The following is a 55,932-nucleotide window of genomic DNA, read 5'->3' as shown; positions in this document are numbered from 1 at the left end:
AATTGTCATTTTAATTGCTCTTCTAGTAAGTGAACTACTTAGATAACTATGAGAGTAATTCCCAAAAAGCTTTATCTTTAATCTTGGTCACGCGCTTATCCCCATCAACATACAAGCTGTGATGCTTTTCCAGTCCTCGGATAGTTTTCATCAGAGACTCTTGGTCTGCTTTGTCATCTTTGTTGAAAATAGATTTAATGTCCTGGTTCTTGATCTGTGCCACGCGGTGGACAATCCAAGTCAGGATGTAGGCGGAGTAATCGTTTTCACCGGTTTTAAAGTGAGTAATGTCCTGGGTGGAAAGAATCACCCCAACCCCATACTCTCGTCCTTCCTTAAGCACCTTTCTCAGGCTCGGGAAGTTCTGCGACATAAAGTTGTCAGCCTCATCCACCAGAATCATCTTGGTCATTTGGCGGAAGTCACCGCGAACTTCTGGTTTACCTTGCTTCTGCATCTGCGAATAGAAGAGGTCTAGCGTCAGCGCGACGATCAGGTTTTGGATCTCGGACGGGTAGCCTGCCAGCTCAATCACGGTGATACCGTCGATGAGCTCATAGAGGCTCACCATCTGCTCTGGGTCTGACTCGAATATCTTGAAGCGCGCCAGCTTCGACAGCGCGGCATAAAGTGAATCCTCTTCCACCTTGTCCTGGTTCAGGAAGATGTCCCACAGGTTTTCGATGGTAGGCGCTGGCTTAGACCAGGTAGAAGGATCCTCCGCGCGTATGCCTGCAAGCTCGTACGCCTCCAGGATGATGTTTTCCAGCTTGAGCTGCTGCTTCTTACCCAACCCATAGGCACGTGCCATAGTCTCGGAGAAGCCGGCTGCCGTGTGAATAGGCAGCATAGGAGTATCACCAAACAAGCTCAGTGGGTTGTAGGGCAATTTGAACAGCTTGAACTTCTTGGCATCAGTGGCGTTGATGAACTTGTCATCTACGTAGTCCGATTTGTAATCGAAGATAAGCATGCCGATGGGTTTACCATCCACGTTGTTGTGCTGATTCCGGTACAGCTGAGTGACAACCGACTTGGTGCATTGGGTTTTACCTGTGCCCATGGTGCCGATGATGCCGGTGTTGCTGTTCATGAATTTGGCTGTATTGGTCGGCTCCCACAACATTGCTTGCTGATTAAAGATGTTGTGGCCCAGCAGCACTTTCAGCGAGTCGGTACTTATGGGCGCTTTGGGCTCCACTTCTGCCGGTTGTGCAGGCTTATCTGTCGATTGAACTGCCTTTTCAGCAGGTTCAGCAGGCTTGGCTGCTTGCATTAAGGGGGCTTTCATAGCCTCTGGGGCAACGGCCGCCTCACCAGAGCTATCCTGCGTTTTGGTTTCCTCAGAATGCGGTGACTGGCTCCCACCTTCTTTCAGGCAATGCGCCTCGGGGATGCTGAAAGGATGGGCATCGGCTTTGTTGTCCACCAGGTGGATCAGCCAGGAGTAGGGCAGCTCAATCTGCAGCACATTGTGGTTTGTCGGGGTAAAGCGCGGCTCAATGCAGCTGTCGCTGCTCAGATGGGCCAGGACAATGCCATTGTAGTATCCGGGAACATTTTCCACCCCAAAGTCGCCTTTGAGCCACCACTCGCGCTTGTCCATCAGCGGGGCAAGGGAGTCTTCAGCAAGCACATCGTACAGGCGTAGTTTCTCCACCTGCATCAGCACTTGGCGGATGAACAAAGCGCGATAGAGGCGAGCCGCAAAGGTATCGGGGCCAAGTACGTCCTCTTTTAGGTAGCGCAGCAGCTCTTGGGCCTGTTTGCCGGCGTGAGCAAAGTCTGGACGGACGCCCGCTTTCACTTCCAGCGGCAATAGGTAAAGGGTTTCTCCCTTGAAGCCGACGAAGAGCACGTCATCGGAGATCGCGCCTTTTTTGTAGCCGTGAACATTGCGAGAGAACTCGCTATCGCTCATCTTCAGGCCCACATTACCGGAGACGCGTACCATCTCGGCGACTGATAGCGGCACCCAGCAGATGTCGGAGTCTTTCAGCATGGTACTGACAAACTTGTAGGCGCCAATAATGCCGTGCTTCTCTTTGCGGTCTTTTTCGCCGGTGGTGAGCATATTGAGTAGCCATTCACCGTTGAAGGCGTTGAACTCGGAAAGCAGATTGTTGGCACCCGACTGACTCTCTTTTTGCAGCAAACGCTTGAACAGGTCTACTTCCTTGGTCACGGTAATGGCGTCATAGCCGGCGGAGCTGGTGTACTGATCGGAGTAATGGATCAGCACCACATCTTTCTGTGAGGTGAAGAAGTCCAGCGTCACTTTGGGGTCGATAACCGTGGTCCAAAGGGCACTGTCGTATGAACGATTGAGCAAGGCTTTAAAGTCGGAACTGACGGCCAAGCCCAAGCCGTGGCCCAGGTACTGCTGGTTTGATTGGCGTGCTGGTTGCCACAGGTTGCCCAGAGTTCTCGCTAGGCGAAGAGGTTGATGCTGCTCTGCCTCTACCTGGCGTAGACCAAAGGAGGTGTAGTAGGAGTCACTCTTGGTCTCGGCAGCTTCGCCTGCAATCAAGCCATCACACAGCACTCCGCTGAGTGCGTCATCGATGTTGATTTGGCGGCAGTCGACACGGGCATTGTTTTTGAAGAATGCCAGGTGAGCGTATGCCAGCGGAGAGTCGTCGTTGGGCGTAACAAACTTGCTGTAGGACAGTCGGCTGCGGATCAGGTCGATGATGAGATCGGATTCGCCTTTGAGGGCCCCGCTGTTTAGACCCATCTTTTCTTTGAGCTCTTCCAGCGAGCCAGTCTCAGCAAACCAATCAAACTGGTTGGGATGCAGCTTGTCGTCATAGAAGTTGACGTGAATGGCTGGTGAGTCATCCAAGTGCTTCTTAAAGTGGTCGATAACGCCGAGGAACAGCTCCTTCGCTTCCAGCTGATTGATGGCATTGATGGTCAGTGCGCTGGCACTGCCAGCAGCAAACAGGCGTGCGTATGCCTTGGTGAACTCTGCTAGCTTGTCTTTGACCAAGCGCTGAACATAGCCAAAGTTGGCTTCTTTGTGAGGGATCAGTTCAAGCCAAAAGCTGTTCTCTTTACTGGGTACCACATGGGCAAAGTCGGATTCTGCGTGATAGACGTAAGGCATCAAGCCAGAAGCGACCAATCGCTCCAAGGTGACCTTAGGCAATGACTGGAAGGTTGATTCGCCGGCCTCTTTCTCGTCTGCGAGGGCCTGCGCCAGTTTCAGGTGATAAGCCAACACCAGCGGATGCCAGGCTGCGATGTATTCGGTGCCTTCAGAGGTCACCGTGCCAATGCGCATCAGCTGCTTTTGCTCGTGGCTTAACGGGCTGTTCGTGGCCTCGCTAGGCAGTGCGTTTTCGAATTCGTCGAGCACCGCTTGAACCAGCGCGCAGTAGCTATCTCCCCACGCAACCAAGCTGGGCAGGGTGTTGTTTTGTTGGTAGTACTGCAGGAGCGCGTTGTAAGCGCTGGCCAGGTCTGGATAGGAGGCACTGATTTCGGCATTGGATAGGCTGCGCTCTTGGCTCCAATACAGCTTGCCCTCTTTAGCAAACTCAAGTTCCCAATTGAGAAACTGCAGCTTGGTGCCACCCACCGCGCTTTCACGGTTATCGATAATGATGCGTTTTTTAGCCTGATTGAACTCGGCGTTACTGTCATCTCGCAGCAGCTTGCTAAATCGGTTTTGATTCAACAGCAAGGGCGTAGAAACACCTTTTTCGGCCGGTTGCCCCTCTACATTAAACTGCAGTGCCTCGCCCGCAGATTGGACGGCGAACTGGATAAACTCGCTTTCATTTGCCAGCACCTCAAAATCAACAAAGCCGTACTCTTGCGCATCTACGCTGTTGTCATCGATACCGAGGGCACAGGTATCGCTCGATGCCTCCCCAATCCGCAGGGTGTTCTCGTCTAACTGGAGAGTCACCCACCGCTTGCGGGGTTCAACTCGGAAGCAGTTTTTGATCTCGTCCATCATGAACTGGCCTTCGCGGACGATCAGACAGCGGAACTTATATTCTTCCGAGCGATTTTCGCGTTTGAGCTCGATGCTGAAGAAGGTGGGCTGGCCTGAGAAGGGCACAGTGACTTCGGCACGGCTGCGTTTACCGCCGCTGCGATTGAGCTGGATGCTTGCTACGCTTGCCAACTCTTTGTTGTGAGTCAGCTCAATCTGCTGGTCAGTGAGGTCGCTGCCTTCAAAGACCAGTTCGAGCGTCACCTGGCCAATGGCCTCGGTTGCTTGAATAAGCAGGCTTTGCTCTCGTTGCCCTGCTTTGGTATCAGCTTTAGCGCGTTGAATGACCGAGGCGCCCTCCGCATTCACCTCTTCAAGCACCAAGCTTTGTGCGCGATTCGTTTTTATCTCGTCGCGATAGTCTTGATAGGAGATCGCCTTCCAGTCTTTCTCTCCTTCGAAGTGCTCCTTGATGAACTTGGAGCTGAAATCGGTCATTACCGCATCGAGCTGATCCGGGTAATGCTCAACGTTAAAATCGATGGACTCCCTGAGCTTTCGGTTCTCATCCAAACGCTTTCGGATCTGGCGATCTTGCCCCTTCATGGTGAGGATGACCGGATCGTTGAAGAGGCCCAACTCGTCAAAGTGCAGTTCACCATCCAGCAAAGAACGGTACAGTGCGCGGAAGCCAAAAATAGTTGACTGGTCGTCGGTAATGACGGCCAGCTGATCTTTCAGCAGGCACAGCGATAGCTCCTTGGTGTCGCTGAATTGATCAACCAAGCCTTCGAGCTCGCGCTCAAACACCCGTGGATTCCAGATCGCCCCCTTGTCCGAAACGTTAAGCGCACTGTTGATCAGGGTATCCAGCATACTGTTGTGGATCACCAACAAGGCAGCGTTTTTGAATGCGCCACTTTTCCCCGCCACGGTATCGCGCAGGTGAGAGATGTAGTTCTCTGAGAAGCCCTCTTGGTTGTTCTCATCGGCACGGTGAAGTACGGGAATGAGTTGCACCTGGCCACAACTCAGGTACGGCAGCTCGACATTGCCATCGACGATGCGGCCACTTTCTGCTGCGCGCATAAAGGCTTGGTAGAGCGCTTTCGAGTTGTCCGAATCGGGAGATTTGAACTGGTAGCGAACCCCAGGCTCGATCTCTTTGCTAGACCACTCGGCGAACTTCTTTACGAGGTAGTCTTCAAACTGTTCGACGGACATACACGGCGTCTCCACTGTCACTCATTCTTTCTACGTTGCCCATGCGCTCATAAAAGTGCACCAGCTGTTGTTGGGACTGCCCATCGAGGTAAAACCCACGTTTTTTAAACTCACCTAGCAGTTCATGCAGGCGAAGCTTGTCACGCTCGCCGATGGCCAGATTTGTGAGCAGCAGCAGCTGGTCTTGATTCAGCACCAGCACCCGACCGGCTCGGCCGCGAGATTGGATGAAATCCCCAAAGATCTGCTTTTCACATTCCACGACGTACTTTCGGTTGATGTCTGCACGGGTGGTTTTTTCGTCTTTGAACTGCTCGATGGCCACGGTCTCAAACAGCTTAAAGACCCCTTCCAGGCTTTGAGCTGGAGGCCTCGGGGGCAGTTTTCGGTTCTCGATGAAGGCGCCAATGTAGTTGTTCAGAACATCAAGAATCCGTTTCTCGTCTTGGTACTCAGAGGCTTGTTGGAAAACATTCCAAAGAGGCTGCTTGATGCCTTTCGATTGCAGTACTTCCAAGGCGGACAGCACCGGGAATAAGACTTCGCTGGAGTTGCTCAGCAGCTTAAAGCCATGCTTGACGACATGAACTCGCTCGGAGCTGGCTTTTTCGGTATCGAGGATGAAGTACAGAGGGCGGCTTTGGGGCTCGCCGTCGCTCCAGCTTTTGATGTTAAGCGCCAGCTGAGAGACATAGGAGAACGCATAAAGTCGCAGGGTGTTGCTTAACTCTTGCAGCAGGTAGTGGGGGTGCCCCTCGAGGAACTTGAGGTCTTGTACAAAGGCCTCCGCCAAGAAGGGCAGGTAGGGGCGCTCTTTTTGGTCGACGGACTCTGACTTGTTCAGTTTTTCGCTCAAGACAGAGAGCATTTCTGCTTCGATAAAGCTGAGCTTTTCGTTGATGCGATCCTGGGTAAAGTGATTCCCCATCATCGACATGAACAGCTCCGCCATGCGCTGATCTTGCGCATTCCAGCTTTTGCTGCCTGAGCTCTTTCGCTGAGCTTTAAACAACAAGAACATGGGAGAAACGCTGAAGATGTCCATCCCTGAGAAGTAGGTGCGATTCAGTACCTCCCAGAAACTTGGGTCGTCCAGTTTGCTGTCAAAGCGCTCTCTGCAGTCTTCGCGGAAATCCTCGTAGTCGTAATCGCGTACCTCAGATTTGAGTGCATGGCTCAATACGATCCCGGTGATGGTTTCCCAGCAAAAGTCGTTGTTCTTATTGCGGACCGGTAAGTAGCTGTTGATCTTGTTGGTGTTGCTTACGGTCAACTCGTCGGGAAAGGGATACATTAGCGTACGATCTCCTCTGCGGTAATCATGCCTTCGTCATCCGTTGCGACGAACTGCTTAGAGCCCTCGTAAAACTTGAGCGTTTGGGTCTGTTTGGCAATTTCAGTGATTTGATCGACCATCTCATCCAGCAACACAACGACACTCTTGTCGTAGCGATTGGGCCGGTAGCCAAGATTGATTTTCTGGATAAGCTCAAAGAGACCGAGGCTGATCTGTACGGGCTTAAGATCGGTGTCCATGACTTTGAAGTGGGCATGGAAGTGGTGACACTTGTCTTCTTTTTGCTCAGCAATCTTGCCGTAGTTGCCTTTGATCTCAACCGGTGCGGCAAGCTTTACCTGGCCATATTGGCCTAGGAACAGCTCTTTTTTGCCCAACTCCGGCGCTTTGCGGTTCGCGTAGCGATATACCGCCGCTATCAGCTCCTTTGCGTAAAACTGCCGCAATGCCGTGAACGTTTCTTTGTTCCCCGCGGTGTGGCTCTTGTGTACTTGCCACATAGAGGCATAGGCCTCCATTGGTGTGTCATTGAATTCGTCTTGGAACTGCTTGTGATAGCCGTTGGCAAACTCTGCGTCTTTGGTGAGGTAAAGCAAACGAATCAGCGAGCCGGCATCACCCTGCTTGACCTCAGTTCGCGGCAAAGCAATGTGCTTCTCGCGAATCTGTTCGATAAAACGGTCGAGTTCAGGATCGGGTAGGCCAAGCTCATAGCGCAATACGAGCTGGTCAAGCTGTTGGGTGCGCAGATTCGCGGGATCGAGCTCCGCTAGGCGTTGGAGCAGCTCATCGTCTCCACCAGAGAACAGGTTGTCCCAGAGATACCCATCCTCGAGTAGGAGATGGTGCAGCAGGTCAAGCAGCGCCCGAGTAGTGATGAACTGATCTTTCTTCAATCGCAGTTTGAACAGATTGGTGATGAGGACGTTTTGAACCTCTGGGATGGCCAACATTTTAAAGTTCGCCAGAAGTTTCTGACTGTCCTGAACGCTCCCTTCCCGCTGCGCAATGCAATAGAAAGGATTTGTTTCGTCTTGCCTCGTCAGTTTGTCAAGAAGCATCGAGGTAAATTCAGAGGAGGCCGCTTGATCCTCGGAAAAATAAAATTTTGGATAGTCTTCGAAGTCGAGAAACTGGAATTGGCTAGAATTTAACTCTGACTGGGAGAGAAAGTCTTCAATAGCGGTTTTAATCTCACTATGTCGAGCATCTCCTTCCTTGGCAAAATTAGCCAGCATGCCGATGTTGATACCAACGACCAAGGGTTTATCGTCCGCCATGCGCTTATCGAAGAGCTGATCCAAAGCTTCGATCGCTGATTGGTGAGGGGAAAAGCTGTGCGTAGCATCCAGGTGGAAGCGGTAGCGGCTGCCAGACTTGTCGTAATGCCGGGTTAAGATTTCGGACTTGCCGTCACCACTACTGCCGCATAAAAAAATGATGTCGCCACGGGATGCGCTGGCGAGCAGCTCCTTGAAATCTCGTTCGATGGCCTGAGTGACGTACAGAGAGTCTTTGAGCTCGTCAAAGTAGTCTGTTTGCCGTTCTTTAACGGTCGATACTGAAAATGGGGAAGACTTTGACAGGACGCTGAGCGCCTGTCTGAGTGAAACAGTATTCATGCGCTTGGATCGATTGGCCAAATATTTGTCAGATGCTAACTGTAATGACTTTGGTTAGATAGTGGAAGGTTGGCGCCCATGAGTGAAATGTGACGCCTGTAGTGGCTGGCGGCTCGATTGTTTTGGTGGGGTGTCGGTAATGTTGTTGGGTGGTTTATCTGATTTTCTGCTTTGTTGCCTGTGGACTAAAGCCGGATGGCGAGGTTAATGCGCCTAGTACATACATAATATGTCTCGGATGGTTTTCTCTTTGCTGGTTGCAAAGGCCCCCCTACTGCCCCAAATAGCTCTTCAGCGCCTGTTGCCACTCCGGCGAGGTGCGTACTTTCAGCAGGGCCTGGTTGAGCTCTTCACGGATGGGGCTGTCGTCGGGCAGCACCAGGCCGTAGTTTTGCCGCTCAAACTGGTAGGGAAGTACTGAGATAGATTCGAACCGCCCCTCGGCGCTGGCCTGGCCCAGGGCGTATTTGAGCACCGCATCGTCCGCCACCACGGCCTGCACCACACCGGCGTCCAGCGCCTCCAGTAGGGCCGCCAAATCCTCGAACTCGCGATGGCGGATGCCCTTGTCCGTCAGGTACACCGACGCCGTGCTTTCGGTTTTGGCGCCGACGCGCTTGCCGCGCAAGTCCTGCGGGCCGTTGATGTCGGAGGTGATGGCCCCCAGGGTCAATGAGCTGGCCAGGGCGGCGGTGACGCTGGCGAGGAAGAAGGTGGTGAGGATGGCCAGCAGCACCGTCAGCACCCGCCCGGTAAGGGTGTGAAACTCGTAGTAGTTAAAGGGCCCCTTGGTGATGAACAGAAGCCCCAGGATAAAGCCCTCCACGCCCCGGCCGGCGGCGCTGTTTTGGGTGTAGAGCTTGTCGTTCACTTTGCGCTCCAGCAGGTAGTACACCAGGCCCACGCAGGCGGCGATCAGCGCCACCACGCCCAGTACGGCCCACAGGGTTTTGTTGGTCAGCAGGTTGCCAATCATGGCGCCGATGCTGCGGGGTTTGACGGCGATGGCCAGGTGGGTTTCGTAGAAGGAGTGGGAGAAGTCGAGGCGTGCTTCCCGCTCGGGGGTGATGGAGATGCAGGAAACGCCGGCATCCAGCTCTCCGGTGGCCACTTTTTCCAGCAGCGCGTCCAGCTCGTAATAGGCCATCTCGTAGGGCAGGGCCAGTTGCTCGGCTATCTGCTGCCACAACAGCAAACTCAGGCCCCGGTATTCGCCGTCGTCCTGCTCGATGACAAAGGGCGGGCAGGGGTAGCTGCCGACGGACAGGGAAGACTGCGCCTGGGCGGGTAGCAGTGTGCCCCAAAAGAGGAGAACCCCCAGCAGGGCGCCCAGCCCAAGCCCTTTACCGCCACACCCCACTCTTGCCCCCATGTGCCCCCCGCTATGCCGCTGCGCTTGCCCGGCGCTGTCGCCAAGACTGTTCAGCATAGATGAGGGGGCGGCGTCAGGCTCACAACTCGAAGGCCAGCACCTGGTAGGCCGGGGTCTGGTAGGGGTGGGCGGTTTTCAGGGCGGCGATGATGGTGTCCTTCAGCGCGGCGTCGAACACCAGCTCCACCTTGTGCTCCGGCTCGCGGTGCAGCTTTCCGACGGTACCGAGAAAGGGCGCGCTGCTGGGCAGGGGGCGGTACTGGCCTCGTCCCTCGCTGACCCAGCAGCACTGGTCGTAATCCCCCAGCCGGCCGGCACCGGCCTCGAACAGGGCGGTAAGCAGCCCCTCCAGGTGACTGGCGGGGACGTACACCTCCAGTTTTTTCAGCGTCATGATGGGGCCCTTTTAGTGACACGACAGTGCCAGCCTAGCAGCTTTGGCGGGGCCCAATTGGTTTGCCGGGGAAACCACTTCGACATTGATTCACCCGAATGTTTTGCACAATGAAGGGCAGGATCCTTGCCGGATGATTCGTACAATTTTTGTGCGAGCCTGGTCAAATAACCCTGAAATTTATCAGGTTATCTTCCTCCTCCGAGTGGTCCTCATTACTGAGGAAACGCTCTCTATGGAGATGATGAACCATGATGGATACTAAGAAAAAACCCCTTTGGATATTGCTTGCTTCGGCCTTGGCGGTCGGCATGGCCGGATGCTCCGGCGACGACGGTAAAGACGGCGCCGACGGTGCACCGGGCACACCGGGTGAAGATGGCCAGCCGGGCACTTCCGGTTTGCACATCGACATGGCCGAAGAGGCCGTGGCGCAGATCAGTGGCGCCAGCTACGCCGGTGGCACCATTACCCTGGAGTTTGACCTGGCCAACCGCCAGGGCGTGGGCCTGTTCGGCCTGAGCGGCGAAAACCCGGATCACGACTTCCGCTTCTCCCTGGCGCAGCTGCAGCAGGAGGAGGGCAGCGAGCTCAAGCAGTGGTTCTCCCTGCTGAACGAGACCACCAACGAGGCGGGCACCACCTTTGAGCAGGGCTTTGAGAAACTGAAAGACTGCCCCGAGTGCCTGACCGACCACGGCGACGGCACCTACACCTACACCTTCAAGACGGACTTGAGCGGCTACGAAGACGCGGCCGGTGTGGTGTTTGACGAGGCGCTGACCCAGCGCATCGCCATCGAGATGCAGTTTGAGTACGCCTCGGGCCATGAGCTGGCGGAAAACGCCCACTACGACTGGATCCCGGCCACCAACGCCCAGCAAGGGATTGGCACCCGTGATCTGGTTACGCTGGAAACCTGCTACACCTGCCACCAGAGCGACAGCCTGAAAGCCCACGGGGGCCGACGTCTGGACATGGAGAACTGCCAGTCCTGCCATAACGGCGTCGTCTCCGATCCCAACGGTGTGTCCGTGGAGCTGGGCCACATGATCCACGCCATCCATATGGGCCCGAGCCGGGTGGGGCTGGATGACACCGGCACCGAAGTGCCGATGCCCTACACCGTTGAGGGTTACCACGGCCCCCACGCCTTCGATTACCCCGCCTTCCCCACCAAGCCCTTTATGGACTGCACCGTCTGCCACGTGGCGGACGAGAACCTGGCGGATGGCGAACTCTGGATGGCCAACGCCAACGGCAACGCCTGCACCGGTTGTCACACCGACCGCCCGGTTCAGCATGGCAGCTTCACCGTGCCCGAAGGCATGAGCTGCACCGATTGCCACGGCAGCGTTGACCACACCCAGTCCCGCGCGCCCTATGAAGCGGCCAAGGGCTACAGCGTCGAGGTGTTCAATGTGATGGTCACGCCGGAAAATCTGCTGACCTTCGACGTCGAGGTGCTGGATGACCAGGGCAACGCCGTCACCGAAGAGGAGATCTACCAGCAGGGTTACTCCAACCCCTACATGGTGGTGAGCTGGGACGTAGAGAAAGACTACCCGGCCCAGGAGGTGCTCTCCGATGATGGCACCACCACCATCGGCACCACCTACGATCATCGCCGCTTCAGCCTGAAGGGGGATGGCTCCTCCGTGTACGACAACGGCGTCTTCCACGTCACCACCTCCAAGGTGAAAAGCGGCAAGACCTACGTGATGGACCTGCCGGCGGACATCGCCATCCGCACCCTGGAGATCCTGCCGGTGCTGAAAGTGTGCTTCGAACCGCACAGTGCCGTGCGCACCGACTGCACCAGCGAAGGCGCCTACCCGGCCTACGTGCAGACGCCGGGCTACCGCACCATCCTGGGCGATACGGACGCCACCGTGGCGCAGCGCCGTGCCATCGTCGATGACGGCAAGTGCTTCGGCTGCCACAGCATGGAGTTCTACCACGACTCCAACGGAGTGAACTGCATCGCCTGCCACACCAACGACAAGACGCTGAAGAGCGACTCGGCTTCCGGGGGCTTGAAGTCCACCAGCTTCATGTACAAGGCGCACAAGGCCCAGGGCCACGACAACGGCCACGGCGGCAGCGGCACCCTGCTGAAGACCGACTGCACCACCTGCCACTCGGCCACCGAGGGTTGGGGCGGCATGGACTACGGCTTCGCCCTGGGGCGCAACGCGGGCCAGGCCCACGCACTGCCGGCCAAGATTGGCGATCCGGACGCGGCCACCTGGTACGCCTCCTCCGACACCGCCGCCTGCATGAGCTGCCACCAGAAGTACCTGTCTGATGCGGCCATGGCCCACATCCGCGGTAACGGCGGTTACTTCGGTGCGGTCAAAGCGGACGCCAAAGCGGCTCAGGAGGCCTGTGCCACCTGCCACAGCCCGCAAAAGGTCATGGGCCATCACGGCCATGAGTTGTAACTCGCAGTAGGGCCTCCACTCCCGGCCCGAACCGAGTCCCTGCAAATGCCAAAGGCGCCCTAGGGCGCCTTTTTTCTGTCGGCGTGAGAAGGAGAATCGCGCATTGCGATATTCGCAATTGCCACGAAGGAAATTTCGAAAACCCACAACAAAACTGCAACCTTTGCCACCCTTTTACATTTTGCTCCGAGCGGAGCGACGGGTTGGCCATCTGCAACATAGACAGGGCTTTGACGGGCTGGATAAGGTATCCGGGCCCCACTGGGAGTTTGGGGGCGTTTACTAATAAAAACAGTGGTTTCTTATTCAAATGCAGGGGGATAAGGATGCCAGAAGGATTGAACCACGAAGAGTGCGCTCTGGAGAGTTTCCGGCCCTATGTGCTGGTGAACCCCCGGGCGGGCAACAAGGTCCGCAAGCGGATCTGGGAGCTCAGCCTGGAGGAGTGCCGGCAGCGGGCACGAGTGCACGAAACCCGGGATGGCGATGATCATCGCATCCTGACCTTGAAACTGGGCAAAAAGGTGTTGGCCCTGGATCGGATCCAGCTGCACTGCAGCCGGTTGCGGGTCCCCCGAGGCCAGGTCGCGCAGATGAAAAGCAAGCTGGTCGAGGCGGTCCGCAGTGGGCTGTTTGACCTGGAGCTGCTCAATGCCCAGGAAGCTCAGCGGCGACGCCGAGCGCCCAAGTAACCCATCAAGCCGGCCCCAAGGGCCGGCTTTCTCGTTGGGGACTCAGTGGGGGGCACCGCGCATGGCGGCGGCGGGCCAGTTGGGGGCCACTACTTGCTCGATAAAGGCGTCCTTCTCGGCGTTGAAGGTGGCCATGTCCATGTTCACCGCGGCCTGGGCGGCGGCCTTGGAGCTCAAGTCCGGGTAGACCACTTCGGTGACGTTCAGCTGCTCGTGCACCAGCTCCAGCTTGGCCCGGGCCATGTTCACCTGGCGACGGGCCACGGCCAGCAGGGCCAGGGCCTCGTCCGGGTTGTGGGCGTGGATCCCGTGGGAGGCGACGGCGAAGTCCCAGCGCCACTGGGCGTGGCGGATGTCCAGGATGGGGCTGTCCATCATGGCCCACTCGGCGCCGGCGTCCCAGGCGGCCTTGGCTTCGTAGTGGGCCTTCACCAGCAAGTCCTCCACCTCGGTGCGGGCGGCGTCGATGTCGGCCTTGTTCTTGGCCAGGGCGGCGCTCAGGGCCCCCTTGCTCTCGTGGCAGCCGGCACAGGCCAGATCGAAGTTCTCCAGGGCGTGGCCGACGTTGTGGTCGCTGTAGTGGCGGCCGTCCTCGTTGGTGCGCTTGGGCATGTGGCAGTCGATGCAGGTGGCCCCCGCCTCGGCGTGGGCACTGCGGCTCCAGGTTTCAAACTCCGGGTGGCGGGCCTTGAGCATGGGGGTGCGAGAGATGGGGTGCAGCCACTCGTAGAAGCGGCGGGTGTCGTAGTAGCGCTCAATCTCGTCGGCGGTGCTGCCGAAGATCCAGGGGATGTTCACCTTGTTGTGGGCTTCCGGCTGGAAGTAGTAGGTGACGTGGCACTGGCCGCAGGTCTGGGCCCCCTGCATCGCCGGGCTCTGCTTCTCAAACGCCAGGTTCACCTTCTCCATGGCGTTCTTGGCGTGGGGGCGGGGCAGGTGCAGGGCGTCGCTGCCGCTCTCGTGGCAGTCGGCACAACCGATGCTGTTGGCCATCTGCAGGCCCTGATCGGTGAAGTCGGTGGCGGCGAAGTTCTCCTCCCCCATCTCGGCCATCACCCGGGGCACGTCCGGGGATTTGCAGGTCCAGCAGCTGGCGGAGTAACCCTTCTCGTCCGGGCCCTTTGCGGGCACGCCGGTGCGCAGGGTGTGGGTGACGTCCGCAATGGAGAAGCGGTGGCCCCGGGGGGTGTTGTAGTCCTTGGCAAAGCCGGAGCCGGCCCAGAGCACCACCATGGCGGGGCGGCGCTCCAGCTCGTCCGCCTGGCGGGTGGTCTCTTCGGTGGTCAGCCAGCTGTCGTACTGAACGGGGTAGTCTTCTTGCCAGCTGGCGTTGTCCGCCGGTTGGGGTTGGGGGCTGCAACCGAGCAGCCCCAGGGAGAGCAGTAGGGCGAGGTGCCGAGTCATGGGGTTCCTTAGCTTGGCATCAAGGGGTTAGGAGAAGTGTATCAGCCTGGGCGGCCATCGAGGCGCGGACGGGTGAGGATCCCGCTGTAGTGCCACAAAAACAGGCCGAAGGCGGCGCTCCACAGGGTGCCGGCCAGCCAGTGCCAGGTGACGCTGTGCTCCGGCAGCCACATCGGCAGCAGGGCGCGCACCAGGGCGGCCAGCAGAATCATGGCAAAGGCCGGGGCCATCCAGGGGCCCTGGTAGAGGTTGTGGCCGGTGTGACCCAGGGAGACCCGGGCGATCATCGCCAGGCACATGCCGCCGATGGCGCCCACGGCCAGCAGGTGGGTCAGCTGGCGGGTGGCGGACTCGTTGCCGTCAAACCAGGCCAGCCCCAGCAGGGTCAGGGCGATGCAGAGGTAGCTTAGGTGCAGCGACCACAGCAGCGGCTCCTTGGCGGTGCGCAGGGGGTGCCAGCGAGCCTGGCGGGCCAGTTGCAGCACGCCGGCGCCGAGCAGCAGCCCCTGGCGCAGCGGCCCCGGCAGCAGGCCCGCGGCGGCGTCGATGGCCAGCAGGGCCAGGGCGGCAAACAGGGGCCACTCCAGGGCTTTGAGGGGCTCGGCCTTGGGAAGCTTGAGGCGCATGGCGGTGAAGAAGGGCACCACCCGGCCGCCGACAAAGGTGATGAGCAGGGCCATCCAGCCGATCATCCCCTGCCAGAGTGCCCCGGCCAGCACCAGGTCACGCTGGTAGAGGGCCCAGTAGCTCAGCAGGTTGGCGCCGGCGGCCAGGGTCAGCAGCAGTGGGAAGGCGATGTTGCGCCACTGGCGCACCCGCTGGATGCTCCAGCCTAGGCGAGCGGCGGTGCCCAGCAAAAAGGCGGTGTCCAGCAGGGCCGGCAGCCACAGGGGGATGGCCATGGGCAGCAGCAGGAGCACCCGGGCCCCCAGCCAACAGGTGAACAGTGCCGCCAGGGGCCAGCGCTTGAGGCCGGGTTGGTTGGTCCAGGTTTGCACCGCGGTCAGCAAAAAGCCGGCGACGATGGCCATGGCGAAGCCGAACAGCATCTCGTGGGGGTGCCACCACAGGGGGATCACTGGGCTGAAGAAGGGGCGGCTGAGCAGCGCCGGGTGGTACCACATCACCAGCCACAGGGGGATCACCAGCACCGCTAGGGCGGCGCCACCGAGGAAGAAGGGGCGAAAGCCCAGGCGCCACAGGGGCCAGGTGGTCTCAACCTTGGAGGGATCATCGATGTTGATCATGGGCGCCTCGCCGCGGGGACTTAAAGATGCATAAATAATGCAACAAATGGTAAGGCCTGCCCCAATGGGTGGCAAGGACTATCTGGGCTGAACGGCCTGGTTTCGAAATTTTAGAACGCTATGGCCTGAAAACTGCAGTTTTAATTCGCTCTGGTGGCGCTATTCTCGTTCCATCGATTTCAAGGAGGTGCGCCATGTGGCGAAATAGTGAACAAGGATACGGCTGGGTGGGGATCGCCCTGCACTGGCTGGTGGCCATCGCGGTGTTTGGGCTCTTTGGCCTGGGGCTGTGGATGGTGGATCTCTCCTACTACTCCCCCTGGTACCAGCAGGGTCCGGCGATCCATAAGGGCGTCGGTCTGCTGCTGCTGGCCCTGGTGTTGTTCCGCCTGCTGTGGCGGGCGGTGAACCCCAGCCCCAAGGCCCCGGACGGGCACCATCGGCTGGAGCGCCTCGGCGCCAAGGTGGGCCACGGCCTGCTCTACGCCCTGCTGCTGACCCTGATGGTCTCCGGCTACCTCATCTCCACCGCCGACGGGCGCCCCATCGACGTGTTCGGCCTGTTCCAGGTGCCGGCGCTGATCACCGGTTTGCCCCGTCAGGAGGACCTGGCCGGCGAGGTGCACTTCTACCTGGCCTGGGGGCTGATCGCCGTGGCCGTGGGCCACGCCCTGGCGGCCCTGAAACACCACTTCCTGGACAGGGACACCACCCTGGTCCGCATGTTGAAACCGACTCAATCCCAGAAATAAGGAGCATTTCCATGAACGCATTGATCAAAGGCGCCGCCCTGGCCGCCACCCTGATGGTCCCTACCGCTTTTGCCGCGGACTACGTCATCGACACTAAGGGCGCCCACGCCTCCATCAACTTCAAGGTGAACCACCTGGGCTACAGCTGGGTGGTGGGTCGGTTCGACCGCTTCGACGGCCAGTTCAACTACGACGCCAGCAAGCCCGAAGCCACCCAGGTGACGGTGAACATCGATCCGGCCAGCGTGAACTCCAACCACGCCGAGCGCGACAAGCACATCCGCGGCAGCGACTTCCTGGACGTCAGCCAGTTCAAGAGCGCCCAGTTCGTCAGCCAGCGCTACGAGGTGGTGGACGAGACCCGAGGCAAGCTGCACGGCGAGTTCACCCTGCGCGGCGTGACCCAACCGATGGTGATCGAGGTGACCAAGATCGGCGAAGGCCAGGACCCCTGGGGCGGCTACCGCGTCGGCTTCGAAGGCCAGGCGGAGATCGTGATGAAGGAGTTCGGGATCCCCATGGACTTGGGCCCCCAGTCCGCCACCGTCCAGCTGGACCTGCACGTGGAAGGGGTCAAGCTGTAACTGACTCCTCACGCAGTGAACAGGGCGGCCTTCGGGTCGCCCTTTTGCTTGCAGTGGCGCCCCCAACAGGGTTAACTGCGGGGCATTGATGGGAGGGCGCATGAGCGACAAGGGCGGTTTGCACCGCGACTACTACCGGCGGGGCCCGGATTACCGCTGCGGCGAACCCGTGGGCTTCGGTGAGGTGCGCAGCCAGTTCGGCTTCGGTGGCCTGGTGGTGGGACGCTGGGTCACCAAGGAGGAGAGCGCCCTGGCCGCCAATTTGGTGTTCGACGCCCTGGCGGACTTGGCCTATCTGCTCAACGTGCCGCCGGCCACTTTAGGACTGCGCCAGTCCCTCAACCTGGCCTTCGGCACCGGCGGCCAACCGGGCGCCCAGGCCCATTACGCTCCTCGCAGCCAGACCCTGGCCCTGGCCAAGAACGCCGGGGCCGGCGCCCTGGCCCACGAGTGGTGGCACGCCTTCGACCACTACATCGCCGGCCGGCTTTTTGCCGGCAAGGCGCCCGGGAGGCTGAGCTTCGCCAGCGATCTCTGGCTGGCGGAGCGGCCGGTCAAACCCCACCCCCTCAACCAGCGTCTGCAGGCCCTGCTGGCCACTGTGATGCTCAGCGCCGATGGCCAGGCTCAGCACGATTTCGTGCGCCGCTCGGTGGCGCTGGATCGCCAACTGGGGCGGCGCTACTTCAGCCTGCCGACAGAGATGATGGCCCGGGCGTTCGAGGCCTGGGTGCAAAGCCGCAGCGCCATTAAGAACGCCTACCTGGTCAGCGGCACCCGCCAAAGTGAGGTGGCCCAGCTGGGGGGCTACCCGGATGAGGCCCACCTGGCGTCCATCGACCTGGCCATCCGCGGCTACTTCGAACCCCTGGGCCAGGCCCTGTCCCGCTGACTCAGGCGGGAGTTGGCTCCGCGTCCTCTTCGGGGCTCAGGATCTCCTCGTACAGCCGCTCCACCTCCATTTTGGCCACGCCGACGGTGCTGGCGATCTTCTCCACCTGGGCCCGCTCGCTGGCCTCGATGCGCCCGTCGCAGGCGCTGACGTGCACGGCGGCGCGGACGATGAGGGTCTTCATCTCGGGGTCAATCTGGCCGGCGTACTGGCGGATGTCCTTGAGCACCGCTTTGAGATCCTGGCCCACCGCGGTGGCGGCCTCGGTGAGGGTCTCCACCGGGATCACCTCATCGGTGAGCTGGTGGACGATCCCCTGGATGGTGGCCAGCTCCGCCTCGTCCAACTCGCCGTCGGCCATGGCCACCACCAGCATCGACTGGTAGACCGCCTTGAGCCCCATCTGCACGTGGTGGGCCTCCTTGTTCTCCTTGCTCTTGAACAGGTACATCACCAGCTCGAACAGCCCCTTGAGCACGCTGATGGCGCCGATGATGAGCACGACGTAGAACAGCCGTTCGGTGGCCAGCAGCACGACAAAGGTGCCGACCATCATGGCCAGGCCGATCAAGATGGCGCGGATTCCCGGGTATTTCATGGATCACCTCCCTGTGGTGATGCGGTGGTCAAGTTTTGCTCAACTTCGCAGGGAGGGGATTGTTTTGCAACGGTTTTACCGAGGAAAGGGGCGGCCGGTGTATCCGGCCGCCTCGTCGCTCAGGGGAGGACGGTGAAGCGGGCCTCCAGCACCTCGATGCTGCCGCCGCTTTGCACCTCCACCGACAGCAGGTGCTCGCCGGCGCCCAGGGCATCGGCGTTAAAGGGCAGGGCGGGGCGGGAGCCGCCACCGGTGCCGCCCAGATCCCAGGGGGCGTAGTTCTCCACCTTCACCACGTCGTTGCGGGCCGGGTCATCCAGGTAGAAACGCACCTGGTCCGGGCCGGACTCCGGCAGGATAAAGACGTAGATGTCGCCGCTGACGCTCTGGCCGTCCAGGGCCACCGGACTGCTGCGATCCGGGCTGGCGGAGAGCCAGATACCGCTGTCGCTGCTGGCGCTTTGCACCGTCAGCTGCACCGTGGCCGTGGCGCTGCTGCCCCCGCCGCTGGCGGTGACCGTGGTGCTGTAGCTGCCGGGGCTCAGGCCACTGCTGTCGAGATTCAGGGTCAGCGCCAAGGGGGTTTGGCCACTGTCCGGGCTCACCGTCAGCCAGCTGGCGCTCTCGGAAAGGCTCACCGAGGTGGACTCGCCGGCGCTCAAGGTGGTGTTCAGGCTGCCGCTGTCCCCTTCGACCAGGGTCAGGGCCAGGCTGTCGGGGCTGAAGCTCAAACCCACCGGGGGCGGCGGTGGGGCGCCGTCGTTGGCCACGGTGAAGCTGGCGAACCGGGAGACGCTGCCGCTGTCGAGGTTGAGATCCACCCGCATCTGGTAGAGGCCATCGGCCAGCTCGGTGGTGTCGAACGGCAGAGCGTCGCGGTTGCCGGCGGTGCCGCCCAGATCATAGGGCGCCACCCCCTCCCGTTTGACCTGGCTCAGGGTGCCCTGGCCCAGGAAGAAGGTGGCGGAGTTGATCCCCGCCTCGGGGGCGACAAAGACGTAGATGTCGCCGGTGACGGTTTGATCCTGCAGGGCCACGGCGCCGCTGCGCTGGGCATTGCCGGAGAGCAGCAGTTGGTAGTCATCGGTGCTCACCTGCAGCAGCACCGGCACGCTGAGCCGGGCCCCGTCGGTGCCGGTGACCAGGATGTCGGTGGCGTAGCTGCCCGCCCCCAAACCCGTGGCGTCGAACTCGACGCTGAGGCTGAGCGGCGCGGTGCCGCTGGTGGCGGAAAGGCTCAGCCAGTCCACCGACTCGCTGAGGCTGATGTTGCCGCCGCCGGCCTGGTTGATCTGTAGGTCGGCGCTGGTGGTCTGATCCGGCTCCAGCTGGCGGGTCAGGCTGCTGGGGCTGGCGGACAGGCCGCTGCCGTCACAGGTGTCGGCGTACTTGAAGCGGTCGATGATCCAGGGGTCCTGACCGTCCTCGACGCTGTAGATCTCCACCTGCATCTCCCCGTCGGCGGTGAAGGTCACCCGGCCGACGTGGTGGGCGGTGTTGTCCCGCATCGCCGTCCAGTAGGGGGGCGGATCGTTGTTCCACTCGGAGAAGTCCTTGTTGCGGTTGGACAGCTTGCCCGCCGGACTGACCTTGACCCAGCTGACCCCTTCGCTGCGGGTGTAGCAGTCCAGGGCCGTGGTGGTGGGGGTGTTGTTCTTGGGCACGTCCACCAGGGGGAAGGTGCGCTCGTAGGACTGGTCGTGGGAGGTCAGCACCAGCTTGACCCCGTACTGCTCGAAGATGGGGCCCACCTGGTCCCGCAGGGCCTTGGCGCTGGGGTGGTTGCTGCCGTCGGAGAAGGGGGCGGCGTGGAAGTAGGCGACGATCCAGCGGTAGCCGTCGTCGGCCACGTCCGCCAGGTGGTTGGTGAGCCAGGCGAGGGCCTCGTCCGGCATGCCGTCGTTCTCCCGCAGGCCGTACACCGAGATGAAGTGCACGTCGGCCACGTCGAAGGCGTACATCCGGCTGCCCTCCCAGCCGCTGGGGGTGGCGAAGCGGGCGGCCCAGGTGTCGTAGTCCTCACCCAGCAGCACCTCGTGGTTGCCCCAGGTGGGCATCATGGGGATCCGCGGCGCCATGGAGACCATCTGGTTGAACCAGGCGTCGATGCTGCGATCCAGGGTCTCGTAGCGGCGATCGCTGTTGAAGTAGATGAGATCGCCGCCGGGCAGCAACAGGTCGGGATCCAGGGCGTTCATCGCATCGATGCTGGCCTGCACCCCGGTGCCCAGCCCGTCGTCGCGGCCCAGCAGGCCGGTGTCGGCGAAGTAGATGAGGTCCCAGCTCTGGCCCACTGCCGGGGCGCTGCGGGTCTGGTAGACCTGGCTGAACACCCCGGGGCGGATCCGCACCCGGTAGTCGTAGTCGGTGTCGGCGCTGAGGCCGGAGAAGCTGACCTCGTGGAAGATCCCCTCCTCGGTGGTGTGGCGCACGCTGCCGAAGGCGTCCTGCCAGCTGGTGGTGCCGCTGACGCGGTACTGCAGCTGGGAGGCGGTGCCGTCGTTGTCGGTCTGCCAAAGGGCGGTGATGGTGTCCGGGCCCTGGTCCCAGGCCAGGTGCAGCTGGCGGGCGTCGTCACTGTCGTTGGCCACGCTCAGGCTGATGGTCACCGAGGCCGAGGCGTAGCCGTCGGCGCTAAGGCTCAGCTGGGTCTGGTAGGGGCCGGGGCTCAGCCCCAGGGTGTTGACCTCCAGGGTGAGGGTGGCGGGGGTGGTGCCGGTACTGGGGCTGATGCTCAGCCAGCCGGCGTTCTCCGCCGAGGTGAAGCTCACCGCCTCGTTGTCCGAGGCGGACAGCGCCAGGGTGGTCGAGGTGGTGGCCCCGGGCGGGGCGTTGAGGCTTACCGTGGTGGGATCCACCAGCAGCGACGGGGTGTCGTTGTCCACCACGATGCTGCCGGAGAGCTCGATGGGATCCCCGCTGGTGGGGAAGAGGGTGGCGGTCACCACGTGGGGGCCGTCGTTGAGGCCGGTGGTGCTGTAGGGGCGGGAGTCCTTGTTGGACTCGGTGCCGCCCAGGTCCCAGGGGGCGTTGTTCTCGGTCTGCACCAAAGTGCCATCGATAAAGAAGCGCACCTGCTCCAGGCCGTCGTCCTGGTCGACAAAGACGTAGATGTTGCCGGAGACCGTGGGCCCGTCGAGGGGCTGGGGACTGGCCCGGTCGGCGGTTTCGGACCACATCAACTGGTAACCCAGCGCCGCCGGCGCCACCAGGGCGAAAAGCAAGACCGCACAACGTCCTAACCAAGCCATACCCCTGACCTCCTGGCTCACATGCGACGGGACGAATAGCAACCATAGGCGATGGCGCCGGACGCCGACGGGGGAAAATCGAACGCTTTGCCTCGCTTTTTTCACAAGTCCCTATGCGCCATGCCGTTTTTTCTTGGCAGGGGGGTACCTATAATGATCCCCCTAGCCGTATTGGAGTAATGCATGAATCAAGATGGGCGCGCACTGCGGATCCAGTCCCTGCGCAAAACCTACCCCGGCGGGGTCGAGGCCCTGAAGGGGATCGATCTGGAAGTGGAGGCCGGGGACTTCTTCGCCCTGTTGGGCCCCAATGGCGCCGGCAAGTCCACCACCATCGGGGTGATCAGCGCCCTGGTGAACAAGTCCGCGGGTCAGGTGTCCGTGTTTGGCCACAGCATCGACGGCGAGCTCAACGCCGCCAAACGCTGCATCGGCCTGGTGCCCCAGGAGTTCAACTTCAACCAGTTCGAGACGGTGCTGCAGATCGTGGTCAACCAGGCCGGTTACTACGGGGTGCCCCGGGGCGAAGCCCTGGTGCGGGCACAGAAGTACCTGACTCAGCTGGACCTGTGGGGCAAGCGCGACGCCCGGGCCCGGGAGCTGTCCGGCGGCATGAAGCGCCGGCTGATGATCGCCCGGGCCCTGATGCACGAGCCCAAGCTGCTGATCCTCGATGAGCCCACCGCCGGGGTGGACATCGAGATCCGCCGCTCCATGTGGACCTTCCTCAAGGAGATCAACGAGCAGGGGGTCACCATCATCCTCACCACCCACTACCTGGAAGAGGCGGAGATGCTGTGTCGCAACATCGGCATCATCGACAAGGGGGAGCTGGTGGAGTGCACCACCATGAAGGCGCTGCTGGCCAAGCTGACGGTGGAGACCTTCGTGCTGGATCTGGAGCCGGGCAGCGTGCCGGCCACCCTGGAGGGCTTTGTCAGCCGTCGGCTGGACGATCACACCCTGGAGGTGGACGTGGAGAAGGCGGTGGGGCTCAATGGCCTGTTCGCCCAGCTGAGCGCCCAGGGGATCACCGTGCTCTCCATGCGCAACAAGGCCAACCGCCTGGAGGAGCTCTTTGTCTCCCTGGTGGAGAACGGACGTCAGGAGGCCCAGGCATGAGTCACCCCTACTGGATCGCCTTCACCTCCCTGGTGCGCAAGGAGATCAACCGCTTTACCCGGATCTGGGTGCAGACCCTGGTGCCGCCGGCGATCACCATGACCCTCTACTTCCTGATCTTCGGCAACCTCATCGGCAGCCGCATCGGCCAGATGGGAGGCTTCAGCTACATGGAGTTCATCATGCCCGGCCTCATCATGATGTCGGTGATCACCAACTCCTACGCCAACGTCGCTAGCTCCTTCTTCAGCGCCAAGTTCCAGCGCAACATCGAGGAGCTGCTGGTGGCCCCGGTGCCCAATGTGCTGATCATCCTCGGCTACGTGGCCGGCGGCGTGTCCCGCGGCCTCTGCGTCGGCGCCATCGTCACCGTGGTGGCCCTGGGCTTTGTCGACCTGCAGATCCACAACCTGCCGGTGCTGATCATCACCCTGCTGATGACCTCCGTGGTGTTCGCCCTGGGGGGGCTCATCAACGCGGTGTTCGCCAAAACCTTCGACGACATCAGCATCATCCCCACCTTCGTGCTGACGCCGCTGACCTACCTGGGCGGGGTGTTCTACTCCATCAGCCTGTTGCCGGATTTCTGGCAGGGGGTGTCCCAGCTCAACCCGGTGGTCTACACCATCAACGCCTTCCGCTACGGCTTCCTGGGGGTCAGTGACGTCTCCCTGGGGATGTCCCTGGGGGTGCTGGCGGCCTTTATCGCCGTGCTGTTCGCCGTGGCCTACCGCCTGGTGGACAAGGGCATCGGGCTGCGCAGCTGATGGGCAACTCACGCATCATCGAGTCCAACCAGACCGGGCTGCACGACAACCTGGAGAGCACCGTCCGGCGCCACCTGGCGCACCCCTTCCGGGCCCCCTACGCCGACCACAGCCTGGCGCTGTTTGATGCGCTCAAGGCCTGGAAGGAGGCGGACGGCCGCCCCCTGGTGCTGGACTCCTGCTGCGGGGTGGGGGAGAGCACCGCCAACCTGGCCCGCCGCCATCCGGAGGCGATCGTGCTGGGGCTGGACAAGTCGGCGGCCCGGGTGGAGAAGCACGACCACTACAAGGCGGAGTCGGACAACTACCGGGTGGTGCGGGGCAACCTCAACGACCTGTGGCGGCTGATGGTGGCAGACGGCTGGGCGCCGACCCACCACTACCTGCTCTACCCCAACCCCTGGCCCAAGTCGTCCCACCTGCAGCGGCGCTGGCACGGTGGCCCCCTGTTCCCCTCCCTGCTGGCGCTGGGGGGGCAACTGGAGCTGCGCTCCAACTGGCGGCTCTACCTGGAGGAGTTCCAGGCGGCCCTGGCCCTGGCCGGGCATAAGGGGGAGTTCGCGCCTTTGCCGGACGCCGCGCCCCTGACCCCTTTTGAGCGCAAATACGGCGAATCGGGCCAGCCGCTGCATCGTCTGGTGTGCGATCTCACTAAAAAGTCGTGATTTTTCCCGGTTTCGGCTAAGCTGGCATTGGCAAGGCCATGATCCCTAAGCCCTTTTTTCTTGGCACGATTCTGGCCTAAGCAATGACTGGAACGCCGTATCCATCGGGAGAGAGTCATGACTAGGGGACAGCACAAATGGGCCATCATCCTGCTCGGGATGGGGCTGGTGATGGCCAGCCACGGAGCCCTGTGGTACGCGGTAAGCTAGCCAGCGTCCCCCCTTTCGGTTGACTACACTCATCCATTCCGGCCACGCATTTTGGTGGCTTGTCTGAGGTTTGGGGGTGTGTCTTGGGGGGAAAAGCCGGCCTGTTGATCATCCTGCTGGCGGGAGTGTTGAGCGCTCCCGTTCACGCCGAGCAGTGGCGCCACCAGATCCGCCTGGGGGGCTGGTCCTATCACCTGGAGGACGAGCCTTTCGAGGACTCTCCCGCCTACAACGAAAACCACAAAGGGATCGGTTACTACTACCGCATCAACCAGTGCCACGGCAGCGCCAGCTGGTACTGCCAGGTGGGCGTGAGCTACCTCAGAGACAGCTTCGACAACGACATGGGCACCCTCACCTGGAGCTGGAACTACCCCTTCAACGACTACATCGCCGGCGGCATCGTGCTGGGGGTGGCCAACCGCACCGTGGCGGAGTACCAGGACGAGGTCTTCCAGGGCACCGATCGCAAGTGGTTGCCGGTGGTGGCCCCCAAGCTGGAGTTCAGCTACGGCCGCTTTTCCGTCGGTTTCGCCATCTTCCCCCAGGTGGACTACCTGGAGGAGAACGGCAGCCGGGAGTACAAGATTGGCAAGCCCACCCTGTTCTGGGATATCGCCATCGCGTTCTAAGCTCAGTTTACCCGGTGGCCGATGTTCAGTTCGGCGCACAAAAAAGGCCCCATTACGGGGCCTTTTTCTTAGCAAGCGGAGGTCAGGCCGCCTGGGTGGGGATGACGTTGGCGGTGCCCTTGATGTCGTTGGTCTCGTTCAGGTAGACCAGCTGGGGCTTGTGGTCCTTGGCGGCCTCTTCGTCCATCACCATGTAGGCGCAGATGATCACCCGGTCCTTGGGGCTGGCCTTGTGGGCGGCGGCGCCGTTGACGGAGATGATCTTGGAGCCCCGCTCGCCGCTGATGGCGTAGGTGCTGAAGCGCTCACCGTTGTCGATGTTGTAGATCTCGATCTTCTCGTACTCCAGGATCCCGGCGGCATCCAGCAGATCCTGATCGATGGCGCAGGAACCTTCGTATTCCAGCTCGGCGTGGGTAACCCGGGCCTGGTGCAGTTTCCCCTTCAGCATGATGCGTTGCATAGGCGGTGACTTCCTGTTGTGTGAGTTGTGTCGCATTTGTGAAACGCCGGATTATGACCAAATCAGTGCGGCAGATCCACCTGCAGATTGTCGATGAGTCGGGCCCTGCCCAGCTGGGCCGCCGCCAGGATCACCAGCTCGGTGTCACCGGGTTGGGCCGGGGCCAGGGTATGGGCCTGACAGATACGGAAAAAGTCCGGTTCGAAGCCCCGGTCGGCCAGGCGCTGCTCGGCCTGCTGCTCCAGCTCGGCCCGCTGCTCGAGCCCCAGCTCCGGGATCGCCTGGGCGGTGATGTCCAGGGTGCGCTTGAGCTCGGGGGCGAGCGAGCGCTCACTTTTGGTGAGGTAACCGTTGCGGGAGCTCATCGCCAGGCCGTCGGCCTCGCGCACCGTGGGGATGCCAATCACCTCCACCGGCATGTTGAGGTCGCGCACCATGGCGCGGATCACCGCCAACTGCTGGTAATCCTTCTGGCCGAAGCAGGCGATGTCCGGCTGCACCAGGTTGAACAGCTTGCAGACGATGGTGGTGACGCCGCGAAAGTGGCCGGGACGGCTGGCCCCGCAGTGCAGATCCGACAGCCCGGGCACCTCGACGTAGGTTTGTTGACCCAGGCCGGCGGGGTAGAGCAGGCTCACCTCGGGGGTGAACAGCAGATCGCAGCCGGCGTCGAACAACCGGGTCTTGTCGGCGTCCAGGGTGCGGGGGTAGGCGTCCAGGTCTTCGCCGGCGCCGAACTGCATCGGGTTGACGAAGATGCTGGCCACCACCCGGTCCGCCCGGGCCCGGGCCTGGTGCACCAGCTCGATGTGACCATCGTGCAGGTTGCCCATGGTGGGCACGAAGGCCACCCGTTCGCCGGCCAGGCGCCACTGGTTCACCAGCTGATGCAGGCGATGGGGATCGGACAGGGTTTGCATAACGACTCCTAGGCCAACCGGGCTCAGTTAAAGCTGTGTTCCGGACCGGGGAAGCGGCCGTGGGCCACCTCTTCGACGTAGGCCGCCACCGCTGCCTGGATGTTGCCGGTGGCGGTGAGGTAGTTCTTGGCGAACTTGGGGATGTAGCCGGAGGTGATCCCCAGCAGATCGTGCATCACCAGGATCTGGCCGTCGGTGTGGGGGCCGGCCCCGATGCCGATCACCGGGATGGTCAGCGCCTGGCTGATGGTGCGGGCCAGCTCGGTGGGCACGCACTCCAGCACCAGCAGCGCCGCACCGGCTTCCTGCAGACGCAGGGCCTGGTCGAGTATCGCCTGGCCGGCCTCCTCGGAGCGCCCCTGCACCTTGAAGCCGCCAAATACGTGCACCGACTGGGGGGTGAGGCCCAGGTGGGCGCACACCGGCACGCTGCGCTGGGTCAGACCGCGCACCGTCTCCAGCAGCCAGTCGCCCCCCTCCAGCTTGACCATCTGGGCGCCGGCGCGCATCAGGGTGGCGGCGTTGGCGTAGGCCTGCTCCGGGGTGGCGTAGCTCATAAAGGGCATGTCGGCGATCACCAGGGCGCTGGGGGCACCGGTGTGGACGGCGCGGGTGTGGTAGGCGATCTCCTCCACGCTCACCTTGAGGGTGTCCTCGTCCCCCTTAAGCACCATGCCCAGGCTGTCGCCGATGAGCAGCACCGGCACGCCCTGCTCGGCAAAGGCGGCGGCGAAGCTGGCGTCGTAGGCGGTCAGCGCGGCGAACTTATGGCCCTCGCGCTTGTACTTGGCCAGGGTGGACGTGGTGATCTTATCCATAGTGTTGAAGCTCTACTGCCCAAAGAGATGCCGTTATATGACAACTGGCAGGGGGATTCAACGTTCAAGGTTGCAAACGCAGGGCAAAATTGTGTCGCGGGGGTTACGACGGGGCGTTACAGCCGAAACAGCGGCTGGGGCGGGCACTGGGCCAGCAGGGTGGTGAGCTGACGGCCGTCCGGCAGCACCAGATCCGGGGCCAGCTCGAACAGGGGGATCAGCACGAAGGCCCGCTCAGCCAGCCCGTAGTGGGGCAGGGTGAGCCGTTCGCTTTCAAAGGCTTGGTCGCCGTAGATCAGCAGATCGAGATCCAGGGTGCGGGCCCCCCAGCGCAGCTCGCGCTCGCGGCCCTGGGCGTTCTCAATGCCCTGCAGGGCGTCGAGCAGGGCCAGGGGCGCCAGGGCGGTGTCCAGGGCGGCCACCGCGTTGAGGTACTCCGGCTGGTCCATCCCCGCCATGGGCGGGCTGCGATAGAGGCTGGAGTGGGCCACCAGGGTGGTGTCCGGCAGCTGCGCCAGGGCGTCGAACGCCTGGCGCAGTTGGTTCTGGGGGTCGTGCAGGTTGCTGCCCAGGGCAACGAAGGCGCGGCTCACTGGGCGGCCTTGGCCTGGGGCTTGCGACGGCGGGGGCGACGGCGACGGCGGTTGCCGTCACTGCCCAGGGCGCGCACCATCTGGCGGCGGCCCTGGTCGTCGGTGTCCTGGAACTGGGTCCACCAGCGGGCCAGCTCCACCAGCTCGCCGCCCTCGGCCTCGGCCCGCAGCAGCAGGAAGTCGTAGGCGGCGCGGAAGCGGGGGTGTTCGTAGAGGCGGAATGCCCGGCTGCCGGAGCGCTTCTCCAGGCGGCCCTGCAGCTGCCAGATCTCCATCGCCGGGGTGGTGAAGCGCCGCGGCAGGGAGACGGTCTTGCTCTGTTTGCTGATGGCGTCGCCGGCAGCGGCGGTGAGGGCGTCGTATTCCGCCATCCCCTTGTCCCGCTTCTTGGCGGCCAGCTCCTCCACCACGTACCACAGCATGGCGGCGTAGATGAAGGCGGGGGTCACCGGCTTGTCCGCCGCCACCCGTTGATCGGTGTTCTTCATCATCGCTTCGATGAGTGCCAGGGCCTTGCCGCTGTCGTCCCGCTCCAGCAGCTTGGCCTGCATCGGGTACATGGGGGCGAAGAGGCCGTACTCGCGCATCAGGCGGAAGTTGTCCAGCGCCTTGCCCGCCAGGAACAGCTTGAGGGACTCCTCGAACAGCCGGGCCGGCGGGATGTCCGACAGCAGCTCGCCCAGCTTGTGGATCGGCTGACCGGTGGCCTTGTCGATGGAGAACTCCAGCTTGGTGGCGAAGCGCACCGCCCGCAGCATCCGCACCGGATCTTCCCGGTAGCGGGTCTCGGGATCGCCAATCAGGCGCAGGCGACGGGCCTTGAGATCCGCCATGCCACCGAAGTAGTCCCGCACGCTGTAGTCGGAGATGTCGTAGTAGAGGCCGTTGACGGTGAAGTCGCGACGCTCGGCGTCCTCGTCGATGGAGCCGTAGACGTTGTCCCGCAGCAGTCGACCGCTGTCGTCCTGGCGGCTGTGCTTGTCGCTGGTCTCCACGTGGTGGCCCCGCAGGGTTGCCACCTCGATGATGTCACGGCCAAACAGGATGTGGGCCAGGCGGAACCGGCGCCCCACCAGGCGGCAGTTGCGGAACAGCTTGCGGATCTGCTCCGGGGTGGCGTTGGTGGCCACGTCGAAATCTTTGGGCTGGTGGTGCAGCAGCAGGTCGCGCACACCGCCGCCCACCAGGTAGGCCTCGTAGCCCGCCTTATTCAGCCGGTACAGCACCTTGAGGGCATTGTCGCTGATGTCGTTGCGGGAGATGCGGTGGGCTTTGCGAGGGATGACCTCAAGCGTGGGCTTGAGCTCAGCCGCGCTGGAACGGCCGCCGATCAGGCGTTTGGCCATTGTCGTCAGGCGCTTAAGAATGGGACACCTCGTCGTGTTCGCTGTGGGCGCACCGGCTCCGGGCGGAGCGGTCGGATTATGGCGCGCCATGATATACCAAGGTTGATTAAATGATAAGCCGTTAAAGCGGCGCTGGCAGACTCCGTTGCCGGGAAATCGCCTCGAGTCGGAATCCAGACACCGCCTGTTCGAGCAGCGCCTGGGGGGGCAGGTCGGCCCAATCGGGGTCGGAGGTCTGGCCCAGAAAGCGCAGCGCCCGCAGCAGGTTGGCGCTGGGGGTGGCGTCGTCCAGGGCCGGGGCGTGGTTCTGTTTGGAGAGCTTGTTGCCGTCCGCCCACACCGCCAGGGGCAGGTGCAGGTAGGTTGGCGGCGCCCAGCCGAGCTGACCGAACAGGGTCAACTGGCGCACCGTGGCCTCCAGCAGGTCGTTGCCCCGTACCACCTCGGTGATCCCCTGGTCGTGATCGTCCACCACCACCGCCAGCTGGTAGGCGTAGAGGCCGTCCCGGCGCTTGAGGATGAAATCCTCGCCGGCGAAGGGGGCGTCGGTGTCGATGGGGCCGAGCAAAGCGTCGTCGAAATGCTGGACCGCCAATCGGTTGTGCAGACGCAGGGCCACCGGGCCCTCAGAGGGCGGTGTCTGGCGGCAGTGGCCATCGTAGAGGCCACCGACGGACTTGATGCGCTTGCGGGTACAGTTGCAGGGGTAGCTTTGGCCCTGCTTAGCCAGGCGATCCAGGATGGCGTCGTAGCGCTCGGCGCGCTGGCTCTGGAAGAGCACCTCGCCGTCCCAGTGCAGGCCGTGGGCCGTCAGGGTGCGCAGGATGCGGTCCGCGGCGCCGGGCATCTCCCGGGGCGGATCGATGTCCTCCATCCGCACCAGCCACTGGCCGTCCTGGGCGCGGGCGCGCAGGTAGCTGCCGACGGCGGCGATCAGGGAGCCAAAGTGGAGCGGGCCGGAGGGGGAGGGCGCAAAGCGCCCGATGTAGGAAGAGCTCATACCAACAAAAACGGGAGGCTGTGCCTCCCGTTGTCAGTCTGGTTTAACCAACCAGCTGTTTTTCCTTGATCTCGGCCAGCGTCTTGCAGTCGATGCAGAGGTCCGCGGTGGGACGCGCTTCCAGGCGGCGGATGCCGATTTCGACACCGCAGGAGTCGCAGAAGCCGAAGTCGTCTTCCTGGACCTTGATCAGCGTCTTCTCGATCTTCTTGATCAGCTTACGCTCACGGTCGCGGGTGCGCAGCTCGAGGCTGAACTCCTCTTCCTGGGCGGCGCGGTCCACAGGATCCGGGAAGTTGGCGGCTTCGTCCTGCATGTGGTGCACGGTGCGGTCCACTTCTTCACGCAGCTGGTTGCGCCAGGCTTCGAGGATGGTCTTGAAGTGAGCCAGCTGCTTCTCGTTCATGTACTCCTCACCAGGCTCTTCCCGGTAAGGTTCCACGTTGGCGTAGGCCAATACACCTATCTTTTTCGCTTTGCCCTGCGGCATTAGGCGTCTCCTGTTACTCTGTCAAACGAGAGGCGATCCTCAGAATGGGGCGCTATCTATATCAGATGGATCCCGTTTGCGCAATTCCCTGCGAGCCATATTGCTAACTAGGACCGGTCGACAGTGCGATATATCACTCTTTATGTTGGCGGCCAAGTTTAGCAGTTGTTTTCTAAAGGTTGACGTTTAGGGGCCGGCTGGGGCGGATCCCCGTCTCGTCGATGTCACAGCCCAGGGCCAGGATCTCCACCCCGGCCGCCACCGCCTCACGGCACAACCGGGCGTACTCCGGATCGATGTGCTGCGCCGGGCTGACTCGCTCAATCCCGGTATGGGCCACCATAAACAGCAGTACGGCCCGGTGGCCCTGTTGGACCATCTCCATCAGCTCCCGCAGGTGCTTCTGGCCTCTTGTGGTGACCGCGTCGGGGAAATGGCCCTGACCCTGGTCGCCGAGCAAAGTGACATTTTTTACTTCGATATAGCAACTTATCAGATCATTCCCGGTGAGCAAGAGGTCGATGCGGCTGTTTTCGCTGCCGTACTTCACCTCCCGTCGGATCTCGGCGTCGGCGGCCAGGCTGGGCAGCAGGCCGGCGCGGATCCCCGCCTCCGCCAGGGCGTTGGCCCGACCGGTGTTGACGCTGATGCGATGGCCCTGGTCGTTCTCCACCAGCTCCCAGGTGCAGGGGTACTTGCGCTTGGGGTTGCCGGAGTCGGAATACCACACCCGCCAGCCGGGCTCGGCGCAGCCGGTCATGGCGCCGGTGTTGGGGCAGTGCAGGGTGGTCTCGCTGCCGTCCTCCAGGCGCACGTCGGCCAGGAAGCGCTTGTAGCGTTTGATCAGGGTGGCGGATTGCAGGGGGGGCGAAAACTTCATGGGGCTCCGTGACTTTTTGGCCGGGCAAACGCCGCCCGGCGGATCCTCTGGTACACTGTGGCCCACATTAATACGAAGAAGAAAAGGACATCGTCAATGACTGATCGCATTAAGGTGGTGCTGGATACTGAGGCGGCCCCCACCGCCTGGGGCAACGCCAAGGTGAGTTTCGACGGCGACACCGCCCGCATCCACCTGGGTGAAGGCGATCTGTTCCGCCAGGTGCAGGCCGCGGCCCGCCAGATCACCAACCAGGGGATCCGCCAGGTCGCCCTGACCGGTGAGGAGTGGAACCCCATCCTGCAGTGGCGCTTCGCCTGCGGCTTCGGCACCGCCAAGGAGGCCGGCGAGATCCAGTGGGCCTCCCACGCTGACCAGCTGGACGCCCAGCGCCAGGCCCAGGCCTTCCTGAAGGATCTGACCAACGCCACTCCGGAGGCCCTGAGCCCCGAGGTGCTGGCGGACGAGGTGGCCGAGCGCCTATCCGGCCTGGCCCCCGAGCACATCACCACCCGTCAGATCGTCGGTGACGCCCTGCTGGCCGCCGGCTGGGTGGGGATCCACGCCGTCGGCCGCGGTTCCGAGCGTCCACCGGTGCTGCTGGAGCTGGACTACAACCCCACCGGTGACCACGACGCCCCGGTGAGCGTGGCCCTGGTGGGCAAGGGGATCACCTTCGACTCCGGCGGCTACAGCATCAAGCCCAGCGCCGGCATGGTGGCGATGAAGTGCGACATGGGGGGCGCGGCCACGGTGTCTGCGGCCCTCAAGCTGGCCATCGCCCGCGGCCTGGATAAGCGGGTCAAGCTGTTCCTCTGCTGCGCCGAGAACCTGATCTCCGGCCACGCCTACAAGCTGGGGGACATCCTCCATTACAAGAACGGCACCAGCGTGGAGATCGTCAACACCGACGCCGAAGGGCGCCTGGTGCTGGCCGATGGCCTGATGGCCGCCAACGAGGCCGGGGCGGAGCGGATCATCGACGCCGCCACCCTGACCGGCGCCGCGGTGGCCGCCCTGGGATCGGACTACAACGCCCTGTTCAGCCTGGATGACGAGGCCGCCGAGGACGCCCTGGACGCCGCCGCCGAGGTGGACGAGGGGCTGTGGCGCCTGCCGCTGGAGCCCTTCCACGCCGACAAGTGCCCCTCCGCCTTTGCCGACACCGCCAACAGCCGGGCGGTCAAGGGCGGCGGCGCCGGTGGCGCCTCCAACGCCGCGGGCTTTTTGAGCCGCTTCGCCGGCACTCCGCCCAAGGGCTGGCTGCACCTCGACCTGGCCGGCAGCTACGCCGACAGCGCCGATGGCATGAACGCCGAAGGCGCCACGGGCCTGGGGATGCTGACCATCGCCAACCTGCTGCTTAAAGCCTGACGTCAGTCCGGCGTCCAACGTCCCGCGGTGAGTCCGCTGGACAGATAAAGCCCCCGATTTGGGGGCTTTTCGTGTTTTGGAAGGCCTCTAGGGCGGCGAGACTCAGCCGATCTGGGTCATCTCGTTAACGGTGAACTGCTCCACAGCGCCCTCGGTGGCGGCCAGGTAGTCCTTGAGGTGCTGGTTGGCCATGTGGTCCTGCCACAGCGCGCGGCTGGTCCAGTTCTCGAAGAACAGGAAGTGGGCCGGGTTGTCGTTGTCCTGGTGCAGATCGTACTGGACGCAGCCGGCTTCGGCGCGGGTGGGGTCGATGAGCTTCTGCAGCTCGGCTTTCACCAGGTCGATGCGGTCGGCTTTGGCAATGATGTTGGCCACGATGGTCAGGTTCGCCATGGGTGTCTCCTCACGAGTGAATGTCGGTTAACGGGGACACAGATTAGACGTTGTTAGCCCGGCCGGAAACGCCATAATGGAAGAATCATTTTCCAAAATTGGTGGACAATATGCAGTTGGAGGATCTCCAGGTGGTGCTCAAGGTGGCGGAGTGTCGCAGCATCACCGCCGCCGCCGTCAGCCTGGATCTGCGCACCGGCACCGCCAGTGCGGCGGTCAAACGGGTGGAGGCCGCTTTGGGGGCGGAGCTCTTTATCCGCACCACCCGGCAGCTGCGCCTCTCCAAGGCGGGGGAGCGCTACCTGCCCCAGTGCGAGCAGGCGCTGCGTCTGCTGGCCCAGGCCCGGCAGACCATGCGGGAGGAGCTGGACGTGGTGGATGGCGAGCTGCGCCTGGCGCTCAGCTCGGACCTGGGGCGCAACCGGGTGGCCAGTTGGCTCGATGCGGTGATGGCCGAGCACCCCAACCTCTCCCTGCGGGCCCACTTCAGTGACAGCAAGGTGGATTTCTACCGGGATGGGGTGGACATGGCGCTGCGTTACGGCGCCCCCAACGACGCCAGCCTCTACGGCTTCAAACTCTGTGACGTGCCCCGGCTGCTCTGCGCCAGCCCCGATTACCTCGAGGCCCACGGCACCCCCACCACCCCGGAGCAGCTGGCCAGCCACAATGGCCTGCTTTACCAGCTCTACGACCGGCTCAACGATCTCTGGGAGTTCCAGCACGGGGGCAGCACCCATCGGGTGCGGATGCGCAGCAACCGGGCCGCCAACGACGGCGATCTGGTGCGTCGCTGGTGCGTGGCGGGCCACGGCCTGGCGGTGAAATCCTGCCTGGATCTGGCCGAGGATCTGCTGGCGGGGCGCCTGGTACCCCTGATGCCGGACTACCGGCCCAAGGGCACCGAGCTGTGGCTGGTGTTTCCCAGCCGTCACTCCATCACCCCCGCCGCCCGGCTGCTGCGGGACGCCTTCCAGGCCCGCTGTCAGCAGACCCTGGCCCAGCTTAAAGCGCGGAACCTGCTGCCGGACTGAGCTGCCCCGCCTTCAGGGGCACAGGGGCAGATCGGGGGCGGCGGCGCGAAAGCGCAGCTCACTGCGTTGCTGGGCGCCGTCGTGCGGGTGGGTGACCGACAGTCCGGGGCCGGCGGTGGTGTGCCAGGTGGCCTCCCGAACCCAATGCTCGATGGGCTCCGCCTGGTAGCAGCCTTGGGCCGCCAGGTAGCGGTAGCCGGTGGCCTCTGGCAGCGAGACCTGCCAGTAGTCGAAGTGGGCCAGGGGCGAGAGCACCTCGTAGAGGCCGTTATAGGCGTTCAGGGTGTCGCAGGGCGGGAAGAGCCCCTGGGGATCCTGTTCGGTTCGCACAAAGACGCCTTCGACCGGCTCGCCGTCCGGGCCGGAGTATTCCAGCTGGACGCGCTCCTCCTGCTGCGGATCACCGATAAGGATGAAATCTTCTGTGGTGACGCTGTCGAGGCTGCACAGGTGGCCGCCGCTGAACCGTTGCAGGTGGAGCTGACGACCGCCGTCGCTGAAGTGGACAAAGTTGGGGCGCTCGGCGCCCTCCTGGAGCCAGTACTGCACCGTCGGCGGGGTCGGATCCGCGGCCTGGTCGCTGCCGCAGGCGGTCAGCAGCAGGGCCCCGGCGAGGGCCAGAGTGAAGCGGGGGAGGGTGAGGCGTGGGGTGATCATTGGGCCTCCTCCGGGCTCAGGTTCTGGATGGCGTCACAGGGGGCACCGCTGGGCAGGGTGCAGGCGGGCTCGTAGGGGGAGAGGCACTGGTCCCACTGATCCGTCAGGGCGCAAAACTGCTCGCTCATCCGGTAGGCCATCTGTTCGGTCTCCTCGCACAGGGCCGCCGGAGCCTGGCCCCCCTGGCCGCAGTGGCGGGGATGGAACACGCGCACCATCGTCTCCCAGCGAGAGGCGTTCTCCCGGGCGGGACGGTAATCCAGGTACTGGTCCCAGTAGCTGTGCTGTTGGGCGGTCCCTTCGACCTGGAAGTAGTGGCTGTTGGCCTGGGTCAGCAGCGCATCGCCGCTCAGCGCGCCGCCATTGCCCTTGAGAAAGTGGTAGAGCCCCTCCAGGGTGGGTTCGCTCATGGGGCCGTTGACGCCCAGGCGCAGCATCTGCACCTCGAAGCGGTAGCCGGGGTTGTCGTTGACCAGGGCCCGGATCGCCTCGGCGCTGTCGCTGGCCAGGGCACTGAGGATCGCCTGGCGCAGGGCACGGCGCTCGTCCCGGCTGTGGCTGTCGGACAGCACATTGAGGGAGTAGTACCAGGCGTAGCCCTGCTGCACGCTGTGGATGTGGGCATCGCCACAGGCGCTGCGGAAGTTGAGCTTACTGGCCTCGGAGTCGTGGGCCGCCCAACGCACCGCGCTGTCGTGCATCCGGGTGAAGGTGGCGTTGCCCCATTGCTCGGTGCGCTGGGCACGGTACCCCACCACCGAGGTGCCCTCTTGGATCGCCTCGATGCCGTAGGCGAACTGGCGCACCCGGGTTGCTTGCGCCTCATGGCCCTGGACGCTGTCCTCCAAAGTGCCGGCCAAAGCGGCGGCATTGGTGGGGTACAGGCTGCCCAGGGTGCCGCCGTTGTTGGGCAGCAGCACCAGATCGGTGTCGGTGATGCAGCGCAGCAGCGGATCGCCGGAAACCCGATTGAGCCCCCGGCCAATGAGGTCTTTCGGGTCGCCATTGGGGCCGCGATCGGCAAACACCTGCTTGAGCTCCTCGGCGGTGAGGATCTCGGTCAGGCCTTTTTCGGTCAGATCCACCGCGCTGGCGGACAGGGGCAGGCTGGCGGCCAACAGGCTGGCCGTCGCAAACAGAAGGGTGCGCATAGGGAAGGGTCCGGGATAAGGGACGCGCAGTCTAAAAAATTACGCCTTTGAGTGCATTGTGAGCGTTCACGCTTTTGAATGGCGGTCGGTGGCGGGATCACAAAACCGCGCAGTGGCGGTATCGGCTCAGGTGACGGAGCTCAGATGGGGCCCCCAGCGCTTAACGCTCTGGTAGCTGACCCCCTTGCCCTCGAACACCGAGACCATCAGGTCCACCTCGCGGACGCTAAAGCTGATGGGGGCAATCTCGGGCAGGTCCCCCTCCAGGCGCTCCACCCCGCGAAACAGCGACACATGGGGGCGGAAACCGCGCTGGCTCTGGTGCAGTTGGTGGCCGCTGGCGTCCTGGCGCAGGGCGTTGGCCAACTCCGCCAGGGCGATGGGGGTTTGCTTGGCGGTCAGGCAGACCACCCCGGAGCGCGGCCAGTAGGCCAGGCCATCCAGGGTCAGGCTCACCTCGGGCACCGACAGGGCCTGCCAGCGCTGCAGCAGGGCCAGGCGCTGGCCCTGGGTCACCGGGCCGAGAAAAGCCAGGGTCAGGTGGAAGTTGGCCGCGGGGACCACTCGGGCACGGCCACCCAGGGTGACGCCCAGTTGGGCCTGCAGCCGGATCAGCTCCAGCTGGGTAATGCGGTCCAGGGGGACGGAGAAAAACATCCGCTCCGCCATAGAGGCCTCCTTGTGCTGCGATGACGTTCCCGGCCCAAACTTGGCCTGCCCGGGGGTGGGCAGTACACTAGGGCCCCGATTATCCCCCCCACGTTTTGAGAGAGTCTCGGAGTTGTCGACACTGCCAGTCCAGGATCTGTTCCCCAGCATCCGTGAAAAACTCACCGGACACAATCAGTTGATCCTGCGCGCCCCCACGGGTGCGGGGAAGTCCACCGCCCTGCCGCTGGCGCTGCTTTCCTGGCCCGAGGTGCAGGGCAAGATCCTGCTGCTGGAGCCCCGGCGCCTGGCGGCGCGGATGATCGCCCGCTACCTGGCCAAGCAGCTGGGGGAGCGGGTGGGTCAGCAAGTGGGCCTGCGGGTGCGCGGCGAAACCCAGGTGAGTCGCGAGACCCGGCTGGAGGTGGTGACCGAGGGGGTGCTGACCCGGCTGATCCAGGCGGACCCGGAGCTGACCGGCGTCGGCCTGATCCTGTTTGACGAGGTGCACGAGCGCCACCTGGCCACGGATCTGGCCCTGGCCCTGGCGCTGGAGGTGCAGGGAGGCCTGCGGGACGATCTCACCCTGATGCTGATGTCCGCCACCTTGCAGGGCCAGCCCCTGGCCCAGCTGATGCCGGAGGCGGCCTACCTGGAGAGTGAGGGGCGCAGCTTCCCGGTGTCGCTGGAGTACGCCCCGGTGCCCCAGGGCCAACCCTGGCTGGGCGCCCTGGTGGCCCAGGTGATCCGATTGCTGGCCAGCCGGGAGGGCAACCTTTTGGTGTTCCTGCCCGGCATGGGGGAGATCCGCGCGGCCCAGGCCCAGCTGGCGGAGCGGGTGGGGCCCGAGGTGGATCTCTGTCCCCTCTACGGCCAGCTGAGCCCCGCCGAGCAGGACCGGGCGGTGGCGGTGCCCGAGACCGGGCGGCGCAAGGTGGTGCTGGCCACCAACCTGGCGGAGTCGAGCCTGACCATCGACGGGATCTCCGTGGTGGTGGACGCCGGCTACCAGCGTCGGGCCAGCCTCAACCTGCGCACCGGCCAGACCCGTCTGGAGCTGGCCCGGATCAGCCAATCCTCCGCCGCCCAGCGCGCCGGCCGGGCCGGGCGCCTGATGCCGGGTCACTGCGTGCGGCTGTGGAGCGAGGCGATGCAGCAGGGGCTGGCGGAGTCGGAGGTGCCGGAGATCCAGCGCGCCGATCTGCTGAGCCTGGTGCTGGAGCTGGCGGCCTGGGGCAGCACCGAGGTGAGCGAGCTGGCCTGGCTGAGCCCACCGCCGGAGGGCGCCGTCCAGCGGGCCCGACAACTGCTTCGGCAGCTGGAGCTGGTGGCCGAGGATGGGCGCATCACGGCGCTGGGTCAGCGGGTGCACGCCCTGGGGGCGGATCCCCGGCTGGGCCACATGCTGGTCAAGGCGGCGGAGCTGGAACGCGCTGACGGCGAGGCGGGCACCTTACGCCTGGCCTGCGAACTGGCGGCGCTGCTGGAGGAGGGGGACCCGCTGCGGGGCAAAGACCTCGGCGCCGATCTGGGCCGTCGCCTGGAAGCGGCGCGACGGGGGCGACACAAGCAGATGGCGGACAAGTGGTGGCGCCAGCTTAAGGGCGGTCACGCCGAGCGCAGCGCTCACCACAGCGAGGCCGGCTGGCTGCTGGCCCTGGCGTTCCCCGACCGCATCGCCCAGAACCGTGGCGGCAGCGGCCACCGCTTCGTGCTGGCCAACGGCGCGGGGGCCTTGCTGGAGGAGGCGGATCCCCTCTGCGCCGCCCCCTACCTGGTGGTGGCGAGCCTGAACGAGCGGGCCGGCCAGGGGGACGCTCGCATCCACCTGGCGGCGGAGCTGGACCTGGCGGCGCTGGAGCGCGTTCAGCCCCAGCTGTTCCAGACGGCCCGCCACGCCGGACTGGACGCCAAAAGCGGCGCCCTCAAGGCGGAGCGCCAGACCCGGGTGGGCGCCCTGGTGGTGGCCCGGGCACGGCTGTCGGATCTCACCGACGAGGATTACCGCGATGCCCTGCTGGGGGAGGTGGCCCGCCGGGGGCTCCAGAGCCTGCCCTGGAGCGATCGTGCCCGGGCGCTTCAGGCCCGTGTGGCCCTGGCCCGGCGCCACCTGAGTGACAGCCCCTGGCCGGATCTGGGCGACGAGCCCCTGCGGGCCACCCTGGCGGACTGGCTCGGGCCCTACCTCAATGGCCTGACCAAGTTTGGCCAGCTGGCCAAGCTGGATCTCTACCAGATCCTGCTGGATTTGGTGCCCTGGGAGCAGCAGGGGCTGCTTAATCGGGAGCTGCCGGAGAGCCTGACGGTGCCCACCGGCAGCCGCCTGGCGTTGCATTACCACGACGACGGGGTCAAGCTGGCCGTTCGCGTGCAGGAGATCTACGGCCAGAGCGACACCCCGCGCCTGGCCCGGGGGGCCCTGCCGGTGACCCTGGAGCTGCTCTCCCCGGCCCGCCGCCCCATCCAGATCACCCAGGATCTGGCCGCCTTCTGGCAGGGGGCCTGGAGCGAGGTGAAAAAAGAGATGCGGGGGCGCTATCCCAAGCACCTGTGGCCGGACGATCCGGCCAACACCCTGCCCACCCGCAAAACCAAGCGGCACCTGCCGCAGCAGAATTGACGACGACCCATGGCAAAGAAACCGACTTCCACCCGCGCCAAGCCCGCCAAGAAAGGGCCCAAGCGCAAGGCCGCCAAAGCGGCCCCCAGCCGACTGAAGCGCATCGCGCTGTTTGGCGCCAAAATCGCCCTGGTGGGGCTGGCGGTGGTGGCCCTCTATGGGATCTACCTGGACACCCAGATCGCCCTTAAATTCGAGGGCCAGCGCTGGTACCTGCCGGCCCAGGTGTTCGCCCGCCCCATGACCCTCTATCCGGGGGCACCGGTGACCCATAAGCAGCTCAAAGACGAGCTGGCCCTGCTGGGCTACCGCAACACCGGCAAGGCCGCCAACGAGGGCGAGTTTGCCGTGGCGGTGGGGCGCATCGAGATCTTCCGCCGCGCCTTCGACGGCCCCAATGGCCAGGAGCAGCCCATCCGGGTGATGGTGCACTTCAACGACAACCGGGTGACCCGCCTGGAGCGCTCCAGCGACGGCCGGGATCTGGGCTTTATGCAGCTCGAACCTTTGCTGCTGGATCGCATCCTCACCGGCAGCACCGAGGATCGCCTCTTTGTGCCCCGGGAGGGGATCCCCGAGTCCCTGGTGTCGGCGCTGCTGCGCACCGAGGACAACCAGTTCTACCAGCACCACGGTCTGTCCTTCAGCGGCATCGCCCGGGCGGCGCTGGTCAACCTGAAGGCGGGGCGCACCGTGCAGGGGGGCAGCACCCTGACCCAGCAGCTGGCCAAGAACTTCTTCCTCACCCGGGACCGCACCCTGGTGCGCAAGATCAACGAAGCCCTGATGGCGCTGATCATCGACTTCCGCTACAGCAAGGATGAGATCCTCGAGGCCTACCTCAACGAGGTCTACATGGGCCAGGACGGCAAGATCGCCGTGCACGGCGTGGGGCTGGCGGCCTGGCACTACTTCGGCACCCCCCTGGATGAGCTCAACCTGGCCCAGCAGGCCCTGCTGGTGGCGATGATCAAGGGCCCCAGCTACTACAACCCCTGGCGCTACCCGGAGCGGGCGCTGCAGCGGCGGGACCTGGTGCTCAAGCTGATGATCGAGGAGGGGCTGATCACCCCCCGGGAGTACAGCACCTACACCCAGATGGACCTGGCCCTGCGGGACCCCAACTGGCGCCAGCGCCACAAGCTGCCCGCCTTCCGCACCCTGATGCAGCGGGAGCTGGCCCAGCGCTTCGGCGACAACGTGCTCAACCAGTCCGGCCTCAAGGTCTACACCACCCTGGATCCCCTGGCCCAGCAGGCCGCCGAGAAGGCGGTGGCCGAGGGGATGAAGGCGATGATCCGCGACCGCGACGACGAACAGTTGCAGGCCGCCATGGTGGTGCTGGACCGCTACGAGGGCGGTGTGCTGGCGGTGGTGGGGGACAAGGACCCCGGCTTCCTCGGCTTCAACCGCGCCCTGGACGCCCGCCGGCCGGTGGGCTCGCTGCTCAAGCCCTTCGTGTTTGAGACCGCCCTGGAGGCGCCGGCGCAGTTCAGCCTGGCCACGCCCCTGGAGGATGAACCCATCAGCCTGAAATCCAGCGGCGGCCAGGTGTGGTCACCGCAGAACGTGGACAAGGCGTTCCGCGGCCAGGTGTCGCTGCTGGACAGCCTGGTGTACTCCTACAACGTGCCCACGGTGAACCTGGGGATGGCCATCGGCCTGGATCCGGTGATCGCCACCCTGCGCAAGGCCGGCTGGCCGGATCGCATCGCCGCCAACCCGGCGCTGCTGCTGGGCGCGCTGGAGGCCAGTCCGCTGCAGGTGGCCCAGCTCTACCAGACCCTGGCGGACGGCGGCCGCTACCGCCCGCTCTACGCCATCGGTCACGTGCTCAACAAGGAGGGCGAGCGCCTGGTGGAGCAGAAGCCGCAGTCCGAGCAGGTGCTGGGGGCCAACGCCACCTGGCTGACCAACTACGCCATGACCCAGGTGGTGACCAAGGGCACCGCCCGCCGTTTGGGCCAGCAGTTCCCCGGCACCGTGCTGGCGGGCAAGACCGGCACCACCACCGCCGGTCGGGACGCCTGGTACGCCGGCTTTGACGACCGCGACGTGGTGGTCAGCTGGGTGGGCCGGGACGACAACTCCGACGCCGGCCTGTACGGCAGCTCCGCCGCCCTGCCGCTCTACCAGCGCTACCTGGAAGCCCGGGAGCCGCTCTCCCTGGTGCTGACCCGCCCGGCGGGGATCGTCAACGGCCACTTCGAGGTGGCCTCAGGGGTGGCGGTGGCCTCCGATTGCCTGGGGGCCGCGGCGCTGCCGGCGGACCGGGCCAGCTGGCCCAGCCCGGACGGCTGCCAGGGGGGCGAGCGCAGTCGAAACTGGCTGGAGCGCCTGTTGGGCCTGTAAGCGAACGGATCTCGCTTTTTTGCGCAAAAGAGCATTGCTATTCACTGGATTTGAAATATTATGCAGCCCTTGATGACAACCCGGCCTCAGGTAACGCAGTATGAATGACGCCTCCCAAACCCAGACCGCCCAGGGCAGCGCGGCCCCGTCCCGCTGGCAGATGCCCGACACCCTGATCCTCATCTTCCTGGTGGGCCTGCTGGCCGCCGGCCTCACCTACCTGGTGCCCGCCGGCAGCTTCCAGACCGAGGAGATCCACTACCTGGTGGACGGCGCCGAGAAGAGCCGCACCGTCATCGATCCGGACTCCTTCCAGTACGCGGTGAACGACCAGGGCGAGGTGCAGTACAACCGGGTGAGCCTGTTCGAAGGGGGCGGCGGTGTTGGCCTGCTCAACTTCCCCTTCGAGGGCCTGGTGTCCGGCTCCAAGTGGGGCAGCGCCATCGGCGTCATCATGTTCATGCTGGTGATCGGCGGCGCCTTCGGCGTGGTGATGCGCACCGGCACCATCGACAACGGGATCCTGCGACTGATCGACAAGACCCGGGGTAACGAGGCGCTGTTCATCCCGGTGATGTTCAGCCTGTTCTCACTCGGCGGCGCCGTGTTCGGCATGGGGGAGGAGGCGGTGGCCTTCGCCATCATCATCGCCCCGCTGATGATCCGGCTGGGCTACGACGGCATCACCACGGTGATGGTCACCTACGTGGCCACCCAGGTGGGCTTCGCCGCCTCCTGGATGAACCCCTTCTCCGTGGCCGTGGCCCAGGGGGTGGCGGGGATCCCGGTACTCTCCGGTGCCGGCCTGCGGATCGGCCTCTGGGTGGGCTTCACCCTGGTGGGGATCGCCTTCACCATGTGGTACGCCCGTGGCGTCAAAGCCGAGCCCAGCCGCTCCTACAGCTTCCACTCCGATAAGCATTTCCGGGATCAGCCCCTGGGGGACGTGGCCACCAGCCGCTGGAACCTGGGAGACACCCTGGTGATGCTCACCGTGCTGGCCACCCTGGTGTGGGTGATCTGGGGCGTGGTGGCCAACGCCTGGTACATCCCGGAGATCGCCTCCCAGTTCTTCACCATGGGCCTGGTGGCGGGGATCATCGGCGTCGCCTTCCGCCTCAACGACATGACCATGAACGACGTGGCGGACGCCTTCAAGGACGGCGCCGGCATCATGCTGCCGGCGGCGCTGCTGGTGGGCTGTGCCAAGGGGATCCTGCTGCTGCTCGGTGGCGGCGACGCCAGCGAAGCCACGGTGCTCAACTCCATCCTCAACAGCGCCGCGGGGGCCATCGGTGGCATGCCCGAGGTGCTCTCCGCCTGGTTTATGCTGGCCTTCCAGTCGGTGTTCAACTTCTTCGTCACCTCCGGCTCCGGCCAGGCGGCCCTGACCATGCCGCTGATGGCGCCGCTGGCGGATCTGGTGGGCGTGTCCCGTCAGGTGGCGGTGCTGGCCTTCCAGCTGGGTGATGGCTTCACCAACGTCATCGTCCCCACCTCCGCCTCGCTGATGGCGACCCTGGGGGTGTGCCGGGTGGACTGGGGCGACTGGGCCCGTTTCGTCTGGCGCTTCGTGGTGCTGCTGTTTGCCCTCGCCAGCGTGGCGGTGATCGGCGCCCAGCTGATGGGCTACAGCTGAGCGGCCCGGCGCCGTTCGCCCACTATGCTAATGAGGCGGCCCCGCAGGGGGCCGCTTTGCTTTGATACGAGGCCGACATGGGCAAACGCATCCTCTGCATCGACACCGAACTGACCTGCTGGGACGACCCGGCCTACCAGAAGCGCCAGACCCGGGAGATCATCCAGTTTGGCCTGGCGGAGATCGATCTGGACCGCTTCGAGGTCAGCCGCACCGGCAGCTACTTCGTCACCAACACCCGCCACCCCATCAGCAAGTTCTGCTATGAGCTGACCGGGATCAGCCAGTCGCGGCTGGACAAGAGCGGCCTGCCCCTGGACCAGGTGGCCGGCCTGCTGGCCGAGAAGTGGGGGGTGGCCCAGCCCTGGAACGCCCTGGTCAGTTGGGGGGATGAGCGGGCCTGGATGGCGCCGGATTTCGCCGCCAAGGGGGTGGACTACCCTTTTCACAATGGCTTACTGAACCTGGCGGACTACTACCGTTTCAGCTTCTGTGACCACCGCCGGGCCCGGGTCTCCCTGGGTGACGTGACCGAGCGCTACGCGGTGGAACCGGCCCGGCCCCAGCACAACGCCGAGGCGGACGCCCTGACCCTGGCCCGACTGGTGCTGGCGATGATCCGCGCCGGCCACCTCTATCCGGCCCTGACCCCGAACCCCGACCTTGAGGCGCCCCATGGCCTTTAACACCGCCCCGCTTATCGACCGGCTCGATCTGACCACCCTGGCCAGCGGCCGCCACGCCTTTCGCTTCGGCGCCCTGCAGATGGCCACCGGCCAGGACTGGCAGATCCCGGTGCTGGTGTTCAAAGGCGCCCGGCCGGGGCCCCGGGTGGTGATCACCGCCGGCACCCACGGCGATGAGCTCAACGGCGTGCTGGCGGCCCAGCAGCTGGGGCGGGAACTGGACGCCGAGGCGCTCAGCGGCACCCTGGTGCTGCTGCCGGGAGTGAACCTGCCGGGGATGCTGGAGCGCCACCGGGATTTCGTGCCCTCGGATCCGGACTGCTCCACCGCCAATTTGAACCGGCTGTTCCCCGGCAAGGCGGACGGCGACAGCGCCCAGCGCTACCTGCACCGGATCTGGAACGGATTGCTGGCGGGCAACGCCGACTACGCCCTGGATCTGCACACCCAAACCCGGGGGGCCAGCTACCCGCTGTTCGTGTTCGCCGATTTTCGCAACCCCACCGCCCTGGCCATGGCCCGCTGGCTGGGGGCGGACTGCATCCAGGACGATCCCGGGGATCCCGGGGTGCTGGAGACGGTGTGGAACCAGCTGGGGGTGCCCTGCGTCACCCTGGAGGTCGGCAGCGGCAGTGCCATGGCCCCGGAGCTCATCCAGCGGGCGGTGAGCGGGATCCACCGGGTGCTGGCTCAGCTGAAGGTGGGGCCGGCGGTGCCCGAGGTGGCGCTGCCGGTGCCTTTCGAGGGCAACGCCACCGCCACGGTGCGGGCCCAGTACGGCGGCCTGGCGATCCCCCAGGTGCGTCTGGGGGAGGCCGTGGCCGAGGGCGACCTGGTGGCGGTGCAGTACGATCCCTTCGGTGCTGAGCGTCAGCGCTACCACGCCCCGGTGGCCGGCCGGGTGCTGAGCCTCAACGACGATCCGCTGCGGGAACCCGGCAGTTTGCTGGTCCGACTGCTCTACCGCCGATAGGCGAAAAAGCGCGCGCCCGGGGGCGCGCTTTTTGCTTTGTGAGGCCCACCCGTTGCCCACCCTGTAATCGGGGTGTAAGGTGCATTGCAACGAGGTTTCGATAAGGTTTCCAAGGATGTCCGACGACGCGCAGCGACTCGCCACCCGCATCACCCGCCTGGTCCAGGCGCTCTCCACCGGCGTGTACGAGCGGGACCGCGCCTTCAAACTCTGCCTGCTGGCCGCCCTGACCGGCGAAAGCGTCTTCCTGCTGGGCCCGCCGGGGATCGGCAAGAGCCTGGTGGCCCGTCGCATCATGCACGCCTTTCGCGAAGGCACCGCCTTCGAATACCTGATGAACCGCTTCTCCACCCCGGAGGAGCTGTTCGGCCCCCTGTCTATCCAGGCCCTTAAGGAGGAGGGGCGTTACGTCCGCCTCACCGACGGCTACCTGCCGGAGTCCACCGTGGTGTTCCTGGACGAGATCTGGAAGGCGGGCCCGGCGATCCTCAACACCCTGCTGACCGTGGTTAATGAGAAGGTCTACCGCAACGGCAACCAGACCATCAAGGTGCCGATGCGCCTGCTGATCACCGCCTCCAACGAACTGCCGGACGGCGACTCCAGCCTGGAGCCCCTCTACGATCGTATGCTGCTGCGGGTCTACGCCGACAAAGTGGAGAAGAAGCACCACTTCAGGGTGATGGTCAACGACACCTCCGACGTTTACGCCGATCCGGTGCCGGAGGCGCTGAAGATCACCGAGCAGGAGTACGAGGCCTGGCAGGAGGGGGTGAAAACCGTCACCCTGCCGGACTCGGTGTTCGAGAAGATCTACCAGCTCAAGCTGCTGGTGGAGGAGCGTCAGGAGGCCAACCCGGAGCTGGATCTCTACATCTCCGATCGCCGCTGGAAGAAATCCGTGGCCCTGCTCAAGGCCAGCGCCTACTTCAACGGCCGGCTCACCGTCTCCCCCACGGATCTGCTGATCCTGCGCAACTGCCTGTGGCGGGACATGGCCACCCGGGAGCGGATCCAGGGGGTGATGAGCCAGTACGCCCGGGAAGTGGCGTTCGAGCAGGGGGACACCCAGCGCCAGATCCTCTTCCTACAGGGGGAGCTGGCCCGGCTGGAGCGGGCCCGGGCCGAGGGGCTGGCCCCGGCGGTCAAGCGCACCAGCGGCCTGCGGGGGGAGAAGGTGGAGCTCAACCTGGAGGAGGCGCGCACCGAGGCGCGGGCCGGGGTGGGGGAGATGGTGACCCTGCTGCCCCTGGTGCCCTGTGGCGCCGTCAGCCAGGAGGTGGAGGAGCCTTTGGTGCGGATCCGGGTGGCGGCCAACGAACTGCAGAAGCGGGTGGCCCACGGCGAGGGCACGGTGGCGGTGTTCCTGAACGACCACGAGCGCCAGTCCTACCACGTCCAGCTCACCCTGGATGGCGACCAGCGGCTGATCATCAAGGATGTGGCGGGCGCCGAGGTGCCCCTGTGCGTGCTGGGCCCCTGGCCGGTCAGTGGCCAGACCCGCAAGGGCTGGCAGGAGAGCCTGGACAAGATCGTCAGCGAAACCCAACAGCTGGCCCAGGGGGTGCGCAACCGCCGCGACGCTTTCAACACCACCATGCCCCACAACTTCATCGACACCGACCTGACCGACATGGTCACCGAGAGCCTGGATGCCCTGGCGCAGGCGCTGGCCAGCCTGGAGCAGGCCATCGACAATGCCGGGGAGCTGGGCCAGCGGATCCAGGCCGCCTATGAGCCCGCCTGACAACGAACGCGCCCGCCAGGATCCGGACCAGCAGCAGGCGCTGAAACACCTGCTTGGCCGGGTGCTGGCCCGCCAGCAATCGGCGCTGGTGGGGCGGATCCGCCAGGAGCGGCGACTGCACCACGAGGGGCTCAACCACGCCCTGGAGCGGGAGGTGGCCGGCTGGGGCGAGCGGCTCCACGCGGTGTTGCAGAATCAACCGCTCTCTGCCGCCGCCCGGCGGGAGATAAGCCTTTTGGAGCAGTGTCGGGAGATGACCCCGGCTGAGCTGCTGGCGGACCTGGACGCCATCCGGCTGCAGCTCAAGGGCCACTCCCCCATGGAAGGGGAGCTCAAGCAGTTTGCCGAGCGTCTGGACAGTTTGCCGGTGGGGCAGCACGACGGCGCCCTGGCCACCCTGCTGGAGCAGTGGCAGCAGAGCGTTGAGCAGCGTCACCTGGCGGCGCAGCTGGCGCTGCTGGATGAGCAGCGGGCGGAGCTGCTGAGCGAACTCTTTCGCCGCCTGGATGGCGCCGAATCCCTGCACCGCTTGATCCCCGCCGAGGATCTGGGGGAGGTGGGGCGGCTGTGGGACATGGCGGACGTGCCCCTGTCCAAGAAGCAGATGAGCGGCCTGCTGCAGCTGGCCCAGTGGCTGGAGAAGCAGGGGGCGATCCGCTCTTTGGCGGAGCAGATTGGCCGCATGGCCAAGGCCTCCAGCCGCGGCCCGCGCCGCCGGGTCAAGGAGAAGGCGGTGGCCATCGAGGAGCGTCCCAGCCCCCTGCCGGAGGAGGTGGTGGGGGTGCAGCAGGGCAAAGATCTGGGCCGGCTGCTGGCGGTGGCCACCTCGCTGCTCTCCAGTGAGGAGCTGGAACTGTTGTTCTTCAAGCAGCTGATCGACGCCCAGCTGCTGATCTACCAGATGCAGGGCAAGAGCCCCCGGGCGGGCAAGGTCAAGCCGGTGTTTCGCCATCGTCGGGCGGATCTGGAGGACAACGGCGGGCCCTTTATCCTCTGCATCGACACCTCCGCCTCCATGGCCGGTCACCCGGAGCGCTGCGCCAAGGCCCTGGCCCTGGCGCTGATGCGGGTGGCGGTGCGGGAGAACCGCGACTGCCGGGTGATGATCTTCTCCACCGGTGTCACCGCGTTCGATCTCTTGGGGGGCCAGGGGCTGAGCCAGGCCCGGGATTTTCTCGGCTACCGCTTCCACGGCGGCACCGACATCAACCGCTGCATCGAGGCCGCCTGCGACGGGCTGGCGGAGGAGGCGTTCGCCAACGCCGACGTGGTGGTGGTCTCCGACTTTATCGCCCCCCGGCTGCAGGGAGAGGCCCTGGCCAAGCTGGAGGGGGCGCGGCGGCGGGGCAACCGTTTCCACGGTGTGTCGCTCTCCCGGGAGGGCAACCCGGCGCTGCTGGATCAGTTGGATCATCGCTGGCCGCTGGAGACCACCCTGCTGGGCCGGGTGCGCAGCGAAAGCGCCTGAGGCCCTAGAGCTCGGTCACGCCACTGGGGCATAATGGGCCCCATTCCCCCTTTTGCGGCCGAGTAGTAGAGGAGTGCCCATGTCTTGCCACCGTATCGATGAACTGCTGGAGCTGCTGGAACCGGTCTGGCAGAAACACCAGGATCTGAACCTGGCCCAGATGCTGGTCAAGCTGGCCGAGGACGCCGGCTTCGAGGGCCCGCTGTCCGAGCTGACTGACGATGTGCTGATCTACCACCTGAAGATGCAGGAGACGGGGGAGGGCAAGATGATCCCCGGCATCGCCAAGGATTACGTCGAGGACTTCGACTGGAAGGGGGCCATTTTGAAGGCCCGAGGGTTCGACGAGAACGAACGCTGATGTGATTGATACCACCCCGCCTCGGCGGGGTGGTGTCGTTCTGGGCTCAGAACTTCTTGGGGGCGAAGCCGGTCACCTGCTCCAGCCCCATCTCCCGCCCCAGGGCCGTCATGGGGTGGACGACCACCAGACCGCGCACCGACTTCTTCAGCTTGCCCAGATCCGCCTGCTCCGCCTTGGTCAGGGGTCGGTGGAAGGGCAGGGCGTGCACCTTGGCCCCCTGCTGGCTCAGGTTGCGGTTCAACGTCGCCTTGACGCTGTCGATGCGCTTGGTCAGCGCAGCGATCTCCGCGTCGAACTGGTCGATGATGGGCTGATCGCCCCGTTGGTGGGCGGCGTCCAGCTTGCGCTTGGCGCCGTTGAGTTTGTTGTTGAGCTGGTGCAGCTCCTGCTTCAAGTTCATGGTGCGTCTCAATGTCGGCCGCGGCCGAGGGGGGATTGGGAGAGTGTGCCGGCAAGTATACCCGGTTTCGCCCGCCCCGGCTCAGCCCGTGGTCGCCGTGCCCCGCAGCAGGGTAACGGCGAAGCGCCTCTGGGGGGCCAGCCAGTGACGCTGGTGGTGCCAGCCGGCCTGGGCGGCCAGGCGGTGAAACTCCTCTGGGGTGTACTTGTAGGAGTTCTCCGTGTGCAGGCTCTCCCCTTCGGCCAGGGCGATGCGGTGCGGGCCCAACTGCAGCTGCTGGGGCCGCCGGCTGACCAGGTGCATCTCGATGCGTCCCCGCCCGGGGTGGTAGAAGGCGTAGTGGTCGAAGGCGTCGGGCTCGGCCCCCAGTCCGAATCGGCGGTTCAGGTGCACCACCATATTGCGGTTGAACCGGGCGGTGACCCCGGCGGCGTCGTTGTAGGCCCGGTGCAGCAGGTGCGGGCACTTTTTGGTGTCCACCCCGATCAGCAGATAGCTGTGCGGCCCCAGGGCTCGGCGCCAGCGCTGTAGCAGGGCCACCGCGGCCCGGGGGGCGAAGTTGCCGATGGTGGAGCCGGGGAAGAACACCATCCGTCGCCCCTGGCTCTCCGGCAGCACCACGTCCTGGGTGAAGTCCGCTTCGATGGGCTGGACCTGCACCCGGGGGTAGCGGGCCTGCAGGGCGCCGGCGGCGGCCCGCAGGGGCTCGCCGGCGATGTCGATGGGGTAGAAGCGGCGGATCTGCGGCATCGCCTCGAGCAGCAGGGCGGCCTTGACCAGGGCCCCGGCGCCAAACTCCACCACCTCCATGGGCCCGGGCAGCGCCTCACTGAGGGCCCGGGCGATGGCCGGCAGCATCGCCAGCTCGGTGCGGTAGGGGTAGTACTCGTCCAGGGCGCAGATCCGCTCGAACAGCGCGGCCCCGGCGGCGTCGTAGAAGTACTTGGCGTCGACCTGCTTCTGAGGCCGCAGCAACCCCTCGTAGAGCGCCTGGCGCTCCGGATCCAGTTGGGGGGCGGGGCGGGGACTAGGGTTGGAGGCGGGCATGATTGAGATCCTGGGCCAGTCGGAGTCCGCTGAATTGCCAGCGCTGGTGGGGGTAGAAGAAGTTGCGGTACCCCGGACGCATCTGGGCGACTGGCGTGGCGCAGCTGCCACCGCGCAGCACGAACTGGCCGCACATGAACTTGCCGTTGTACTCCCCGGCGATCCCCGGGGTGGGGCGAAAGCCCGGGTAGGGGACATAGGGGCTCTGGGTCCACTCCCAGACATCGCCGTACAGCTGCACCATGCCCTCGCCGTTGGCGGCCCTGGGGCGCCACATCCCGGACTCGGCAAAATGACCCGCCACCGGGTGGGGCGCCGCCGCGTGTTCCCACTCCTGCTCTGTGGGCAGGCGGGCACCGGCCCAACGGGCGTAGGCGTCCGCTTCGAAGTAACTGATGTGGCAGACCGGGGCGTCCGGGTCCAGGGGGGCGAAGCCGGCCAGCCCAAGCTGGTGCCAGGCTCCCTGGCTGTCCTGCTGCCAGTAGAGGGGAGCCTGCCACTGCTCGTTCTGGCAGCACTGCCAGCCGTCGGAGAGCCAGCAGTCGGGATTGCGGTAGCCGCCATCGGCCATAAAAGCCAGCCACTGGCCGTTGCTGACCGGCCGGCTGTCCAGGGCATAGGGGGCCAGATGATGGGGGTGGCGGGGCCGCTCGCAGTCGAAGCTGAACCCGTTGGCCGCGTCGCTGCCGATCTCGACCCGGCCGCCGACAAAGGATTGGGCTTCTCGAGCTTCTAAGGCGGGACGAAGCGAGCGAGGGCCGCCGGTGGGAACCCGGTGCAGGGGGTTGTGCCACAGCAGGTGCAGCCGGTCGGTGAGCATCAGCTCCTGGTGCTGCATCTCGTGGTGGAGCCCCAGGGTGACCCAGGGGGCGATGGTCTCGCGAAAGTGCTCCTCGGGGGTGGTCATCGCCTCGTCCACGTGGGCCCGGTAGGCCAGCACCTCCTCCAGGCTGGGACGGGCCAGCAAGCCGCGCTGGCTGCGCGGGTAGGGCTGGCCGTGGCCCTGGTAGTAGGAGTTGAACAGCGCGTTGAACCGGGGATGAAACGGGCGGTAGCCCGGCAGCAGGGGGAGCAGGATGAACTGTTCGAAAAACCAGCTGGTGTGCGCCAGGTGCCATTTGGTAGGGCTGGCGTCGGGCATCGACTGGGCGGCCATCTCTTCGATGGACCACTGGGCGGTGAGGGCCAGGGTGCGCTGACGCACCTGGGAGAAGCAGAGGCGATCGCCCGCGCTGGGGGCGGTCATGGGGTTCATCGGCTTAGGGGCTGGTTGGGCACAGGTAGGGGCAAACCATAGTCGCCGATCTCGGACTCTTCCAGCCGGCCGCGGTGGGCCGAGGCCAGGCGCAGGCACAAAAAAGCCCCGGCGTTTGCCGAGGCTTTGATGTCTGGTCGGTGTGAGAGGATTCGAACGCGGCGGGCCTCCGTCTCTGACACCAAGTCCCGAACCATGCCGAGACTAGAGTATTTGGTCAGTGTGAGAGGATTCGAATGGGGCCTGCGAGGCCCGGCGGACCTCCGCCTCCGACACCAAGTCCCGAACCGGGGTTTGGTTCGGAGCCGAGCGTGGCACTCGTTCCCGGCCAGGGGATACAAAAAAGCCCCGGCGTTTGCCGAGGCTTTGATGTCTGGTCGGTGTGAGAGGATTCGAATGGGGCGGCCCTCCGCCTCCGACCCCTTCGTCCCGAACGAAGTGCGCTACCAGGCTGCGCTACACACCGATAAAGCGAGAAAATAAAACCCCGCATCAGCGAGGCTTTACTTGAAATCTGGTCGGTGTGAGAGATTCGGACGCGTCGGGCCTCCGACTCTGACACCAAGTCCCGAACCTGCCGAGACCAGAAAATTTGGTCGGTGTGAGAGGATTCGAATGGGGCGGCCCTCCGCCTCCGACACCAAGTCCCGAACCCGGGTGCAATGCTGGGGTGAGCATGACACTCGTTCCTGGTCAGGGGATACAAAAAAGCCCCGGCGTTTGCCGAGGCTTTGATGTCTGGTCGGTGTGAGAGGATTCGAACCTCCGACCCCTTCGTCCCGAACGAAGTGCGCTACCAGGCTGCGCTACACACCGAAAAAGCGAGAAAATAAAACCCCGCATCAGCGAGGCTTTACTTGAAATCTGGTCGGTGTGAGAGGATTCGAACCTCCGACCCCTTCGTCCCGAACGAAGTGCGCTACCAGGCTGCGCTACACACCGAGGATTGTTGCATTGCAACGGCGACGTATTCTAGCGATTTTCCCCCACCGCGCAAGCACTCCGTCGTTCAATTGCGTCGTTTGCCGTTTTTCTGCCCGATGGCCTGGCCGTGTCCCCTCCTATATTCCCTTTGGTTATTAAGGGTAAGAATCGCCTCTTTGTTAGAGAATATGGTTGGCGGGTAGGCTTAGGGCATTCCCCGTTACCGGAGTTCAAACGTGACCCTTCACACCCTGGATCAGCACCGCAGCTCGCCGACCCGTTCCGGCCGTGTCACCCTGGTGGGCGCGGGCCCCGGGGATCCGGGCCTGTTGACCCTGCACGCCTACCAGGCGCTGCAATCGGCCCAGGTGGTGCTCTACGACGCCCTGGTCTCCCAGCCGATCCTGGATCTCATCCCCGCCACGGTGGAACGGATCGCCGTGGGCAAGCGTTGCGGTCAGCACAGCCTGCCCCAGGCGGAGATCGAGCGGGTGATGCTGGCCAAGGCCGCCGCCGGGGCCGAGGTGGTGCGCCTGAAAGGCGGGGATCCCCTGATGTTCGGCCGGGGTGGCGAGGAGATGCGGGCCCTGCGTCAGGCGGGGATCCCCTACCGGGTGGTGCCCGGGGTGACGGCGGCCAGCGCCTGCGCGTCCTACGGGGCGATGCCCCTGACCCAGCGGGGAGTGGCCCAGGGGGTCACCTTTGTCACCGGCCATGGCAAGGATGGCGAGCCCATCGCCGACTGGTCCCCCTACGCCATCCCCGGTCACACCCTGGTGATCTACATGGGTCTCAAGCGGGCGGGGATCATTCAGCAGGGGCTGCTGGCGGCGGGACTGGCGGCGGACACGCCGGTGGCCATCGTCGGCCAGGCGAGCCAGCCGGGGCAACAGCGGGTCAATGGCACCTTGGGAACGCTGACGGCGCTGGCCGACACCCCCAACCTGCCCACCCCGGCGGCGATCCTGGTGGGGGAGGTGACCGCCCTGGCCGAGGAGCTGGACTGGTTCGAGCCCGAGGCGTTTCAGGCGCCGGCGGCGTCGAAGTCCCTCAACATCAACTTGGACAGCGCGGCGATGTAATCCTGGTCGGTCTGGTCCTGCACCAGCCGGGCCAGCTCCAACCCCAGCGGGGTGAAGCGGTAGTAGCGCAGGCGCAATCGGCTGTGGCGGGGACGCAGCAGCAGGGTGGGGCCCTGGAAACGCATCCGCAGGGGCTCGCCGGCGCTGAGCAGCCCGGTTTCCAGTTCGGCGGCAAACAGGATCCCCTGCTCCCGCAGGGTCAGGATGGCGCTGTAGGGCAGGCCGAACCGGGACAGCGACAGGCTGGGCTGACTGGCCGCCAACAACCCCCCGTAGGCCGCACCGCGGCGATAGCCCAGCAGGATCTTGCGATTGGGCTCGCTGTTGATGGTGGTGGAGAGGGCCACGGCCCGACCCAGCAGCAGCGCGTCCTTCTGGGTCATCTGCTTGAGGGTGTCCAGGGCCCGCAGACTGAAGGAGCCGGGCTGGGACAGTTCGGCGGCGAGGATCCGCCCCCACAGCTCCTGCATCCGGGGGCTGTGTACCCGCTCGGCCAAAGAGAGAAACTGGTGCAGCCAGTCCGGATCCGGATCGTGGCCGGCCACGTCGTTGTCACTTTGGCTCACCGCGTGATTGAGCACCGCCTCGACGTTGAGCTGGTGCTGCTCCTGCTGACGCTTGATGCGCGACTCGGCGCGCTGTAACAGGCTGGCCTGGTGCCCCTGCTCCTCGGTATTGAGGCCGATCAAACGGGTCAGGGCCACGGCATGGTGGCGGGTGCTGCGGTGCTTCAGGGCGCTGAGGGCCTCGGTCATGGCCGGCCATTCTCCTCGATATATTGTTGTTCAACCACGCGTTTAAGTTGCTCCAGCCCCAGCTGGAAGGACTCGCCGATCATAACATCCGCGGCCAGGGCCAGGTATGGCCCGAGGATCGGCATGCTCATGGTGCCGTTCATGGTCCACACTACCTTGGTCAGGCGACCGCGGGGATGGTAACTGAAGTCCGCCTGGTAGCGCTCGGGGCTGGTGCCGAAATAGAGATCGTACGCAATGCCGGCTCCGGGATCACTCTGGGTCAGGGTCAGTCGGCCGCCGCCACTGGGGTCCTGCCACTGCTGACTGGCGCCCAACCCGGCGCTGGGCTGGCCCAGGGTCACCGCCACGTCGGATTTCTGGAAGGGGTTCCACAACGGCCAGAGGCCAAGATCCGACAGGTAGGGGTGGATCCGCTCCGGTTCGGCGTCGATCAGTACCTCGCGACGCACCGAAAACTCCGGTGGCAGTACCAGGCCCACGATCACCACCACCGCCGTCACCAATCCCATCACCCTGAGCAACGTCTTCATCTGTGTGCCCTCCCACTGGCGTAGCCCAAGCTTAGCCTAGGGGCGTTCCGACACCCCGGGGCCGGTCAGGGCCGCCGGGGCCCAGCGCACCGCCTGGTCCGCCGTCGGCCGGTCGGGGATGTTGCGGCACAGCACCAGTGACGCCAGGGCGAAGCCGGTGCCGATCAGGAACACGGCGCTGGGGGCGGTGAGCCAGAGCACCCCCAGCAGCGTGGGGATCACCACCGCGGCGATGTGGTTGATGGTGAAGCTGACCGAGGCGGTGGCGGCCAGATCCTCGGGGTCGGCGATCTTCTGCAGGTAGCTCTTGATGGCGATGGCCAGGGCAAAGAGCAGGTGGTCGATGACGTAGAGGGCGGCGGCGAAGTGGGCCTGCTCCACCAGGGCGTAGCTGGTGAACACCAGCGCCAGCCCCAGGTACTCCACCGTCAGCGCCCGGCGCTCGCCCACGCGCTGGATAAAGCGGCCGATGCTGGGGGCAAACAGCAGGTTGAACAGGTAGTTCACCAGGAACAGGCTGGTGATGGCGCCGACGCTGAAGCCGAACTTCTCCACCATCATAAAGCCGGCGAACACCATGAAGATCTGCCGTCGGGCGCCGGAGAGGAAGGTGAGGCCGTAGTAGAGCCAGTAGCGTTTGCGCAGCAGCAGGGTCTTGCGCTGGGGGGTCTGGTTGGGGAACAGGGGAAACTTCACCGCCAGGGCCAGCAGCATCACCAGGCCACTGCCGCCGGCCACCAGGTACATCCAGCGGTAGTCCCAGCCCAGGCCGGTCATCAGCAACGCGATGGCGCCGTAGGCCAGCAGGGCGCCGGCGGCCTTGACCGACAGCGCCCGGCCCATGAACTCGGCGCTCTGGTCCTTGGGCAGCCACTGCAGGGTGAGCGACTGGTTCACGGTCTCGTAGTAGTGGAAGCCGATGGACATCAGCACCGTGGTGCAATAGAGCCCCAGGGCACTGGGAAAGAAGCCGGTCAGGGCCACGCCGACGCACAGCAGCGCCATCGCCACCAGTGCCAGCACCTGCTCGCGCATCACCAGCAGCAGGAACACCGCGGTGAAGGCCAGGAAGCCGGGCACCTCGCGCAGGGACTGCAGCACCCCGATCTGGGCGCCGTTGAACTGGGCGGCCTCCACCACGAAGTTGTTGAGCAGGGTCTGCCAGGTGGCGAACACCATGGACATGATGAAGGTCAGGCCGAGCA

At 64.4% G+C, this 55,932-nt stretch carries 49 protein-coding genes and 3 tRNA genes (1 of these 52 running past the window's edge); 20 read left to right on the top strand and 32 right to left on the bottom strand.

Going from position 1 to position 55,932, the window contains the following annotated elements; genetic code table 11:
- The 6 genes from KUV81_RS16355 to KUV81_RS16330 form a co-directional block, all read right to left on the bottom strand.
- Positions 1 to 9 carry the start of a restriction endonuclease gene (locus KUV81_RS16355; protein ID WP_222544964.1) on the bottom strand. 813 nt of this gene lie to the left of the window's left edge, so the window shows 9 of its 822 coding nt (coding positions 1-9); the start codon lies at positions 7 to 9; its stop codon lies beyond the left edge, outside the window.
- 37 nt (positions 10 to 46) lie between these two features.
- A complete protein-coding gene (dptH, locus tag KUV81_RS16350) occupies positions 47 to 5,170 on the bottom strand; it encodes a DNA phosphorothioation-dependent restriction protein DptH (RefSeq protein WP_222544963.1) in 5,124 nt (1,707 codons plus the stop codon).
- Entirely contained in the window at positions 5,151 to 6,464 is a 1,314-nt protein-coding gene (gene dptG, locus KUV81_RS16345; protein WP_222544962.1) for a DNA phosphorothioation-dependent restriction protein DptG, read from the bottom strand. Before dptG ends, dptH begins: the two co-directional genes overlap by 20 nt.
- A complete protein-coding gene (gene dptF, locus KUV81_RS16340) occupies positions 6,464 to 8,089 on the bottom strand; it encodes a DNA phosphorothioation-dependent restriction protein DptF (protein ID WP_222544961.1) in 1,626 nt (541 codons plus the stop codon). Before dptF ends, dptG begins: the two co-directional genes overlap by 1 nt.
- 271 nt (positions 8,090 to 8,360) lie before the next feature.
- Positions 8,361 to 9,461, bottom strand: coding sequence for a transporter substrate-binding domain-containing protein (locus KUV81_RS16335; RefSeq protein ID WP_222544960.1), 1,101 nt, complete (start codon positions 9,459 to 9,461; stop codon positions 8,361 to 8,363).
- 79 nt (positions 9,462 to 9,540) lie between these two features.
- A complete protein-coding gene (locus KUV81_RS16330) occupies positions 9,541 to 9,855 on the bottom strand; it encodes an NGG1p interacting factor NIF3 (protein ID WP_261389445.1) in 315 nt (104 codons plus the stop codon).
- 311 nt (positions 9,856 to 10,166) lie between these two features.
- Between KUV81_RS16330 and KUV81_RS16325 the strand changes: the two genes are divergently transcribed.
- Positions 10,167 to 12,299 (top strand): OmcA/MtrC family decaheme c-type cytochrome, encoded by a 2,133-nt coding sequence (locus tag KUV81_RS16325; RefSeq protein WP_261389444.1) that lies wholly within the window; start codon positions 10,167 to 10,169, stop codon positions 12,297 to 12,299.
- A gap of 326 nt (positions 12,300 to 12,625) precedes the next feature.
- The gene (locus KUV81_RS16320; RefSeq protein WP_222544958.1) at positions 12,626 to 12,991 is read left to right on the top strand and encodes a hypothetical protein; all 366 of its coding nucleotides are present in this window, start codon (positions 12,626 to 12,628) and stop codon (positions 12,989 to 12,991) included.
- Here KUV81_RS16320 and KUV81_RS19915 read toward each other — a convergent pair.
- From KUV81_RS19915 to KUV81_RS16310, 3 genes are read right to left on the bottom strand one after another with little or no spacing between them, the layout of a single operon-like run.
- Positions 12,964 to 13,047: a hypothetical protein gene (locus KUV81_RS19915; RefSeq protein ID WP_409995575.1), complete on the bottom strand. Its 84-nt coding sequence runs from the start codon at positions 13,045 to 13,047 to the stop codon at positions 12,964 to 12,966. The genes KUV81_RS16320 and KUV81_RS19915 overlap by 28 nt on opposite strands.
- Positions 13,034 to 14,395, bottom strand: a complete 1,362-nt coding sequence (locus KUV81_RS16315) for an ammonia-forming cytochrome c nitrite reductase subunit c552 (protein ID WP_222544957.1) — start codon at positions 14,393 to 14,395, stop codon at positions 13,034 to 13,036. Before KUV81_RS16315 ends, KUV81_RS19915 begins: the two co-directional genes overlap by 14 nt.
- A gap of 41 nt (positions 14,396 to 14,436) precedes the next feature.
- The gene (locus tag KUV81_RS16310) at positions 14,437 to 15,642 is read right to left on the bottom strand and encodes an NnrS family protein (protein WP_222544956.1); all 1,206 of its coding nucleotides are present in this window, start codon (positions 15,640 to 15,642) and stop codon (positions 14,437 to 14,439) included.
- A 194-nt stretch (positions 15,643 to 15,836) separates the two neighbouring features.
- Here KUV81_RS16310 and KUV81_RS16305 point away from each other — a divergent pair, with 194 nt between their 5' ends.
- The 3 genes from KUV81_RS16305 (at position 15,837) to KUV81_RS16295 (ending at position 17,870) form a co-directional block, all read left to right on the top strand.
- On the top strand, positions 15,837 to 16,394 hold the full coding sequence (locus KUV81_RS16305; RefSeq protein ID WP_222544955.1) for a cytochrome b: 558 nt from the start codon (positions 15,837 to 15,839) through the stop codon (positions 16,392 to 16,394).
- Between the two features lie 11 nt (positions 16,395 to 16,405).
- Positions 16,406 to 16,978 (top strand): YceI family protein, encoded by a 573-nt coding sequence (locus KUV81_RS16300; protein ID WP_222544954.1) that lies wholly within the window; start codon positions 16,406 to 16,408, stop codon positions 16,976 to 16,978.
- Positions 16,979 to 17,078: 100 nt separating this feature from the next.
- Complete coding sequence (locus KUV81_RS16295) at positions 17,079 to 17,870, top strand: CLCA_X family protein (RefSeq protein WP_222544953.1); 792 nt, start codon at positions 17,079 to 17,081, stop codon at positions 17,868 to 17,870.
- Between the two features lies 1 nt (position 17,871).
- On the opposite strand, the gene KUV81_RS16290 is transcribed toward KUV81_RS16295, so the two are convergent.
- A complete protein-coding gene (locus tag KUV81_RS16290; protein WP_222544952.1) occupies positions 17,872 to 18,468 on the bottom strand; it encodes a tellurite resistance TerB family protein in 597 nt (198 codons plus the stop codon).
- Between the two features lie 119 nt (positions 18,469 to 18,587).
- On the bottom strand, positions 18,588 to 21,719 hold the full coding sequence (locus KUV81_RS16285; RefSeq protein WP_222544951.1) for a BACON domain-containing protein: 3,132 nt from the start codon (positions 21,717 to 21,719) through the stop codon (positions 18,588 to 18,590).
- Positions 21,720 to 21,902: 183 nt separating this feature from the next.
- On the opposite strand from KUV81_RS16285, the gene KUV81_RS16280 reads away from it, so the two are divergent.
- The 4 genes from KUV81_RS16280 to KUV81_RS16265 all read left to right on the top strand — a co-directional run bounded on the left by KUV81_RS16280 (position 21,903) and on the right by KUV81_RS16265 (position 25,115).
- A complete protein-coding gene (locus KUV81_RS16280; protein WP_222544950.1) occupies positions 21,903 to 22,841 on the top strand; it encodes an ABC transporter ATP-binding protein in 939 nt (312 codons plus the stop codon).
- The gene (locus KUV81_RS16275; RefSeq protein ID WP_222544949.1) at positions 22,838 to 23,608 is read left to right on the top strand and encodes an ABC transporter permease; all 771 of its coding nucleotides are present in this window, start codon (positions 22,838 to 22,840) and stop codon (positions 23,606 to 23,608) included. The genes KUV81_RS16280 and KUV81_RS16275 overlap by 4 nt, the downstream gene beginning before the upstream one ends.
- On the top strand, positions 23,608 to 24,273 hold the full coding sequence (locus KUV81_RS16270) for a tRNA (guanine(46)-N(7))-methyltransferase TrmB (protein ID WP_222544948.1): 666 nt from the start codon (positions 23,608 to 23,610) through the stop codon (positions 24,271 to 24,273). Before KUV81_RS16275 ends, KUV81_RS16270 begins: the two co-directional genes overlap by 1 nt.
- A 338-nt stretch (positions 24,274 to 24,611) precedes the next feature.
- A complete protein-coding gene (locus KUV81_RS16265; RefSeq protein WP_222544947.1) occupies positions 24,612 to 25,115 on the top strand; it encodes a hypothetical protein in 504 nt (167 codons plus the stop codon).
- A gap of 82 nt (positions 25,116 to 25,197) precedes the next feature.
- Here KUV81_RS16265 and panD read toward each other — a convergent pair whose 3' ends face one another.
- From panD to sfsA, 8 genes are all read right to left on the bottom strand, one after another.
- The gene (gene panD, locus KUV81_RS16260) at positions 25,198 to 25,578 is read right to left on the bottom strand and encodes an aspartate 1-decarboxylase (protein ID WP_222544946.1); all 381 of its coding nucleotides are present in this window, start codon (positions 25,576 to 25,578) and stop codon (positions 25,198 to 25,200) included.
- Positions 25,579 to 25,640: 62 nt separating this feature from the next.
- Positions 25,641 to 26,498, bottom strand: coding sequence for a pantoate--beta-alanine ligase (gene panC, locus KUV81_RS16255; protein WP_222544945.1), 858 nt, complete (start codon positions 26,496 to 26,498; stop codon positions 25,641 to 25,643).
- Positions 26,499 to 26,521: 23 nt separating this feature from the next.
- A complete protein-coding gene (panB, locus tag KUV81_RS16250) occupies positions 26,522 to 27,316 on the bottom strand; it encodes a 3-methyl-2-oxobutanoate hydroxymethyltransferase (protein ID WP_222544944.1) in 795 nt (264 codons plus the stop codon).
- Between the two features lie 116 nt (positions 27,317 to 27,432).
- Positions 27,433 to 27,909: a 2-amino-4-hydroxy-6-hydroxymethyldihydropteridine diphosphokinase gene (gene folK / locus KUV81_RS16245; RefSeq protein ID WP_222544943.1), complete on the bottom strand. Its 477-nt coding sequence runs from the start codon at positions 27,907 to 27,909 to the stop codon at positions 27,433 to 27,435.
- On the bottom strand, positions 27,906 to 29,255 hold the full coding sequence (gene pcnB / locus KUV81_RS16240) for a polynucleotide adenylyltransferase PcnB (protein WP_222544942.1): 1,350 nt from the start codon (positions 29,253 to 29,255) through the stop codon (positions 27,906 to 27,908). The genes folK and pcnB overlap by 4 nt, the downstream gene beginning before the upstream one ends.
- 121 nt (positions 29,256 to 29,376) lie before the next feature.
- A complete protein-coding gene (gene gluQRS, locus KUV81_RS16235) occupies positions 29,377 to 30,255 on the bottom strand; it encodes a tRNA glutamyl-Q(34) synthetase GluQRS (RefSeq protein ID WP_222544941.1) in 879 nt (292 codons plus the stop codon).
- A 43-nt stretch (positions 30,256 to 30,298) separates the two neighbouring features.
- Complete coding sequence (dksA, locus tag KUV81_RS16230; RefSeq protein ID WP_222544940.1) at positions 30,299 to 30,745, bottom strand: RNA polymerase-binding protein DksA; 447 nt, start codon at positions 30,743 to 30,745, stop codon at positions 30,299 to 30,301.
- Between the two features lie 172 nt (positions 30,746 to 30,917).
- A complete protein-coding gene (gene sfsA, locus KUV81_RS16225; RefSeq protein WP_222544939.1) occupies positions 30,918 to 31,625 on the bottom strand; it encodes a DNA/RNA nuclease SfsA in 708 nt (235 codons plus the stop codon).
- A 96-nt stretch (positions 31,626 to 31,721) separates the two neighbouring features.
- On the opposite strand from sfsA, the gene pepB reads away from it, so the two are divergent.
- Positions 31,722 to 32,999, top strand: coding sequence for an aminopeptidase PepB (gene pepB, locus KUV81_RS16220; protein WP_222544938.1), 1,278 nt, complete (start codon positions 31,722 to 31,724; stop codon positions 32,997 to 32,999).
- 102 nt (positions 33,000 to 33,101) lie between these two features.
- Here pepB and KUV81_RS16215 read toward each other — a convergent pair whose 3' ends face one another.
- Positions 33,102 to 33,392 (bottom strand): putative quinol monooxygenase, encoded by a 291-nt coding sequence (locus KUV81_RS16215; RefSeq protein ID WP_222544937.1) that lies wholly within the window; start codon positions 33,390 to 33,392, stop codon positions 33,102 to 33,104.
- Between the two features lie 110 nt (positions 33,393 to 33,502).
- Here KUV81_RS16215 and KUV81_RS16210 point away from each other — a divergent pair, with 110 nt between their 5' ends.
- Complete coding sequence (locus tag KUV81_RS16210) at positions 33,503 to 34,426, top strand: LysR family transcriptional regulator (protein WP_222544936.1); 924 nt, start codon at positions 33,503 to 33,505, stop codon at positions 34,424 to 34,426.
- Positions 34,427 to 34,438: 12 nt separating this feature from the next.
- Here the strand turns inward: KUV81_RS16210 and KUV81_RS16205 are convergent, their stop codons facing one another.
- From KUV81_RS16205 to thpR, 3 genes are all read right to left on the bottom strand, one after another.
- Positions 34,439 to 35,083 (bottom strand): hypothetical protein, encoded by a 645-nt coding sequence (locus KUV81_RS16205; RefSeq protein ID WP_222544935.1) that lies wholly within the window; start codon positions 35,081 to 35,083, stop codon positions 34,439 to 34,441.
- Positions 35,080 to 36,234, bottom strand: coding sequence for a hypothetical protein (locus KUV81_RS16200; RefSeq protein WP_222544934.1), 1,155 nt, complete (start codon positions 36,232 to 36,234; stop codon positions 35,080 to 35,082). Before KUV81_RS16200 ends, KUV81_RS16205 begins: the two co-directional genes overlap by 4 nt.
- A 126-nt stretch (positions 36,235 to 36,360) precedes the next feature.
- Entirely contained in the window at positions 36,361 to 36,903 is a 543-nt protein-coding gene (gene thpR, locus KUV81_RS16195; protein WP_222544933.1) for an RNA 2',3'-cyclic phosphodiesterase, read from the bottom strand.
- Positions 36,904 to 37,015: 112 nt separating this feature from the next.
- On the opposite strand from thpR, the gene hrpB reads away from it, so the two are divergent.
- The 8 genes from hrpB to KUV81_RS16155 all read left to right on the top strand — a co-directional run bounded on the left by hrpB (position 37,016) and on the right by KUV81_RS16155 (position 48,728).
- Positions 37,016 to 39,502, top strand: coding sequence for an ATP-dependent helicase HrpB (gene hrpB, locus KUV81_RS16190; protein WP_222544932.1), 2,487 nt, complete (start codon positions 37,016 to 37,018; stop codon positions 39,500 to 39,502).
- 9 nt (positions 39,503 to 39,511) lie between these two features.
- On the top strand, positions 39,512 to 41,854 hold the full coding sequence (gene mrcB / locus KUV81_RS16185) for a penicillin-binding protein 1B (protein ID WP_222544931.1): 2,343 nt from the start codon (positions 39,512 to 39,514) through the stop codon (positions 41,852 to 41,854).
- Positions 41,855 to 41,954: 100 nt separating this feature from the next.
- The gene (yfcC, locus tag KUV81_RS16180) at positions 41,955 to 43,493 is read left to right on the top strand and encodes a putative basic amino acid antiporter YfcC (protein WP_222544930.1); all 1,539 of its coding nucleotides are present in this window, start codon (positions 41,955 to 41,957) and stop codon (positions 43,491 to 43,493) included.
- A 77-nt stretch (positions 43,494 to 43,570) separates the two neighbouring features.
- The gene (locus KUV81_RS16175; RefSeq protein ID WP_222544929.1) at positions 43,571 to 44,179 is read left to right on the top strand and encodes a 3'-5' exonuclease; all 609 of its coding nucleotides are present in this window, start codon (positions 43,571 to 43,573) and stop codon (positions 44,177 to 44,179) included.
- Positions 44,169 to 45,152: a succinylglutamate desuccinylase/aspartoacylase family protein gene (locus KUV81_RS16170; protein ID WP_222544928.1), complete on the top strand. Its 984-nt coding sequence runs from the start codon at positions 44,169 to 44,171 to the stop codon at positions 45,150 to 45,152. The genes KUV81_RS16175 and KUV81_RS16170 overlap by 11 nt, the downstream gene beginning before the upstream one ends.
- A 115-nt stretch (positions 45,153 to 45,267) precedes the next feature.
- Complete coding sequence (locus KUV81_RS16165; RefSeq protein WP_222544927.1) at positions 45,268 to 46,899, top strand: AAA family ATPase; 1,632 nt, start codon at positions 45,268 to 45,270, stop codon at positions 46,897 to 46,899.
- Complete coding sequence (locus KUV81_RS16160) at positions 46,886 to 48,367, top strand: VWA domain-containing protein (protein ID WP_222544926.1); 1,482 nt, start codon at positions 46,886 to 46,888, stop codon at positions 48,365 to 48,367. Before KUV81_RS16165 ends, KUV81_RS16160 begins: the two co-directional genes overlap by 14 nt.
- Positions 48,368 to 48,446: 79 nt before the next feature.
- The gene (locus KUV81_RS16155) at positions 48,447 to 48,728 is read left to right on the top strand and encodes a YihD family protein (RefSeq protein WP_222544925.1); all 282 of its coding nucleotides are present in this window, start codon (positions 48,447 to 48,449) and stop codon (positions 48,726 to 48,728) included.
- 46 nt (positions 48,729 to 48,774) lie between these two features.
- Here the strand turns inward: KUV81_RS16155 and KUV81_RS16150 are convergent, their stop codons facing one another.
- From KUV81_RS16150 to KUV81_RS16125, 6 genes are all read right to left on the bottom strand, one after another.
- A complete protein-coding gene (locus KUV81_RS16150; RefSeq protein ID WP_222544924.1) occupies positions 48,775 to 49,131 on the bottom strand; it encodes a YibL family ribosome-associated protein in 357 nt (118 codons plus the stop codon).
- 81 nt (positions 49,132 to 49,212) lie between these two features.
- Positions 49,213 to 50,178 carry an L-histidine N(alpha)-methyltransferase gene (gene egtD / locus KUV81_RS16145; RefSeq protein WP_222544923.1) on the bottom strand — a complete coding sequence of 322 codons (966 nt, stop codon included), beginning with the start codon at positions 50,176 to 50,178 and terminating at the stop codon, positions 49,213 to 49,215.
- A complete protein-coding gene (gene egtB / locus KUV81_RS16140) occupies positions 50,159 to 51,424 on the bottom strand; it encodes an ergothioneine biosynthesis protein EgtB (protein WP_222544922.1) in 1,266 nt (421 codons plus the stop codon). The genes egtD and egtB overlap by 20 nt, the downstream gene beginning before the upstream one ends.
- A 383-nt stretch (positions 51,425 to 51,807) precedes the next feature.
- Positions 51,808 to 51,899, bottom strand: a tRNA-Pro gene (locus KUV81_RS16135).
- Positions 51,900 to 52,172: 273 nt separating this feature from the next.
- Positions 52,173 to 52,249 (bottom strand) — tRNA-Pro (locus KUV81_RS16130).
- A gap of 49 nt (positions 52,250 to 52,298) precedes the next feature.
- A tRNA-Pro gene (locus KUV81_RS16125) sits at positions 52,299 to 52,375 on the bottom strand.
- Positions 52,376 to 52,593: 218 nt separating this feature from the next.
- Here KUV81_RS16125 and cobA point away from each other — a divergent pair.
- Positions 52,594 to 53,439, top strand: coding sequence for a uroporphyrinogen-III C-methyltransferase (cobA, locus tag KUV81_RS16120; protein WP_222544921.1), 846 nt, complete (start codon positions 52,594 to 52,596; stop codon positions 53,437 to 53,439).
- Here the strand turns inward: cobA and KUV81_RS16115 are convergent.
- The 3 genes from KUV81_RS16115 to KUV81_RS16105 are packed head-to-tail and all read right to left on the bottom strand — an operon-like array spanning position 53,382 to position 55,912.
- On the bottom strand, positions 53,382 to 54,194 hold the full coding sequence (locus KUV81_RS16115; RefSeq protein ID WP_222544920.1) for a TIGR03899 family protein: 813 nt from the start codon (positions 54,192 to 54,194) through the stop codon (positions 53,382 to 53,384). The two genes, cobA and KUV81_RS16115, sit on opposite strands and share 58 nt — an antisense overlap.
- Entirely contained in the window at positions 54,191 to 54,727 is a 537-nt protein-coding gene (locus tag KUV81_RS16110; RefSeq protein WP_222544919.1) for an SRPBCC family protein, read from the bottom strand. Before KUV81_RS16110 ends, KUV81_RS16115 begins: the two co-directional genes overlap by 4 nt.
- 36 nt (positions 54,728 to 54,763) lie before the next feature.
- Positions 54,764 to 55,912, bottom strand: coding sequence for an MFS transporter (locus KUV81_RS16105; protein ID WP_222545037.1), 1,149 nt, complete (start codon positions 55,910 to 55,912; stop codon positions 54,764 to 54,766).
- Between the last annotated feature and the right edge of the window lie 20 nt (positions 55,913 to 55,932).

It is taken from the genome of Ferrimonas balearica, assembly GCF_019802085.1.
Classification (GTDB): domain Bacteria; phylum Pseudomonadota; class Gammaproteobacteria; order Enterobacterales; family Shewanellaceae; genus Ferrimonas; species Ferrimonas balearica_B.
This window is presented reverse-complemented; position numbering and strand designations above follow the sequence as displayed.

Bases quoted from the DNA above. Each gene is read 5' to 3' on its own strand.
- dptH (WP_222544963.1), bottom strand. From the start codon at position 5,170: ATGTCCGTCGAACAGTTTGAAGACTACCTCGTAAAGAAGTTCGCCGAG.
- dptG (WP_222544962.1), bottom strand. From the start codon at position 6,464: ATGTATCCCTTTCCCGACGAGTTGACCGTAAGCAACACCAACAAGATC.
- dptF (WP_222544961.1), bottom strand. From the start codon at position 8,089: ATGAATACTGTTTCACTCAGACAGGCGCTCAGCGTCCTGTCAAAGTCT.
- KUV81_RS16335 (WP_222544960.1), bottom strand. From the start codon at position 9,461: ATGGGGGCAAGAGTGGGGTGTGGCGGTAAAGGGCTTGGGCTGGGCGCC.
- KUV81_RS16330 (WP_261389445.1), bottom strand. From the start codon at position 9,855: ATGACGCTGAAAAAACTGGAGGTGTACGTCCCCGCCAGTCACCTGGAG.
- KUV81_RS16325 (WP_261389444.1), top strand. From the start codon at position 10,167: ATGGCCGGATGCTCCGGCGACGACGGTAAAGACGGCGCCGACGGTGCA.
- KUV81_RS16320 (WP_222544958.1), top strand. From the start codon at position 12,626: ATGCCAGAAGGATTGAACCACGAAGAGTGCGCTCTGGAGAGTTTCCGG.
- KUV81_RS16315 (WP_222544957.1), bottom strand. From the start codon at position 14,395: ATGACTCGGCACCTCGCCCTACTGCTCTCCCTGGGGCTGCTCGGTTGC.
- KUV81_RS16310 (WP_222544956.1), bottom strand. From the start codon at position 15,642: ATGATCAACATCGATGATCCCTCCAAGGTTGAGACCACCTGGCCCCTG.
- KUV81_RS16305 (WP_222544955.1), top strand. From the start codon at position 15,837: ATGTGGCGAAATAGTGAACAAGGATACGGCTGGGTGGGGATCGCCCTG.
- KUV81_RS16300 (WP_222544954.1), top strand. From the start codon at position 16,406: ATGAACGCATTGATCAAAGGCGCCGCCCTGGCCGCCACCCTGATGGTC.
- KUV81_RS16295 (WP_222544953.1), top strand. From the start codon at position 17,079: ATGAGCGACAAGGGCGGTTTGCACCGCGACTACTACCGGCGGGGCCCG.
- KUV81_RS16290 (WP_222544952.1), bottom strand. From the start codon at position 18,468: ATGAAATACCCGGGAATCCGCGCCATCTTGATCGGCCTGGCCATGATG.
- KUV81_RS16285 (WP_222544951.1), bottom strand. From the start codon at position 21,719: ATGGCTTGGTTAGGACGTTGTGCGGTCTTGCTTTTCGCCCTGGTGGCG.
- KUV81_RS16280 (WP_222544950.1), top strand. From the start codon at position 21,903: ATGAATCAAGATGGGCGCGCACTGCGGATCCAGTCCCTGCGCAAAACC.
- KUV81_RS16275 (WP_222544949.1), top strand. From the start codon at position 22,838: ATGAGTCACCCCTACTGGATCGCCTTCACCTCCCTGGTGCGCAAGGAG.
- KUV81_RS16270 (WP_222544948.1), top strand. From the start codon at position 23,608: ATGGGCAACTCACGCATCATCGAGTCCAACCAGACCGGGCTGCACGAC.
- panD (WP_222544946.1), bottom strand. From the start codon at position 25,578: ATGCAACGCATCATGCTGAAGGGGAAACTGCACCAGGCCCGGGTTACC.
- panC (WP_222544945.1), bottom strand. From the start codon at position 26,498: ATGCAAACCCTGTCCGATCCCCATCGCCTGCATCAGCTGGTGAACCAG.
- panB (WP_222544944.1), bottom strand. From the start codon at position 27,316: ATGGATAAGATCACCACGTCCACCCTGGCCAAGTACAAGCGCGAGGGC.
- pcnB (WP_222544942.1), bottom strand. From the start codon at position 29,255: ATGGCCAAACGCCTGATCGGCGGCCGTTCCAGCGCGGCTGAGCTCAAG.
- gluQRS (WP_222544941.1), bottom strand. From the start codon at position 30,255: ATGAGCTCTTCCTACATCGGGCGCTTTGCGCCCTCCCCCTCCGGCCCG.
- dksA (WP_222544940.1), bottom strand. From the start codon at position 30,745: ATGCCGCAGGGCAAAGCGAAAAAGATAGGTGTATTGGCCTACGCCAAC.
- sfsA (WP_222544939.1), bottom strand. From the start codon at position 31,625: ATGAAGTTTTCGCCCCCCCTGCAATCCGCCACCCTGATCAAACGCTAC.
- pepB (WP_222544938.1), top strand. From the start codon at position 31,722: ATGACTGATCGCATTAAGGTGGTGCTGGATACTGAGGCGGCCCCCACC.
- KUV81_RS16215 (WP_222544937.1), bottom strand. From the start codon at position 33,392: ATGGCGAACCTGACCATCGTGGCCAACATCATTGCCAAAGCCGACCGC.
- KUV81_RS16210 (WP_222544936.1), top strand. From the start codon at position 33,503: ATGCAGTTGGAGGATCTCCAGGTGGTGCTCAAGGTGGCGGAGTGTCGC.
- KUV81_RS16205 (WP_222544935.1), bottom strand. From the start codon at position 35,083: ATGATCACCCCACGCCTCACCCTCCCCCGCTTCACTCTGGCCCTCGCC.
- KUV81_RS16200 (WP_222544934.1), bottom strand. From the start codon at position 36,234: ATGCGCACCCTTCTGTTTGCGACGGCCAGCCTGTTGGCCGCCAGCCTG.
- thpR (WP_222544933.1), bottom strand. From the start codon at position 36,903: ATGGCGGAGCGGATGTTTTTCTCCGTCCCCCTGGACCGCATTACCCAG.
- mrcB (WP_222544931.1), top strand. From the start codon at position 39,512: ATGGCAAAGAAACCGACTTCCACCCGCGCCAAGCCCGCCAAGAAAGGG.
- yfcC (WP_222544930.1), top strand. From the start codon at position 41,955: ATGAATGACGCCTCCCAAACCCAGACCGCCCAGGGCAGCGCGGCCCCG.
- KUV81_RS16175 (WP_222544929.1), top strand. From the start codon at position 43,571: ATGGGCAAACGCATCCTCTGCATCGACACCGAACTGACCTGCTGGGAC.
- KUV81_RS16170 (WP_222544928.1), top strand. From the start codon at position 44,169: ATGGCCTTTAACACCGCCCCGCTTATCGACCGGCTCGATCTGACCACC.
- KUV81_RS16165 (WP_222544927.1), top strand. From the start codon at position 45,268: ATGTCCGACGACGCGCAGCGACTCGCCACCCGCATCACCCGCCTGGTC.
- KUV81_RS16160 (WP_222544926.1), top strand. From the start codon at position 46,886: ATGAGCCCGCCTGACAACGAACGCGCCCGCCAGGATCCGGACCAGCAG.
- KUV81_RS16155 (WP_222544925.1), top strand. From the start codon at position 48,447: ATGTCTTGCCACCGTATCGATGAACTGCTGGAGCTGCTGGAACCGGTC.
- KUV81_RS16150 (WP_222544924.1), bottom strand. From the start codon at position 49,131: ATGAACTTGAAGCAGGAGCTGCACCAGCTCAACAACAAACTCAACGGC.
- egtD (WP_222544923.1), bottom strand. From the start codon at position 50,178: ATGCCCGCCTCCAACCCTAGTCCCCGCCCCGCCCCCCAACTGGATCCG.
- egtB (WP_222544922.1), bottom strand. From the start codon at position 51,424: ATGACCGCCCCCAGCGCGGGCGATCGCCTCTGCTTCTCCCAGGTGCGT.
- KUV81_RS16115 (WP_222544920.1), bottom strand. From the start codon at position 54,194: ATGACCGAGGCCCTCAGCGCCCTGAAGCACCGCAGCACCCGCCACCAT.
- KUV81_RS16110 (WP_222544919.1), bottom strand. From the start codon at position 54,727: ATGAAGACGTTGCTCAGGGTGATGGGATTGGTGACGGCGGTGGTGGTG.
- KUV81_RS16105 (WP_222545037.1), bottom strand. From the start codon at position 55,912: ATGTCCATGGTGTTCGCCACCTGGCAGACCCTGCTCAACAACTTCGTG.